The sequence below is a fragment of the Phocaeicola sp. genome, from assembly GCF_057861905.1.
This window is the reverse complement of the sequence record NZ_DBMACV010000002.1, coordinates 1-57671: the sequence shown is the minus strand read 5'-3', so window position 1 is coordinate 57671 and position 57671 is coordinate 1. Positions and strand designations below refer to the sequence as shown.

The following is a 57671-nucleotide window of genomic DNA, read 5'->3' as shown; positions in this document are numbered from 1 at the left end:
CGCCAGGGGAGAACACTTTCAGATTGGGATCATTACTGGAGCTTCTACGGGAGATTCTTGCGACGGGGTGCTGACGCGTGCTCATGCTATTCATTTTCGTGCACCATATACTACCAATGCAGACTTCCGAAAGGCTGTAAATGCCGGCGAAATCAATTATACAGATATACATTTGTCGCAAGTGGCACAGCGTTTGCGTTCCGGATTTTTGGGACATGTTACTACTGCGATAATCGAGGCGTGTGAAATTACAGCCGACGGACGGATTTATCTGACGGCAGGGGTAGGTATTTCGCCAACCATTGCTCGCCTGGCCGACCGTGTGATTGTAGAATTGAATGCAGCTCACAGTAAAAGTTTGATAGGGGTGCATGACTTGTACGAAATGGAGCGTCCTCCATATCGTCGTCCGATTCCTATCGTCCGTCCCAGCGACCGGATCGGATTGCCTTATATTCAGGTGAATCCGGAAAAGATTGTCGGGGTGGTAGAAGTGAATCTTCCGGATGAGGCACGTGGTTTCCACGATCCGGATCCCGTAACGGATAAGATCGGGCAGAATGTTGCCGATTTTCTGGCTGCGGACATGCGTCGGGGAATTATCCCGTCTACCTTCCTGCCATTGCAGTCGGGGGTAGGAAACATTGCCAATGCGGTACTCAGCGCACTGGGTAAGGACCCCAGTATTCCGCCGTTTGAGATGTATACGGAGGTCATTCAGAACTCTGTCATCAAGTTGATAAAAGAGGGTAGAATCAAGTTTGGTAGTACTTGTTCGCTCAGTGTGACAAACGATTGTCTGCAAGATATTTACGATAATATGGATTTCTTCCGTCATAAGCTGGTGCTTCGTCCTTCGGAGATCTCCAACTGTCCGGAGGTAGTTCGCCGTATCGGAGTTATTTCAATGAATACGGCTATCGAAGCTGATATTTATGGTAATGTCAATTCTACGCATATCTGTGGAACAAAGATGATGAATGGTATCGGTGGTTCGGGCGACTTTACCCGCAGTGCTTACATCTCTATCTTCTCTTGTCCGTCGACAGCGAAGGGAGGATGTATCAGTTCTATTGTGCCGATGGTATCGCATCTGGATCACAGCGAGCATTCGGTCAATGTGATTATTACCGAACAGGGTATTGCCGACCTGAGAGGAAAGAGTCCGATGGAGCGTGCACAGGCTGTTATCGAGAATTGTGCTCATCCGGATTACAAGCAGTTGTTGTGGGATTATCTGAAGATTTCTACAAAAGGGCAGACTTGTCACAGTTTGTCGGCTGCGCTGGGTATGCATCAGGTATTCATCAAGCAGGGTGACATGCGCCTGACTAACTGGGCTGATTTCGAAAAGTAATTTCCTGATTTATCAGATAGGGTAATTCCCCTTTGCACTTTATGGAAAATAAAGGCGCAGAGGGGAATTTTCTTTTGGGGAGGTAGTTGCTGTAACCTGTCGTCAGAAGTTGTCCGGAACATCTTCGGGTGTAGCCGGATTTGTCTGCATGTTTTTTTATTTTTTGTACAAAAAATTTTTGTTTTTGTACAAAAACTTCAGGGTTTCTGGCGAGCTGTTTCTATAAGCGTGGGCAAGTCATCGGATGAACTTCCTCGCAAGTGTGTGAAAGGAGGGGAGTGCATCGTTTTTTATATGTTGATATGTTTGTTGAAAGCTCTGTTGACAGTTCCTTTTTCAATCGGCTTATTAACATTGGTTTTCTGTTGACAATTAATATATTAACTGCTATTTGAACAGTTGTTCATAGACTGTTTATAACACCTGTAAGTTTCGTTGAAAACCTGGTGACGTTTCAGTGAAAACGTGCCGATGTTTTGCTGCATTTCCGGGCGGAAAAAATACAGCTTGTGCCGACATCCAGAAAGGGGTGAGAGATAATAGGCTGCAAGGTAATGGATTGATTGATATTTGTTAGCGGAAAAAACGGGTTTATTCCCGAAGTCTTACTATCTTTGCACGATATTGCGGAAAATAGTAAAAAATCAAATATACAATCACCACTATGGAATATAATTTCAGAGAGATCGAGAAAAAATGGCAGCAGAAGTGGGTGGATAACAAAACCTACAAGGTTGTCGAAGATGAATCGAAGAAGAAGTTCTATGTACTGAACATGTTCCCTTATCCGTCGGGAGCAGGACTTCACGTTGGTCACCCGTTGGGATATATTGCCAGCGATATTTATGCTCGTTACAAACGCTTGCAGGGCTATAATGTATTGAACCCGATGGGGTACGATGCTTACGGCTTGCCTGCCGAACAATATGCAATTCAGACCGGCCAGCATCCGGCTATCACTACTGTAAATAACATCAACCGCTACCGTCAGCAGTTGGACAAGATTGGTTTTTCGTTCGACTGGGACCGCGAGGTACGTACTTGTGATCCGGGATATTACCACTGGACTCAGTGGGCTTTCCAGAAAATGTTCAACAGTTACTACTGCAATGCTTGTGGAAAAGCTGAACCTATCAGTGAACTGATCAAGCATTTCGAGGAAAAAGGAACAGAAGGGCTGGATGTAGCTTGCAGTGAAGAACTGAGCTTTACAGCAGAAGAATGGAAAGCCAAGAGCGAAAAGGAACAGCAGGAAGTACTGATGAACTACCGTATTGCTTATCTGGGTGAAACGATGGTGAACTGGTGTCCGCAACTGGGTACCGTACTTGCCAACGATGAAGTAGTGGATGGTGTATCAGAACGAGGAGGTTATCCAGTTGTCCAGAAGAAGATGCGCCAGTGGTGTCTGCGCGTTTCGGCTTATGCTCAGCGTCTGCTCGACGGACTGGAGACAGTAGACTGGACCGATTCGCTGAAAGAAACTCAACGTAACTGGATCGGCCGTTCGGAAGGTACGGAAGTTCGTTTCAAGGTAAAAGACAGCGATCTGGAATTTACCATCTTTACGACTCGTGCCGATACTATGTTTGGTGTAACATTCATGGTTCTGGCTCCTGAAAGTGAGCTTGTTCCGCTGCTGACAACCGAAGGCCAGAAAGCAGAAGTGGAAGCCTATCTGGATCGTACAAAGAAACGTACCGAACGTGAACGTATCGCCGACCGTCGTGTAACAGGCGTGTTCAGTGGTTCGTATGCCGTAAATCCGTTTACAGGAGAGGCTGTTCCGGTATGGATCAGCGATTACGTATTGGCTGGTTACGGTACGGGAGCTATCATGGCCGTTCCGGCTCACGACAGTCGTGACTATGCTTTTGCAAAACACTTCAACTTGCCTATCATTCCGCTGGTAGAAGGTTGCGATGTATCAGAAGAAAGTTTCGATGCCAAGGAAGGTATCGTATGTAATTCGCCGAAAGCTGGAGTTACTCCTTATTGCGATTTGAACCTGAACGGACTGACTATCAAGGAAGCCATTGCCGCTACCAAGAAATATGTGAAGGAACATCAGTTGGGCCGTGTGAAAGTGAACTATCGTTTGCGTGATGCGATTTTCTCCCGCCAGCGTTACTGGGGTGAACCGTTCCCGGTTTATTACAAAGACGGTGTGCCTTACATGATAGACGAAAGCAAGTTGCCGCTGGAACTTCCTGAAGTAGACAAATTCCTACCTACCGAAACAGGTGAGCCTCCATTGGGACATGCTACCAAGTGGGCGTGGGATGTAACCAAAGGTGAAGTGGTAGAGAATACAAAAATAGACAACGTAACTGTTTTCCCGCTGGAACTGAATACTATGCCGGGATTTGCAGGTTCATCGGCTTACTATTTGCGTTATATGGATCCGCACAATGATCAGGCATTGGTTTCTGAAAAAGCCGATCGTTACTGGCAGAATGTGGACTTGTACGTAGGTGGTACGGAACATGCTACCGGACACTTGATTTATTCTCGCTTCTGGAACAAGTTCCTGTTCGACCTGGGTGTGAGCATCAAGGAAGAGCCTTTCCAGAAACTTGTCAATCAGGGTATGATTCAAGGCCGAAGCAACTTTGTTTACCGTATCAAGGATACCAATACATTTGTTTCACTGGGCTTGAAAGACCAGTACGAAGTGACTCCGCTTCATGTCGATGTGAATATTGTATCGAACGATGTGCTGGATGTAGAAGCCTTCAAGAACTGGCGTCCTGAATACAATAACGCAGAGTTTATTCTGGAAGATGGCAAGTACATCTGCGGCTGGGCTGTAGAAAAGATGAGTAAATCGATGTACAACGTAGTGAACCCGGATATGATTGTCGAGAAGTATGGTGCCGATACACTGCGTATGTACGAAATGTTCCTCGGACCGGTAGAACAGTCTAAGCCGTGGGATACAAACGGTATCGACGGTGTTCACCGTTTCTTGAAGAAACTCTGGAACTTGTTCTACGACCGTCAGGGCAATTTCATGCCGGCAGAAGGAGAACCTACCAAGGAAGAGCTGAAAGCAATTCATAAGCTGATCAAGAAGGTGACTGGTGATATTGAAACCTTCTCTTACAATACGTCTATCAGTGCCTTTATGATTTGTGTAAACGAACTGACTTCGCTGAAATGCCGTAACAAGGCTGTGATGAGTGATCTGGTAGTGTTGATTGCTCCATTTGCTCCACATCTGGCAGAAGAATTGTGGGAAGCTTTGGGCAATACAACTTCGGTTTGTGATGCACAGTGGCCGATATTCAATGAAGAGTATCTGAAAGAAGATAGTGTGAAATATACGATTTCTTTCAACGGAAAAGCTCGCTTTACAATGGAATTCCCTGCCGATGCAGACAATGAAACGATTCAGGCAGCCGTAATGAGCGATGAACAGTCGCAGAAGTGGATTGAAGGCAAAACTCCGAAGAAGGTTATTATCGTGCCGAAGAAGATTGTAAACATCGTACTTTAATCGCAGACATATGGAAGCGATTCTGAAGAAAAAAATAGGCAGGGAGTCGAAAGACTACCTTGCCATTACTTTCGGACTGGTATGTTATGCGCTGGGATGGGTAGCTTTTCTGTTGCCTTATCAGATTACAACCGGTGGAGTAAGTGGTATTGCTGCTATTATTTATTATGCTACAGGTATTGAAATTCAGGTTTCTTACTTTGTGATTAACGCTGTTTTTCTGGGATTTGCCTTGAAAATTCTGGGACCTAAGTTCAGTGTGAAGACCATCTATGCCATCTTTATGCTGACTTTCTTGCTTTGGTGGTTTCAGGTTTTGTTCAGAAACAGTGCCGGAAATCTTCCTCAGCTTCTTGGACCGGGGCAGGAGTTCATGGCTTGTGTTATCGGTGCCGGACTGCTGGGTTTCGGAATCGGTATTGTATTCTGCAACAATGGTAGTACGGGAGGAACTGATATCATTGCATGGATTATCAACAAGTACAAGGATGTTACCTTGGGACGTATGATGATGTACTGTGATATCGTAATCATTTCATCGTGTTATTTCATTTTCCACGACTGGAAGCGCGTTTTGTTCGGTTTCTGTGTATTGTTTATCATGAGTATCGTGATAGACTATGTAATCAACAGTTCCCGTCAGTCGGTCCAGTTCCTGATATTCTCGCGGAAATATGAACAGATAGCAGAAGGCATTTCTACCAAGATAGACCGTGGTGTGACATTGCTCGACGGTCAGGGCTGGTATAGCAAGCAAGACATCAAGGTTATTGTTGTACTGGCGAAGAAAGTGGAATCACTCGATATTTTCCGTCTGGTGAAAGATATTGATCCGGATGCTTTCGTTTCCCAAAGTAATGTAGTGGGAGTGTATGGCGAAGGATTTGACAAGCTGAAAGTGAAATAAGTTCGGCTGTCATTTGTTGGATGTAGAGTGAAGAGTTTGTGCTTGAAACGCATTTTAGTCCGACTATGGGGGATATCTTTTCGGCTTGTTGGCCGGAGAGCGGATTTTAGTGTAACATCGAGCAGGAAGAAAAGTTTAATTGATTGATTCTTAAATCTGTAACTTGAAAAGATATGTGGAAAATCATCCTGATGGCATTATTAACGGGCTTCTTTTCTTTAGGTAATACTACATTAGCCGATAGTTTGACGCTTCATTCCGGCTGGCAGTTTTCGAAGTATGGAAGCAATGAATGGTTGCCTGCTGTTGTGCCGGGTACGGTTCATCAGGATTTGATTGCTCAGGGAAAATTACCGGATCCTTTTTACGGGATGAATGAAGACAAGATACAATGGGTGGAAGATGAAGACTGGTTGTATCGGACTTCTTTTATGCTTACCGAAGAACAGTTGGCTCACCAGGAAATATTTTTAGTGTTTGAAGGGCTTGATACATATGCCGATGTTTCGCTGAACGGGGCATGTATACTGAAGGCAGACAATATGTTTGTTGGTTATCGGGTTCCAGTGAAGCATTTTTTGAGAAAAGGAGAGAACAAGTTGCTTGTCAGCTTCCGGTCACCGCTTCGTGAAGCGATGCCTCAGTGGGAAACAAACGGTTTTATTTATCCTGCTGCCAATGATCATCGTGCCGAACGGGTAAGTATTTTCACACGCAAGGCTCCTTATTCGTATGGATGGGACTGGGGAATTCGGATGGTGACTTGTGGTATCTGGCGGCCCGTTCGTCTGGAATTTGCCGGTCAGGCGGTAATAGAAGACTATTTTGTTTGTCAAGAGTCGGTCACTTCCAGTCGGGCAGAAGTAGACAATCGTCTGGAAATAAACAATCTCAGCAACCAGATACAGGAGGCACAAGTAAAGATTACCTGCACGTACGGACAGGAAAGAAGCCGGATGATAGAGCAGGCTGTCAGCTTGCAGCCGGGAGTAAATACGGTATCGCTTCCTCTGAACATTGAATCTCCACATTTATGGATGCCGAATGGATGGGGAGAGGCTGCTTTATATGATTTTCATGCTTCTGTAACCATTGATGGAAAGACGGTTGCCTGCAAGCAACATCAGATAGGACTTCGTTCGATACGTGTCGTACAAGAGAAGGATAGTCTGGGTATGAGTTTCTATTTTGAAGTAAATGGCATTCCGATGTTTGCCAAGGGAACCAATCTGATACCTTCGGATGCTTTGTTGCCACGTGTCACCCGTGAGCGGTATGTCCGTCTGCTGGAAGATGTACAGGCTGCACACATGAATATGATACGTGTATGGGGTGGAGGAGTTTATGAGGACGATGCACTATACGAAGAAGCCGACAAACGTGGCATACTGGTGTGGCAGGACTTTATGTTTGCTTGTACACCTTATCCACATGATCCTGCTTTCCTGAAACAAGTATCGGAAGAAGCGGTTTATAACATTAAACGTCTGCGTAATCATGCTTCGCTGGCAATGTGGTGTGGAAACAATGAAGTAAGTGAGGGCATGAAATACTGGGGCTGGAAGAAGAAATACGGTACCGAGATATACCAGCAACTGGCAGATGGTTACGATATTTTGTTCCGTCGGTTACTGCCGGAAAAGGTTAAAGAACTCGATCCGGGCCGATTTTATCTGGAGAGTTCTCCTTATGAAGCCAATTGGGGAAGACCGAATACCTGGAAGAATGGAGATAGTCATAACTGGGGAATATGGTACGGGCAGAAACCTTTCGAAAGTCTGGATGCCGAAATACCTCGTTTTATGAGCGAATTTGGCTTTCAGTCGTTCCCCGAAATGAAGACGATACATTCCTTTGCTTCACCGGAAGACTATAACATGGAATCGCCGGTGATGAATGCACATCAGAAAAGTTCAATCGGTAATTTCCTGATAAAAAAGACAATGGGATTATATTATCGGGTTCCTGAAAAATTTGAGGACTTGGTGTATCTGGGACTTGTGCTGCAAGGACAGGGAATGCGGCAGGGAATGGAAGCTCATCGCCGGAATCGTCCTTATTGTATGGGTAGTTTGATCTGGCAGCTTAATGACAGTTGGCCGGTTGTTTCCTGGTCGGCTATCGACTATTACGGTAACTGGAAAGCATTGCATTACCAGAGCCGCCGGGCGTTTGCTCCTGTACTGGTAGATGCGGTCCGTGAGGGAGATAAATTGAAATACTATGTTATGTCGGATGTGCTGAAGACAAAGGATATTGTATTGCAGATTGAACTGACGGATTTTAAAGGAAAGGTATTGCGTCGTCATCAAGTAAAAGGTGAGTTGCCGGTTAATTCTTCTGCTTTGTTCTATGAAGAGGATTGGAATAGTGCCTTTGCAGCGTGCGATACAACTACTTCGTTTATACACATGACGTTGAAAGGGGCTCACGATCGTCAGGTGCTTTCGGATGAGGTTTATTATCCGGTGCGTCCCAAGGCGCAGCATCTGCCTCAGGCAAAAATAAATTGTAAGATAAAAAAGAAAAACGGTGCTTGTGAACTGACGTTGAAATCGGACCAACTGGCACGTGATGTATTTATAGAAATACCGGTTCAGGGCGTACGCTTCTCGGATAATTTTTTCGATTTGTTGCCCGGAGTTTCCCGGAAAATACTTATAACCTCAGGTGACGGATCTCCATTGGAGGATGTTTCAGTGCATATACGTCAGCTGAGTGATATCTCATATACTGAAAACTAATTATTAATACTAACCTTTATATTTAACTTTTATGAAACCATTCTCAAAATTAAATTGCTTGGGGTTGGCGTTTGCTGGAATGTTGGTTGCGTCGTGTTCGGAAAAGCCGGCGGCTGTAGCTGATTATCAGATAGTGCCTATGCCTCTGGAGATTACAACTCCTCAACAAAGTGGCTTCCTGCTGAAAAGTGGAGAAACAATTTATTACACAGCCGGTAATGAAAAAATGAAAAAGAATGCTGAGTTTCTGGCTTCTTTTATTAAAGAACAAACCGGTATTGACCTGAAGGTACAGGAAGGTGATGAAGAAAGCGGAATTGTACTGAAACTGGGACTGGAGGCTAATTCGCCGGAAGCATACCGCTTGACTGTAGACGGTAAGAAGGTGGTGATTACTGCTCCTTCTGAAGCTGGTGTATTCTATGGTATTCAGACTTTACGTAAATCGGTTTCTGTACATGAAGGAGGTGGAGCAATTGAACTGCCTGCTGTTGAAATCAATGACAGCCCGCGTTTCAGCTATCGTGGTATGATGCTCGATGTAGGTCGCCATATGTTTACCGTAGACGAGATCAAGACATACATTGATATGCTTGCTCTGCATAATATCAACCGTTTCCATTGGCATCTTTCCGAAGATCAAGGATGGCGTATCGAAATCAAGAAATATCCGAAGTTGACGGAAATCGGCTCAAAACGTGCTGAAACAGTTATCGGACGTAATTCGGGTAAATATGATGGAAAGCCTTATGGTGGTTTCTATACTCAGGAGCAGGCTAAAGAAATTGTAGCTTATGCGGCTGAACGCTATATTACCGTCATTCCTGAAATAGACCTTCCTGGACATATGCAGGCTGCACTGGCTGCTTATCCGGAACTGGGATGTACAGGTGGTCCGTATAATGTGTGGACTATGTGGGGTGTTTCCGATAATGTGCTTTGTGCAGGAAACGACAAGACTATTCAGTTCATTAAAGATGTGCTGGCTGAGATTATCGATATTTTCCCGTCACAATACATTCACGTAGGCGGTGATGAATGTCCGAAGGATAAATGGAAGACGTGTCCGAAGTGTCAGGCAAGAATTAAGGCATTAGGTATTAAGGGTGATGACAAGCATTCGAAAGAAGAATATTTGCAGAGTTACGTCATCAAAGAAGCCGAAAAATTCCTGAATGAACACGGACGCAACATTATCGGATGGGACGAAATCTTGGAAGGTGGTCTGGCTCCTAACGCAACTGTTATGTCGTGGAGAGGTGAAGCTGGTGGCATTGAGGCTGCACGTCAGAAACATAATGTTATTATGACTCCGAATACTTATTTGTATTTCGATTATTATCAAGCTAAGGATACTGATCACGAACCACTGGCTATCGGAGGATATCTTCCAATGGAACGAGTATATAGTTATGAACCGATGCCTGCAGACTTGACTCCCGAAGAACAAAAATATATTACGGGTGTACAGGCTAATCTGTGGACTGAATATATTCCGACTTTTGCGCAGGCACAATATATGGTACTGCCTCGTATGGCTGCTCTTTGTGAAACACAATGGAGTGCTCCTGATAAGAAGAAAGATTATGCGGGATTCCTGAAACGTACAGCTCGTCTGACGAAGATTTACCAGTTGAAGGGCTGGAATTACGCCACTCACATTTTTGACGTGAATGTAAACATTGCTCCTAATCAGGAAACTGGCAAGTTGGATGTCAATGCATATACTATCGATGATGCTCCAGTATACTATACACTTGATGGTACGGAACCGACAGCTGCTTCGTTGAAGTATGAGAATGGTCTGGCTATTGATAAGGCTTGTGTTTTACGTATGGCTGCTATTCGTCCGGAAGGAAGTTCACGTATTACCTGTGATAGTATTTCTTTCAGTAAGGCTACAGCCAAACCGATTACAATGCTGCAACCAATCAATAAAGCATACGAGTATAATGGAGCTACTACACTGGTAGACGGCATGATTGGTAACCGTAATTATAAGACAGGACGTTGGATTGCTTTCTATGAAAATGATCTGGAAGCTGTTATCGACTTGAAAGAAGCAACGGAAATCAGTTCAATGACTTTGCATGCTTGCGTGGAGAAGGGTGATTGGATATTCGATGCCAGAGGTATTTCGGTAGAGGTTTCGGATGATAACCAGACATTCAAGCAAGTAGCTTCTGAAACTTATCCGGCAATGAAAGAAACTGATCCGAATCAGATTTATGAGCATACATTGACATTTACTCCGGTAAAAACTCGGTATGTCAAAGTAAAAGCACTTTCGGAAAAGAGTATTCCGGCATGGCATGGAGGAAAAGGTAAGCCTGGATATTTGTTTGTAGATGAAATTATTTTGAATTAATATAGGCTGATTACACGTAAAAGTCCGGTTCCCGATATTGGAAGCCGGGCTTTTTTTGTATAGAAGGAGAGAGGTTTGCTAAGGTTATGCAGGAAATAGCTGGTGTGAAGTAGCGGCTGGTTGCTTGAGTATGTGTATCTTTGTGCAGAAAATGAAGTATAACAGAGCAGATTATTGATTATGAAAAAGAAACTGGTTTTTGCTACGAATAATGCTCACAAATTGGATGAGATACGTGCCATATTGGGGGATAAGGTAGAAGTACTGAGTCTGAAAGACATTCACTGCGAGGCTGATATTCCGGAAACGGCAGATACGCTGGAAGGAAATGCCGCTTTGAAAGCAGAATATATTTATAAGAACTTCGGTTTGGATTGTTTTGCTGATGACACGGGTTTGGAAGTAGAGGCTTTGGGGGGTGCTCCAGGAGTATATTCGGCACGTTATGCCGGAGGAGAAGGACATGATTCGGAAGCTAATATGAAAAAGTTACTTGCAGAGTTGGATGGAAAAACTAATCGTAAGGCGCAATTTCGTACGGCTATTTGCTTGATTGAGGGAGGAGCAGAACATCTCTTCGAAGGTATTGTGAAAGGCGAAATAATCGAAAAAAAACGTGGCTGTTCGGGATTTGGTTATGATCCGGTATTTGTTCCTGAAGGATATACCGAAACATTTGCTGAAATGGGCAGTGAAGAGAAAAATAAAATCAGCCATCGGGCACGGGCTACACAAAAGTTGTGTGATTACTTGAGCCAGGAATAAATGCAGATAGATTGCGGAACTTCATCTACTTGAGCGATTACTGCTAAGTCAAAATCGGGCAAATAGATGAAGTTCCGTCATTTTTTCATACAATTATTTACAAATTTCATTAAGGTATAATTCTACCTTTTCAAAGAAAAGCGAAATATGTGCTCCGTCTGTAAATGCATGACTTACAGTCAGGGCAATAGGCATGATGCGTTTGCCCTCACGTAGAATGGTTTTTCCTGCATTCATTAGGGGGTAGTCCAAAGGATGTCCTACTTCTTGTTGGGTATAGGTAATTGAGGTGAAATAAAGCTTTGGAGTAGCACTTAGCAAGATCACATCGAATTCTCCTTTTCCATATATATTTTTGTCGGTACCATATGGATCACCATCTTCTGGTATGGAAGTGACAATCTGCCTGGCTTCTGCATAAAAACCTTTGAAATCGATGTGATAGGGGATACGTACTGTATAAAATGTTTTGCCGGGTACAGCAATAGGGGAAATGACATCTACTGTATCGTGGTAGACCACTTGTCCGTTTTTATCCCACCGATAACGGAATTCCTTTATTTCATTGGCTGCTCGTAATATGGCATAAAGATAATATAGAAAGAATGATTTTCCATTAGCTTTGGCATGGTTATATGCTTCGGTACAATCGACTTCACTGGTTATTGAAATCCATGAATTGGCAAATCCACGGAAGAAATTATAATTGTCTTTCCGCTCCCAAGTTTCTATATTTACGATATGTTTCATATATTTTTGAATTTTAGAGCTACTTTTTGATAAGTAGGCATAGGCAGACCTAAGCGTTCTCCCAAATCGATCATATCGAACAGCATACCTTGTATTTCTGACTCATGTCCGCGTGCAAGGTCTTTTTGCATTGATGCAGTGCTGTGGGGGTCGAGTTTATCTATTACTTTCAGGTTATAAGATACAGGATCTTCTGGATAAGTAATTCCCATTTCTCGTCCGATTGCTGCACTTTCTTGTGATAGTCCGATAAAGGTATTGCGTACTTCACCTTCGTGTTGTACTTCTCCCATTGGTACATTGTGGTAGGCTCCTGTACATGCCATGGCTGAGATAAATGCCCATTTGATGAATGTATCGCGGTTAATATCATCGGAAACATCAACTTTGATACCGCAATTTCTTACATCTGCTGCGATGGCTTCAATACGTTCCTGACTAACTCCTTGTTCTGGCCGTGCACCAACAACCAGGCGAAAGATACTTCCCATTTGAGTAATTTCTCCTTCTCCTGAAACAAAGCCTACTATGTAGATACAACCATCAAGAACAGTTACTTCGGGAGTAAGACGACCGATGCGTGGCCCTGTACCATAAACATTTAATATAGGAATAACCAAAGTATGAGGATTGGCAGCGCGTTTTATTACTTCTTTGACTGAGTCGATGGAATATCCTTTGACGCAGACAAAAATGACATCCGCTTTTCCTTGATATTCTTCGGCCGTATAAGCGTTAACTTTCAGATAATGTTCACCTTTGAGATCCGATTTCAGATGAAGTCCCTGGTTGCGGATACTTTCGAGATGTTTTCCCCGTGCGATACATGTTACATCTTTTCCTGCCAGTGCAAGAAATCCGGCGATACTTCCTCCTACACCGCCGGTACCTATAATAAGATAGTTCATGGTTTATTGTTTTAGGGTTAAAAAATAAATCGGACGCTTGACAGCGACCGATTTATTAAGGTTTAATTTCCTATGATGGGTATGTTATTATACGTTGAAACGGAAGTGCATAATATCTCCGTCTTCTACGACATAATCTTTTCCTTCTACATTCAGCTTACCGGCTTCGCGAACAGCTGCTTCCGAGCCATATTTGATAAAATCATCGTACTTGATGACTTCTGCACGGATAAAGCCTTTTTCGAAGTCGGTGTGGATAACTCCGGCACACTGAGGAGCTTTCCATCCTTTATGGAATGTCCAGGCGCGGACTTCCATTTTACCAGCTGTAAAGTAGGTTTCCAAGTTCAGCAAGTTGTAAGCAGAACGGATCAGACGGCTTACTCCCGACTCTTTAAGTCCTACTTCTTGCAAGAACATCTGTCGGTCTTCATATGTTTCCAATTCAGCAATGTCGGCTTCAGTCTTAGCTGCAACAATCAGGATTTCAGCTCCTTCTTCTTTTACGGCCTCACGTACTTGATCTACATACTTATTTCCTGTTACAGCACTGGCTTCATCGACATTGCAAACATACATTACAGGTTTAGAAGTCAGTAAGAATAAATCGTGAGCGATCTTTTGTTCATCCTTTGTTTCAAACTGTACGGTACGTGCTGATTTTCCTTGCAACAGTGCATCACGATAACGTACTAATACTTCGTAAGTTTGTTTAGCCAGTTTATCACCTCCGGTCTGAGCCTGCTTCTGTACTTTCTGAATACGGCTTTCTATTGTTTCGAGGTCCTTCAGTTGAAGTTCTGTATCGATGATTTCTTTATCGCGGACAGGATTTACGCTACCGTCTACGTGTGTTACATTGTCGTCATCGAAACAGCGTAAGACGTGAAGAATAGCATCTGTTTCACGAATGTTGGCAAGGAACTTATTACCGAGTCCTTCACCTTTACTTGCACCTTTTACCAGTCCGGCAATATCTACAATTTCTACAGTAGTAGGTACGATACGGTCGGGGATAACCAGTTCTGCCAGTTTGTTCAAGCGTTCATCTGGGACTGTGATGACACCCACATTCGGTTCTATCGTACAGAAAGGGAAGTTGGCTGCTTGAGCTTTTGCGTTCGATAAACAGTTGAAAAGGGTCGATTTTCCTACGTTAGGCAAACCGACGATACCACATTGTAATGCCATAAGCTTATATTATTTCCTTATTAATTATCAGTATATTTCGGCTTGCAAAGTTAGTCATTCTTTTTGTCTTTTGCTAAGAGCCTCTTTTAATTTTTCCAGGAGGGTACGTTTGTAAGTGTTTATCAGATTCTGATTTATAGGCCATAAATCGTTTTAAGATACAAAAAAGCCATATCAAAACCTAAAATAACCGTTTCGATATGGCTTTTCTCTTTTGTTATGATTTTTTTAGTATGTCATCGTATTCGGGCATACATATCAAGCTATTATATTACCTGATTGTCAGTTCGCCTCATAAACATTGATTTCGGTGACGTCTACTCGGATTGGGTATTTAACTATTTGATATTTTAAATGTCTGGTGGTTACGGAACTTATGAATTTGACATACTGGATACTTTCTTGTACATCAAGTGTTCCCATAGTCTTCCATTCTGTACCGTTATCCGAAGTAAATAGTTCTATTTGAGTCGGGCAGTAAGCATTTCCCCAATGGTTGGTGACTATACCGGTTATTGTTTTAGGAGTCTGGAAATCAATTGTAATCCAGAATCCAGCATTGTCCTGAGCAATATCTGAATAAACATTTCCATCAATTACATTTGTTGCATTTCCTTGCGCTGCGGGATCTACTTGTACATACCATGAAGTGCGGTCCATTAAATGACTGTTTTCAGGCGTTCCTTTTTCCAGGTTATTTATTGAGTATTCTTGCTTGGTTAATGAGAATGCAATTGATGTAAGTGCAGAATTGGTGCTTATCATGGTATTTGCATTTTCAGTTTGTAGGTTGACAAGCTGAATTTTGAATTCTCCACTTAATAAATCATGAGTCTGAGCAAGTTCTTCCTTGCCAGTATCAGACAATGATAATATGATATCTTCCGATTCCGTTTCACCAGCTTTGATGACAGGCTGATCTGTATTTAAGCTGAATGCAGATAGAGGGATGTCACCTGTACCGGAAACCTGAAGTATACCTGTAATATCTTTGGCTGCAGGCTTCTGAACTTTCAGCTTAAAAGTTATTTCTACATTTCCGGCAATTCCACCGGGAGAGTGTTTTAGAGTAAATGTAGAGTTGTTGAGAACTAAATAATCATTTCGTTGAATGTAGACATATGTGGCATTCCATTCATTCTCTGACGATTCATCATCTTTACATGATGATAATCCAGATGATATTCCTGCCAGCAGGAATATCATCAATATAAGTTGATAAGTTATTTTCATGTTGATGTTAGTTTTGTGGTTCTGGGCATTTAATACCATCAGCCCATTCTAAAGTATTACCTGTTTTGATTTGTGCGTCATATCCATGACCTGTAAAGTCTTTAGCCGTTTTCGGGTCTCCGTCGTTAAATCTCCAATATGCCAGTAGGCCTTCTGAATCAGGCTGTACATAACACATATTTTCCTGAATTTCCACTTGTGAAAGTGGTCTGGTCCAGATACGTGCTTCACTGATAAATCCATCTAAGAAACGTCCATTATATGAGAATCCAAAATGGAAGTCTCCTCCATCATATAAATTAACAGGTCCTCTGGTTGCTTGTTTGGTTGCTGCTACTTCACCATTTACATATACGATGAACTGGTTTCCATCAAAGACAACGGCAAGGTGATACCATTTTCCTGTATCGAATGTCATTTCAGGAGTTACCTGGTCTTTAGCTGTAACCTGGAACTGATTGTTTTTAATAGTAACATCACCAAAACGTAGCAAGAAGTTTTCGGCATATTCAATACCCATGATGGAGCTAATATATGGGTCTGAATTACAGAAACTGTTAACTTTCACACGGCATTCCATTGTTATTTGTGGAATGCTTTGCAAAGAAGGATCTTTTGTAAAATTAGGTACATTCAATGAACGTCCTCCAGACAGCGACAGAACTTTGGTGATGATAGTACGGTTAATCACGATATAGTTTGTTCGACAAGATTCCAATATAGGGTATCCTTCGGCCGAAGCTAACGAAATTGGTACAAGGTAGACTGCTCCGTCTTCCATTCCTTCTGTTGTAGTAAGATTAAACATGACAGGAGTTGATACACAAGAACCTTGTTTGATGACAGATTCGCTTTTTTCCAGGTTATAACATTGTTCCGGAAGAACTTTGTAATTAGTACCTTTTTCACTGTTATATTTATCGACTAACGAGTTATCTATTCTGAAAGAAACTCGTAAATCTTGTTCCGCTTTAGCTGTACAAGTAGCGCTAACACCAAAGCTTTGCGGTCCATCAATTGTTACTCTGCTGACTGTAGTCTTTTCTGTTCCTGTCATGTAGATCAGGTGGCTTAATTCTTCTGCGTTTTTACACCCGGTCAGGAAGAAAAACAGAAAACCTATCAGAAGTTGAATTGTATTTAAAGTTTTCATAGATTATATAGTTATTTTACAGTAGGATTCATTATTTGGATAGCCTGTCTTAAATATTTGTATGTAGGTAAGGCCAAATATTCATATTCCATGTGGTAAGTTCCCACTCCGGCCTTTGGGCCTTGTTCGGGTGTAAAACGAGCCATACCTTCCAAAGAAGGCATTACATTTCCGTATTTATCATGGTAGTTTGGGTTACCTCCTGTTTGCCACAGACTCTCGAAGTTTTCAGTAAAGATGTATTGCTCAGGTTTCCATCCAACATTTGCTGCTTGATTGAAACGATTTTGCAGGTCAGTATCTCCTGATGAATTATATGCTTGTACAATTCCATAGTCAAAATATTCGGATAAGCCTGGATTCATATGATAAGGTTCTCCATCGATACTTAATATTTTGCCTGTTCCAGATTTAGGACCTACATATTTACCCATTTCATGAATAAATACTTCCATATTATCTTTGTTACATAATGGACCGCTTCCGCCATAATTAGGCTCATAATCGAAGTCAATGCCATCATAATTGTATTTGATAATAGTATCATTCAATGATTTTGCATAGCTTGCATAATCTATGGTGCCATCTTCTGCGATGAACATTTCTGGAACGGTATGTGCGAAGATCGTAAATATTACTTTAGTTCCTTTTTTCTGCTGTACATAAGCCATATCAGCTTTCATTTCAGGAGTTAAGTTATAAGTGTTTCCCCAAATAGATATGATATCTACGCTATCAGGTACATTATCCAGTCGTGTTGACATTGCAGAACCCGTAGCTGTCCAGTTACCAAACCATCCGAAGCAGAGCTGATGCTTAGAACTTTTGTATTGCCTTAAAGCTTCAAAATAGTCTTCTGATTTTGTAGGAGGTACTTGTACATCAAGAGCTTCTGGAGTAGTTTGCTTGTCGCATGCAACAAAGGTTGTGCAACATAACATAACAATGAAGTATAATATCTTTTTCATATTGATTCTATTTTAAAAAATTATTTTTTATCCCACCACAATGAAGTGCCTCCATGATCGGCTCCATTTAAAAGAGATATAGCGTTTTTTACGTTCTCATTATTGTTGTCGTATTCAGTTTGCGGGAATGGCAGACGACGAATTTGTTTTTCCGTATCGATTGTTCCTCCACTGTAATTTTTGACTACCGGGAATATCTTAGGATAACCGGTACGACGGAATTCGCTCCATGCTTCCATTCCTTCAGGGAACATAGCCAACCATTTCTGAGTAATGATTCGTTCCAAGTTTGCTTCAAATCCTTCTTCTGTCTTGTAGACGGGAGTTATAGTAGAACGAGGTTCTGCACTGTTGTTGCCTACTTTATCTTCGAATTTAGCAGGTTTAGCTGTATCATCTGTCAAATAATTTCCAATAGCAGCAGAGTGCTGTTCGAAAGATGTTTGAACTCCCTGCTCATACAAGTCTTTAGCGTCACCGTTCATATTCCATTGTCTTAAGGCTCCTTCAGCTCTTAAGAAGTAAGCTTCAGCTGCGCACATCCATAAAACAGGATCGGTCTTTTGTACATTAGGGCAGGAGAGGGCACGATATCCTTCAATATTATCTACGATGATTCCGTTACGCATTCCATGATAATCGCCGGCTGGTGCAGTTGCCTGACTAAAATATTTAGAGATTCGACTGTCTTTATATCCTTTCAGATAAGATTCCATGGAAGCTCCCATTCGTGCATCTTTGTACATATCCCATACTACATTGAGCGGATGATAAACCGTAATTCCATTGTGACTGTGAAGAAGTGCATTGTCGGCATTGCTTGTCATTACTCCTAGTTTACTTTTTACGACAGCCTGTTCTGCATATTTCTGTGCCCAGTCTGGTTTTACATATACTACACGCATTGCCAGGCGCAGCATTAACGTATTAGCAAATTTTGCCCATTTGCTTACATCTCCTTCGTAAACCAGATCGTAGTTTTTCAGCGGACGTGCAGACGGGTTCTCTGTAGCATATTGTTCCAGAATCTGACTTGCCTCTGTTAATTCATTAAAGAATGATTCATATACTTTTTCTTGTGAGTCGTATGGAACCATAAGACTTTCACCGAATTTGAAGTACGGGATAGGGCCATAAGCGTCGGTTACACGGTGCATGGCTGCAATTTTTAAAACTTGTCCGATCGCATAAGTAACTGGTTCTTCTGCTTTGACTTCCTCTGTCGCTATTTTTTTCCATTGTGGCATTACATTCTGATATGCAATGGAGAAAAGTACATCGCTCCATCCACCAAAGCGAAGATTATAAGTCTGGTTGTTAGAAGAACTATTCCAGTTGTCGCTACCGGACATGTATCCAGAAAAAATGTCTCCTACTAAGTTTTGTGCGCGCTGATATGCATTTGCACCTTCATCACTACAAGGAATAATATCTAATTGCATCGCACTGATTGAGCCTCCTGTACGTAAGTTATCCATATCCAGCATATCATCAGTAACCTTGTCTGGATTGGTATTCATTTCTTCATATCCCGCAGTACAGGCATTCAGCCCACACAGTAGTAAGCATGTAGCCCCTATGCATTGTATTTTCCCTAAAAAGATTGATTTCATAATTTTACGAATTAAGGTTAGAATTGAAGTTTAACACTAAATCCAATGTTCCGTAAGCTCGGCATCATAAAGTAGTCTATACCCTGATAATAAGTACCTGTAGAAGATGCTAATTCAGGATCGAATGGAGCTTTGTTGTAGAACATGAACAGATTCTTTCCAATAAGCGAAACTGTTACATCTTTCAGTTTATTGTTAAACCATTTGTTAGGTAGAGTATATCCTAATGTCATTTCGCGCAGGCGAACATTGGTAGCACTATAAGTATAGAAAGCCAGTAATCCAGTCGTACCTCCTCCTACTACAGAATAATAACTTTCCGGATTCAGCAATCCGCCATTTACGACAACTCCACCATTATCGCGTGCTTCGGCGCTGGCTTGTGATGTTCCGAAGCGATCCATCATGGCTTGTGTTGCAGAAACGCATACACCACCGATACGCCAGTCTATCAAGACGCCCAGTGAGATGCCCTTATAGGAGAAAGTATTGTTCCATCCAATGTTATATTTCGGATCTGCATTGCCTGCCTTTATCCAATTTTCAGAGTCGGCCTGAATACTTCCGTTTTGTGGATTTACATATATCTCTCCCTGATGATCACGCTTCAAGCCAGTTACATAGATATCTCCGATACTACCTCCCTCAGTTAAACGTTGCTTATACGAGTCATTGGTACAAACATCGATGTAAGGCATATTTCCGATTTTTTCACCTGTAATCGGGTTAATCGTATTGGGGTCAAGTAATTCTTTGATTTTATTTCGGTTCATCGTAAAAGTAAGAGATGAATGCCATAAGAAATCTTTTATCTGTTGTTTATAAGTAAGAGTTGATTCAATACCCCAGTTATTAACCTTACCTCCATTTGCATAGAAATGTGAGTATCCGGAGCTGGGAGGCATGGATATCGTAAAGAACTGGTTATAGGTATTAGAATTATAATAAGTAACGTCCAAATTTAATTTATCCTCGAACAAACGCATATTCATACCGACTTCGAATGATTTCGTTCGTTCCGGTTCCAGGAAAGTTGCAGGGATGAAAGGCAAACTTTCTATATTTCCACCGCTGATTCCATAAGCTAAAGATGTCATATAAGGCTGAGGCGCATTACCGACTTCACTATATGAAGCGCGTAACTTTAAGAATGAAATAGGGGTATGGCTCAGGTCAAACATTTCAGTTGGAACAAACGATAAGCCCACAGACGGATAGAAGAACCCTGAGTTTTTGTGTGAAGTAAATGCAAAAGTAGAGAACCAGTCATTTCGACCAGTTACATCCAAGAATACAGCACTCTTGTAAGACAGTTGCAGCGTTGCAAATACAGCCTGTGTATTAGTATGTATACCTTTTGAATCGAGAGGACGGGTTTCCGGGTCATTTTTGATAATATTTTCGAAGGTAAACAAATTGGCAACTTTAGCCAAATGTCCTTCATAACCGATTTTTTCTCCAGAAACTTCGTCGGTTACACTTGCTCCAATATTAGCATTGATGCCATAATTACCAAAGCGTTTATCAATATTCAGAATAGCATCTGCATAGAAATTCTTGTATTGGGTAGTTTGTTTCAGATAGTTACCGTAATCTGAAGCAAACAGGTTACTGGATGAGGCTGATATTTTACGTTCGTAAGTATCTTGTGAATTATCAACGCGCAGACGTCCTGTAGCTTGCATCCAGTCGGTTATTTTCCAGCTTAAATTAGCTGTAAACATGTAACGCATTTTGTTGTTCTCGAAGTGCTCTCGGTTGACAATCCAATATGGGTTCTGCATGGATAGGCCTTGTTCCCCATAAGTCCAGTTCTGGGTAGGGAAGTTGCGCTCTGGATTAAAGTGTTCATAGGTTTTGAATTTAGTAAAATCGTCAGATGGTGGAAAAAGATACAATGGAACCAACGGGTTATGAGCCTGTCCTTGTACCATTAGATTATGATTGTTCTGAAGAATGTAAGAAGCACTCATATCCAATGTCAATTTATCTTTTATCAGTTCTGTTGTATTGCGAAGCGTGAAGTTATACCTGTTATATTTACTATTTGGTATAATTCCTCGAGAGTTTGTAGACGAAGCTGAAAAATATGTCTGATTCCGGTCGTTTCCACTTGTAACATTCATAGAGTTGATTTCATTGAAACCTGTTTGGAAGAAATCAAGTGGATCATACGAAGAAGGAGTTGCCAATTTGTTACCCCAGCTTTCATATACCAGGTCATTTTTCCGTCCGTAAGTATTTTGGAAGCGTGGCGTTACGAATGGAGTTGTAAATTGTGTATTATTTGAATAGTTGACGGTAAGTTTTCCTTCTTTACCTTTTTTGGTTGTAATCAGCACGACACCATTTGCTCCAGATACACCATAAAGTGCAGCAGCTGCAGCTCCTGTCAGTACAGACATCGATTCGATATCATCCGGATTGATACTCGAGATTCCGTCGCTATCACCTCCATCCGGCATTTCAAAGGAGCCTTCCGGTTGTGTAGAACGCATGGATGACAAAGGAATACCATCGACAACATATAGTGCATTGTTGTCGCCGAACAATGATTTCGTACCACGCATGACACACGTGTTGATCCACCAATACCATTTGCACTTTGGTTGATGGTTACTCCCGCTATTTTACCCGTCAGACTGTTTACGAAGCTGGCATCCTTTATGGTTGTAATTACATCACTTTTTACTTCCTGAACATTATAAGTCAACGATTTTGTTTCCCGTTTGATACCTAAAGCTGTTACTACCACTTCTTCAAGTGTTTCAGTATCTTCCTTCATAACTATATTGTACGAAGTATTTGGAGATACTGTTAGAGTAATAGGTTTATATCCGACATACGATATTTCCAAAACATCACCCGTTGATGCTTTTAGTGAGAATTCACCATTAAAATCGGTTATTGTTCCATTGGAAGAGTTCTTTATTTTTACATTCACTCCGATAAGGGCTTCTCCTTTACTGTCTTTTATACTACCCTTAATTTGTATATTTTCCGGAGCTATTGATTTGACGCTCTCGTCAGGAGATTGTTGTGTATTAGCACTATAGGCAAGTGTAGGCACTGCCAAATGGAACATAGTACCAACTAATAAAACGAGATTTGTTCTCATTTTAAAAGGGTATTTTAGGCTTAATCTATCTTGTTGAGATAGAACCTTGAAAGATGTTGTTTTTTTCATATAAAATAATAAGGTTACTGGTTCATGCCAAAGATTCACTTTTGTTATAAACCATATTGGCAAATAGATAATGGGGAAGTTGTTAAGTCTTGATTATTCTTCCGGGCAGAGTATTAACTGTCATCTGGTATCATGAGCTTTGTTCTTTTTAAGGTTGTTCTTTTTTTACTTGTTACTTTATGTGTTGATTTGTTGATAGTCTGTTACTTTATAGGTTGAAGAGAGTATTGTTTTTAAATATATTTTATCGATAGCTATAAGATTAACAAAATATGAATGATGTGCTTTCTATATATTAAATATTTTTATTTATGCAAAGATAGAACTTTTTATATAATGAAGCTTATTTTATAATTGAAAAATTGTGGAGAACTTACTTTTTTATTTATTGAAAATAATATATTGATAACAGTGAGGGCTGATAGTTTTGAAGTAGAAAGCTGGAGTACTGCTAACAACCAGAGAAGATACCTTAGCTTGAATTCGGGTTGATATGTAAATCAGAATTTGGTTGATGTGAAATACAGAATATCAGTTTTTAGTAACAATTTGTTATTTTTCCTGTCGAAAGTAAGAATGTTTGCAAAGAGTATAAAAAAAGAGGCGCTTCTCACGAAGTGCCTCTTTTTGTTAGAGAGTTTATGAAAATATTGTTTTTTTGTATGCAGTTTTTACATGTTCATGGTTACAGTCATCTGTGGAACAAGGATATAATCCTTTTTTGAATTATTCCATTTATAGTATTGGATTGTAGTGCTTCCTTCATTGTATGTATACTTGATACACATGTTGTTACGCCATTCACCTCTACTTTCATCCCACTTCTGTAGAATGTTTTCCACAACTTGTTTCTTGTCGTTATATTTATAGTTGTACTTTTCAAAATTTGTCAGAATACCTTCATTCATTTTATAAACAGTTTCCGACATCTTTACTCCATCTATTTCTTCAGTATTGTATATTAGTTCAGTTTCAGGACTATTAGCAAAAACTGTAAGGTTAGCGGCAAAAACAAATACTGTTACAAATAAACTCTTGAGTAAATTCATCTTTTTCATATCTTTTGTTTTTAAGGTTTTACTATCTTTTTGTTTTTAATTACGCTGCAAAATTAGTAAAACCTTTTGATGTTGCTAACTTTTCGGCAAGAAAAAATGAATATTTTAGCAAATTGTTATCATTTAAACACCTGTTAACAGTTGGAATGAACTAATGTGCTTCCAGCCAATTCTTACCCCAACCGCAGTCTGCTCGCAAAGGTGCTTTCATTTTGTAAGCAGCTTCCATTTCGCTAATCACAATTTGTTGCACTTTTTCCTTTTCTTCGGGCACGACGCTGAAGTTCAATTCATCGTGCACTTGAAGGATCATTTTAGAGCGGATACCTTCTTCTTGGAAGCGTTTGTATATACGAATCATTGCCACCTTGATAATATCAGCCGCACTTCCTTGTATTGGAGCATTGATGGCATTACGTTCGGCATACCCACGGACAACTGCATTTCGTGAATTGATATCGGGCAGATAGCGTTTTCGTTTGAAGATTGTTTCGATATAACCTCTTTCTTGTGCCAGACGAATACTTTTATCCATATATTCTTTTACGTGTGGATAATTTTCGAAATAGCCGTCTATTAGTTCCTTGGCTTCTTTTCTTTCTATATTTAATCGTTCTGCCAGTCCGAAAACCGATATACCATATATAATACCAAAATTAGCCGTCTTAGCTTTGCTTCTTTGTTCGCGTGTTACACTTTCCAAGGGCTCCTTATAAATCTTTGCAGCAGTAGCAGCATGGATATCTTGTCCTTTTTGGAATGCTTCTATCATGTGCGGGTCACCACTTAAGTGTGCCATGATGCGAAGTTCGATTTGTGAATAATCGGCAGAGAAGAATTCACAACCTTCATCGGGAATAAATGCTCGCCGGATTTCCTTTCCATCTTCATTGCGGACAGGGATGTTCTGCAGGTTTGGATTGCTTGAACTGAGTCGTCCAGTAGCAGTAACAGTTTGGTTGAATGAAGTATGTATATGTCCGGTTTTAGGATTGATAAGTAAGGGAAGGGCATCGATATACGTACCCAATAGCTTTTTCAGTCCTCTGTGTTCCAGTATTTTCCCTACTATTTCATGTTTGCCTCGCAAACTTTCCAATACTTCTTCGGAAGTAACATATTGTCCGGTTTTAGTCTTTTTGGCCTTGTCTGTTATTTTCAAGCGGTCGAATAATACTTCACCTACTTGTTTGGGAGAAGCGATGTTGAATTCTATTCCGGCAAGCTGATGCACTTCTTCTTCCAGTTGTTGCATACGTGCTGTAAAATGTCGTGAAGTTTCCTTCAATGCTTCTGTGTCGATACGTACTCCGTTGCGTTCCATATAGGCAAGTACCGGTACCAGCGGCATTTCAATTGTTTGGAATAATTCGTCGACACCGTTTGATACCAGTTCTTTTTCCAGTACATTTTTCAGTTTCAACGTGACATCGGCATCTTCGCAGGCATACTTATAAACAGAAGAAGGAGAGAGGTCACGCATGTTTTTTTGATTTTTACCTTTAGGACCTATCAGCTCTTCTATTTTTATGGTTTCATATTTCAGATACACCTCAGCAAGATAATCCATACCATGGTGAAGTTCGGGCTGAAGTACATAATGGGCTATCATGGTGTCGAACATTGGACCACGGACTTCAACGCCGTAGTTGCCAAGTACAAGCATATCGTATTTTATATTTTGTCCGATTTTCAGTGTTTTTTCATTCTCGAATATTGGTTTGAATTTATTAACAATTTTCAAAGCTTCTTCACGATCTGCTGGAACTGGTACATAAAAAGCCTGATTTTCGGTGAAACTGAAGCTCATTCCTACCAATTCGGCGGTTATAGGATCGGTTCCCGTCGTTTCTGTGTCTAGACTGAAAAAATCTTTTGTAACGATATTTTGTAAAAATTCGTCTATTTTATTCTCTGAATCAATTAGTTGGTAGTCGTAATTCAGCTCTTCTAACCGCGTGAGATTTGAATTTTTTTGCTCGCCTGTATTCTCGTCCGCAAAAAATCCAAAGAGATCGCTTTGAGGAGAGGCCGTTGGAGCAGTAATTTTCTTCTCCGTTTTAAGAATACGATCCAATAGAGTACGAAATTCCAATTCTTCAAAAATTTTGCGAAGTTCTTCTTCGTCGGGCTGTTCACGCTTCAGTGCTTCCATGTCGAGCGAGATTGGCACATCCGTTTTAATTGTAGCCAGAAATTTAGAGAAAGTAATTTGTTCGCGATTATTCTCCACCTTTGTCTTGATAGCCCCTTTCAGTTGGTCGGTGTTAGCAAGCAAATTTTCGATACTTCCAAATTGGGCGATTAATTTTTGGGCTGTTTTTTCGCCTACCCCCGGACATCCCGGAATGTTGTCGGCAGTATCTCCCATAAGTCCCAGCATATCGATTACCTGCGAGGGTGATTCGATGTCGAACTTAGCTTTGATTTCTTTTACGCCCATAACTTCAAACTCCTTGTCGCCGTATTTAGGTCGGTACATAAATACATTTTCCGAAACCAGCTGACCATAGTCCTTATCAGGAGTCATCATATATGTTGTAATGCCTCGTTTCCCGGCTTCGGTAGCAAGCGTTCCGATAACGTCGTCGGCTTCGTATCCTTTCACTTCGAGAATCGGAATACGATAAGCTCGTATAATATCCTTGATAACAGGAACAGAGAGGCGAATTGCTTCGGGAGTTTCTTCGCGTTGTGCTTTATACTGTTCGAAAGCTTCGTGGCGGAATGTGGGACCGGCGGGATCGAAGGCAATGCCTATATGAGTAGGGTTCTCTTTTTTCAGGACATCCTCCAGAGTATTGACGAATCCCATGATAGCTGATGTATTGAAACCTTTGGAATTGATACGCGGATTTTTGATAAAAGCATAGTATGCGCGGTAGATAAGTGCATACGCATCGAGTAGAAACAGTTTCTCCATTCGTGTAAAATTATTAAGTTTTCTACGTAAAAGTACAAAAAAATACCGTATTCGCTGTTTTATTATTACTTTTGTACCCAAATAAATCTCCATGGATAAGTTAGCAATAATCAAGAAACCCGTAGAAAAGGAATTAAGCGAATTTAAGGCTCTTTTCGACGCCTCATTGAAAAGTTCCACGCCGTTGTTGAATGAAGTTTTAGGCTATATCAAGCAGAGGAACGGAAAAATGATGCGTCCCATTCTGGTTTTGCTTATGGCAAAACTTTATGGCGGGATAAATGAATCTACTTTGCATGCCGCACTGTCGCTGGAACTACTTCATACGGCCAGTCTGGTGCACGATGATGTGGTAGACGAGAGCGACAAGCGGCGGGGGCAATCGTCGATTAACGCGCTATATGACAATAAGGTATCCGTATTGGTAGGCGACTATATGCTGGCAACCAGTTTACGTCATGCCTCGTATACCAGACATATCGATTTGGTTGGTTTGGTAGCCCGTTTGGGACAAAACTTGTCAGAAGGAGAAATTATCCAGTTGGTAAATATCAGCAATCGCGATTTTTCAGAAGAGATTTATTTTGATGTTATCCGCAAAAAGACTGCTGCACTGTTTACTGCCAGTGCAGAAAGTGGAGCCATTTCGGTTGATGCTCCACAGAGTGAAATAGAAAAGGCGGCACTTTTCGGCGAGATGATAGGCATTGCTTTTCAGATAAAGGATGATATATTCGACTATTTTAAAAACGAAGAGCTGGGTAAGCCTACCGGGAATGACATGATGGAAGGCAAGTTGACGCTTCCGGCACTACACGTGTTGAATACGCATGCCGACGAGGAAAAGAAGGAACTTGCATTGCGCATCCGTTCACTTAGTGCATCGAAGGAAGAAATTGCAGATTTTGTCGATTATATAAAGCAGGAGGGAGGAATTGCGTATGCGGAGCAAGTAATGTACGATTATCGCAACAAAGCATTGGCTTTGCTTCCTGAATCGGCTGATGAGTCTATTCGAACAGCACTGACAGCTTATATTGATTATGTAATCGAACGCAACAAATAATACTCTCATTGTTTATTGGCAAGAGTTTAAAGAAATCTGTCAATATAAAGAAAATATCCCTTCATTTGTGTTTCGTCTTCTTTGTAAAGATGTCGCGAATGAAGGGATATTTTTTGTACAAAAAAAATAATGATTTGTACAAATTTTCAAAAAACGTTTAGACGTTTTAGTACTTTTCTGTGCATAGCCTGAGAAAGTTTTCAGGTATGTTCCGATGATACATTAAAGAAATAATCAACTTGTTGCCTGTCATGTTTCTCTCATCATTTATAGAGAATCGTATATATTGTATTGTCAAATTTCTTGTTAATTCATATGTCTTTGTCGTTTTTATTTTCTTATTCTTATATATTGCTTATATAAAATGAGATATATGTATATACATTTCCTGCTTAATGTATGCTTTTTTTATTTTATGTAAAGAAAATGTGATAAAAAATTTTGATGTATGATAAAAAACTATAATTTAAGCGTTGCTAACCTATTATATTTTTAATACCTTAAATCTATGGACATTTTGTTTCGTTGGGGTAAAATGCATTATATGCAAAAGGCTCTATTTGTATTGTTATCGATGGTATTGGTGGCTTGTGGTGAGAAAGAAAAGGTAAATCTGCCCGATGAGCCTGAAACTCCTGGAGCCACAATTACATTGGCCGAAGGAACTGATACAAATCCATTATTGGATACTTCTGGGGGAACTGTAACGTTGCATTTTACGGCGACTGCCGACTGGAAAGCCACGGTAGGTAATATACGTGCTGTTGGCTGGATTACCATATCTCCGGCATCGGGTAAAGCAGGAGAGGCATCGGTTACAATTTCGGTCGCTGCTAATAATGGCACCGACGAGCGTAGTGCTTCCGTTTTCTTGGAGTGTGGCGATACTCGGGAAACAATTGTCGTTTCACAGAAGCAGAAGGATGCATTGATTGTATCTCAACAAAACTATGAACTTTCTGCCGGAGAGGCTGATATAGAAGTAGAGGTGGAAGCAAATGTTACTTTCGAAGTGGAGGTCTCGGATACATGGATTGAGCAAATTTCTACACGGAGTCTTGAAAAATCGGTGTTGGCTTTCCGTATATTGGCTAACGACGGTTATAATAAACGAAGTGGAAGCATCGTAATCAACAGCGGAGAACTGCGGGAAACAGTTCATATCTATCAGGAAGGAAGGGAAAAGGAGGTATTGCTTCTTTCAGACGACTTGGTTGAGGTTGGTGCCGGAGGCGGTACGGTGGATGTACAGTTACAGTCGAGTGTATCGTATATCTGTAAACCCGAAGCGGAATATACATGGGTAAGCGAACCGGCTTCGAGAGCTGTTTCTACACATACGCTCCATTTTGAAGTACAGCCCAATGACACTTATGATGAGCGTGAGGCACGTTTTATTTTTGTGAATGAAACAGAATCTGTATCGGATACACTGACTATTCGTCAGTATGCTGTTAATGAGATACTTGTTCCTTCGGAACCTGTCGTTTGTGAAGCTGATGCTGGAACCTTTTCCATAGAAATCAACACAAATATAAGTTATGATGTAAAGACTGATGTCGACTGGTTGAAGCAGGTGGCAAGCAGAGGGTTGAAACAGTTTACGTTATATTTTAGTGTGGAAGAGAATACTGAAACGGCTATGCGTGAAGGAAATATTATCGTGACAGGTAATGGTGTTGAACGTACAGTGAAGGTCTTGCAGAAGGGAAAGGAAGAAGCTCCTTATCTGTTTGTTTCGCAGGATTATTTCGATGTTCAGGCAGGAGGTGGTACGGTTCGTTTTACGGTGAAGGGAAATGTTCCTTATCGGATGAGTGCAGGAGCAGACTGGATGACTCGGACGTTGTCGGGAGATGCAGAAGAAGAGATTGTGTTAACAATATTACCGAACGAATCGACCGCATCGCGTGAGGCAACCATTACGGTTACCTCGGAAGACGGCAGTCTGGTCCGTACGGTACGTGTGGTTCAAGAGGGTAAAGAAGAGCTAATCTTGAACGTGAGTCCGTCTTCTTTCTCTCTTACGAACGACAGTCAGACATTGACTTTGTCAGTTGAAACCAATACCCGTTACCGCTTGTCGAGCAGTGCTTTCTGGCTGAGCAGTAACATGACCGGCGTGGGCGAGTGGAAGATCCGACCTTTACGGTAAGTGCCAACGAATCGACCGCATCGCGTGAGGCAACCATCACGGTTACTTCGGAAGACGGCAGTCTGGTCCGTACGGTACATGTGGTTCAAGAGGGCAGGGAAGAGCTAATCTTGAACGTGAGTCCGTCTTCTTTCTCTCTTACTAACGACAGTCAGACATTGACTTTGTCAGTTGAAACCAATACCCGTTACCGCTTGTCGAGCAGTGCTTCCTGGCTGAGCAGTAACATGACCGGTGTGGGCGAGTGGAAGAATCCGACCTTTACGGTAAGTGCCAACGAATCGACCACATCGCGTGAGGCAACCATCACGGTTACTTCGGAAGACGGCAGTCTGATCCGTACGGTACGTGTGGCTCAAGAGGGTGAAGCTGTGTATCTGGAAGTTTCTCCTTCGAGCATCTCCGCAGCATCCGAAGGAGGCCGATTCGCCTTCACTGTAAACAGTAATACTCAGTATACATTGACCAGCAGCGATACTGGCTGGATCAATATAGAGGAAAATATCATCGTTGTTGCAGCCAATACTTCTACTTCCCAACGAAAGGGGAGTGTGACGGTTCGGGCAGAGGAGCTTGTTCGTGTTATTGAGATTACTCAAGACGGTAAAAAAGAAGAAACTCCTTCGGCAGGTGGAAGTACAGAAGACTTTACAGAGAATGAAGAAAACTGGTAATAATCTTGAAAAACACAGTAAATATTATGAAGCATATAACTCTTTTTTTAGGCATATTTTTGTTGCTGCTTGTAGGGTGTCAGCAAGATGAACTGGTACCTTCCGGCAGTCAGGATAATAGTTTGAAATCGGTTCGTGCTACGACATCGTCAATTGTAAAGAGTCGTACCTCTCTTTCCGGTAATTCTGTGGTATGGAATACGGGAGATGCCATCGGCATTTTCAGCAATACATCCGATTCGGTTGCCCGTTACGACCTGACTGAAATTTCAGGCGACGAGGCTCAGTTTGAAAGCGACAAGCCCGTCAGAGGTAATACGTTTTATGCCTTTTATCCGTATGCGGCTGATGCTGTAGTATCTGGTACGAACGTTTCGTTCCGTCTGCCGGAGGAACAGTCATTCGGTTTCGATAGCTTTGCTTCCGGTATATGTCCGATGGTGGCTCAGAGCACCACAAGCTCTTTCCGCTTTTTGCAGGTTTGTGGACTGGTACGCCTGAACTTGAAAGGAAACATGCAGGTGTCATCTATTTCATTGTCGGGGAATAATGGGGAAGCTATTGCCGGTTTAGGTTCGGTAGATATAGCCTCCGATGCGCCGGAATTCCGTGTTTCGGGAGGAGGGCAGGAGAATTATAATGAAATCGCACTTCGGGGAAATGTGGCTTTGTCGTCTTCACAAACTACTTCATTCTATTTCGTAGTTCCTCCTCAGGTATTTAGTAACGGTATGACATTTAAGATTACTGGATTGGTAAACGGTCAGCAACGGACGCTTACCAAGGCTACGGAGCGAAGCATTACGGTCGGTCGTTCAGTTATCACCAGTTTTACGGCAGTTGATACAAACGATTTGCTGGAGCAAGACGAGATGACGGAAAGAGATGTGTTGATTGCATTGTACGATGCTACAAACGGCGATGCATGGACGAATAATGCCAACTGGTGTACGGACGCTGATTTATCGGAATGGTACGGTATCTATACGGACTATAATGGTAAGGTAAGTTCGATTAATCTGTCTTCGAACAATCTGACCGGAACGATACCGGATGAAATTGGGAATCTTGAAGCGTTATGGACATTGAATGTGCCCTATAATCAGCTGACAGGAGAAATCCCTGCTTCCATAGGTAAGCTGACAAACCTTTGGAGTTTATATCTGTACCGAAATCAATTGACGGGTAGTATACCACCTGAATTGGGAAATATGAAGCAATTGGTCTATTGTTACTTGGATGATAACCAGTTGACAGGTACTGTACCCGAAACCCTTGGGAACTTGACAGAACTGGAATATATGGATTTTGGAGGGAATATGCTGTCAGGCGATTTGCCGCAGGCTGTCACTTCTTCTTCCTGGTGGCAGAAGAGTGGATGGGTTTGTATCGGACAAAATTCACCGGGCGGATTTAACTTCGATACATTTAACTTGTATATGCCCGATTTTACGGCAACCGATTATAAAGGAAATACGATAAATTCTACTTCCATCGTTGCCTCTCATAAAGTGACATTGTATTATATCTGGGCATCATGGTGCGGCTTCAGCAAGGCTTTCCATCCTACCGTATCGTCAATTTATCAGCGTTACAAGAATCATTCACTGGAAATCATCGGGCTTTGTAGCGATGGAACAGAGAACCCTACAGATGCAGCCAATACAATAGAGAGCAACAATATGGAATGGCCTACGCTGATGTCCAATCCGGGAGGTATTGCGTATGACAGTTTCCCTACTATTATGGCTTTCGATGAAACGGGCAAGCTGATATTCCATAGCAGTGTAACGTCAAGAGATTTGCTTCCTGATTTTCTGAAAGGAATCTTGGGTGAGGGAGATTTACCTTACGAATCTTCTGACTATTCGGAAGACGGAAAGGTATATACCTTGCAACAAGCCTCTGAAGGAAACGGCATCAATGTGGTATTGATGGGAGATGCCTTTTCCGACAGACAGATTGCCGACGGTACCTATGAGGAGGTTATGCGGACAGCAGCCGATGCTTTCTTCAGTGAAGAGCCTTATACTTCCTTCCGGAACTTGTTTAATGTGTATTATGTGACGGCTGTTTCCCGGAATGAAGGATACGTAGACGGTGGAAGTACGGCCTTTTCCGGCTATTTTGGTAGCGGAACTCACGTAGGAGGAGATCACAACAAGTGTATGCAGTACGCAGCAACTTGTCCGGGAATGACCGATCCGCTGATGAATGAAGTACTGATTATTGTGATGATGAATTCGACTACGTATGCAGGAACCTGCTATTTCGGAACAAGTACAGCTTATCAGGGAGATTATGGCAGGGGATATGGTATTGCGTATTTCCCGATAGGAACGAGTGATGAAGACCTGGCAAGTGTGCTTCATCATGAAGCTGGAGGACATGGATTTGCTAAATTGCTGGATGAATATTATTATGAAAGTATGGGAGCGATACCTTCAAGTGAAATATCCGATAATATTAATTCCCGAAATCTTTACGGATGGGGAAGGAATGTGGACTATACAAGCGATCCGAACAGTGTGGTATGGAGTAAGTTTATATCCGACTCTCGTTATGCAAACGAAGGTCTTGGCGTTTATGAAGGTGCTTGTACTTATTATAAGGGAGCGTATCGACCTACAGAAACCAGCATCATGGTGGGCAATGTGGGAGGTTTCAATGCACCTTCACGGGAAGCGATTTACAACCGTATTCATAAGCTGGCCTACGGTGAGAGCTGGCAGTTTGATTATGAAACGTTCGTCAGCTGGGATTTGAGCCGGCAAGGGCGTTCGCGCAGTATTCCAGTCGGGACAGAATATAAGCCTACTGCTCCTCCTGTTATCTTGAACCAGCACTGGAAAGGGGGAAGACTTGTGGCAAATTAAAGCTTGAGGTTACATAAAATCGAGGGCACGGAGAAACATTTAATATGAATCTTCGTGCCCTTATTGTGCGTTCCCCTCGTGTCCTGTGAAAGGTCTGAAGGGTAAAAATGCTAACTTAGATTAGAAAAATTTGACTTCTTTTCCTACGATGTCCGACAATAACAGGTTGGCAAGGCGGCTTGTTCCCAGACGGAACAGTTCATTTGTCAGCCATTCTTTGCCGAGAACCTCTTTTACTATCGTGTAGTATACCAGTGCATCGTGTACGGTGTTAATGCCTCCTGCGGGCTTAAAACCTACTTTGCGGCCGGTTTCAAGGAAGTACTCCTTGATAGCATGGCACATTACATAAGCAGCTTCGGGTGTAGCTGCTGGATTTTCTTTTCCGGTAGATGTCTTGATGAAGTCGGCTCCCGAATACATTGACAGGATAGATGCCTTTTTGATGTTTGAGGCGCTGCCCAGCGCACCTGTTTCCAGGATTACTTTCAGATGCTTTTCGCCACATACTTCCTTCAGCTCTTCAACTTCATCGCACATGCCTTCATAATCTCCGCTCAGGAACTTTCCTACAGAAATTACGATATCTATTTCATCGGCTCCTGCATGAAGTGCCATGGCTGTTTCGGCCACCTTTACTTCGATGAAAGTTTGTGAAGAGGGGAAACCTCCCGAAACACAAGCTATATTTACGTTGTCAGCTTCCAGCGTATCGTTTACGATTTCAGCCATATTCGGATATACACAGATGGCTGCAACGTTGTCGAGTTCCGGATATGCATCCACAAAGTTGTTAACATGCTGTGTGAACTTCATAACGCTTGGCTCGCTATCTGTACACTTCAGTGTAGTAAGGTCGATACAGTGGAAAAGGAATTTCTTTACTTCCAGTGTATCGTTTTCCTTTACGTATTTCTCGATGATATGAGCTGTCTGAGCGGCAACTTCTTCATCTTTCAGGTTGGTGTTGTATTTGCTTAATGCTTCATCATACTTGCTTGGCTGGTGCAAATTTTCTTTGTCTTCATCCTCTTCGCATCCGCAATCGCAAGCAGCATCGTCATCATTACATTCACATTTGTGATCGTGGTGATGTTCGTTCTCGCAGTTACATTCGTGGTTGTGGTGATGATGTTCGTTCCCACATCCGCATTCATGATCGTGATTAGACTTCATAATGTTTATAATTTGGGATTGTTTTTATGTCTTTCTTTATCTCTGCTGGTTTTCTTTTCCAGATTTTTTCTGAACGCTTCTGTCAGATTTACGCCTGTCTGATTTGCCAGACAAATCAGTACCCATAATACATCGGCCATTTCATCATCGAGATTGTCTTTTTCTCCGGGCTTGAATGACTGGTCGCCGTATTTTCGTGACATGACACGTGCCAATTCTCCTACTTCTTCTGTCAGTACTGCCATATTGGTCAGTTCGCTGAAGTAGCGCACGCCGTATGTTTTAATCCAGTTGTCTACTGTTTTCTGTGCTTCTTCCAGTGTCATTTTATTCTTTGTTTTTGGTGTCCATGCAAATGGTGACAGGACCATTATTCAATAATTCAACTTTCATGTCGGCACCGAATTCTCCGGTCCCTACTTGTTTGCCCAGTCCGATGCTCAGCTCGTTGCAGAAATATTCGTATAATGGAATTGCTGTTTCATGGCAGGCTGCACGGATATATGAGGGGCGATTGCCTTTTTTTGTGGAAGCCATCAGAGTAAATTGACTTACGACTAATATCTCTCCGCCCGTATCAAGGATGGATTTGTTCATTACTCCGTTTTCATCGTCGAAAACTCTCAATCCGATGATTTTCTTACATAGCCAGTCGGCATCTTCCTGGTTATCGGCTTCCTCTATACCTACCAGAATTAGAAAGCCTTCCTTTATGGCAGATTTGCATACTCCGTTTATCGTAACGGATGCATGACTTACACGTTGAATTACTACTCTCATGTGGTATATACTTTCTACAAAGATAGGAAATATTCAGTATAATAGTAGAATAAAATTGAAAGAATGACAAAAGTCTACCCGAAATTAATTGTATCTTTGTGGTATTGGAATTAGAAGAATTATAGTGGTGAAATGAGTGGTATTGATAATTGTGGCAATGGCTCTGCGGAAAAACTGGATTATCTTTTTGCAGAGCTTTTCTATTTCTTGCCAGACTTGACTTTTAACGGCGTATCTCTCTTGTTATTTAGTGCAGAGTGAGAAAATCTCTTTCAATTTCCAATAATGGTTTAGAATATTGTTCGTTGACGATGTAATGAACCCTCTTTTAGCTCTCTGCCAGATATAGGAAAATACCTTTATCGGAATTGAAACTTAGAGTGATTCTTTTATGCTTTGTGCTGCACTTTCTCCTACTACTGCCGCCAGTTCTTCGAGTGTTGCCTTCTTGATTCGAGCTACACTCTTGAATTCTTTCAGCAAGGCTGTCTTACGCTTTTCGCCGATTCCTTTTATGTTGTCCAAGGCAGATGCAATCTGACTTTTGCTTCGCTTGTCACGATGAAAAGTGATGGCAAAGCGGTGTACCTCATCTTGTATATTCTCCAAAAGGTGGAACAGGGGAGTCCCTTGCTTGATGCCTATCGTCATTGGAGGAAAGCCAAATAGGACTTCCGATGTGCGGTGCTTATTGTTCTTGGCAAGACCGGCTATAGGAATATGGAGTTTCAGCTCGTCTTCTATAACCTGACGTACGACTTCCATTTGTCCTTTACCGCCATCTGTAAGTATTAAGTCGGGAAGTTCTCCGTGCTCTTCAAGAATACGTGTATAGCGTCGGCGTACAACTTCCTGCATAGAGGCGTAATCATCTGGCCCAACAACCGTCTTGATGTTGTACTTGCGATAGTCTTTTTTGCTGGGACGTGCTTTCTTGAATACGACACAAGCGGCTACTGCATCCGAACCTTGTATGTTGGAATTGTCGAAGCATTCGATATGTACAGGCATTTTATCCATCCGTAACTGTTCTTGTATCTCTTTCAATAGTCGTACACTCCGCTGTTCGGGATTCAGTTTCTCTGCTTGCTTTAACCGGTCTACTTTGTATTGCTTGACATTGAGTAAGGAGAGTTCCAGCAAATGCTTTTTATCACCACGTTGGGGAATTGTAAAAGTCACATTGTTCAGTTCCATATCCAACTCAAACGGTACGATGATTTCGCGCGAACAGCTTTTGTATCGTTCACGCATTTCGATTATTCCCAACTGAAGTAATTCTTCTTTGGTCTCGTTCAACCGTTTTTTATATTCGAATGTGAATGCCTGATTGATGCATCCATTGGTAATGTGCAGGTAATTGATGTAGGCAGAATTGTCGTCCATCTCGATAGAAAAAACATCGATGTTGTGGAGTATGGAACTCACTACCTCGCTCTTTGATCGGTAATTCTCTATCAGTTCGTATTTCTCTTTAATCTTTTGCGCTTCTTCAAACTTCATCTCTTCGGCCAGTGCCATCATTTCTTTCATCAGAGCATCGCTGATGGCTTGCGTATTCCCTTTGAGAATCTCTTTTACCTGAGCGATATTCTTCATGTATTCATCGTGTGACTGCATACCAATGCATGGCCCTTTACAATTCTTAATATGATATTCCAGACAGACATTGAACTTCCCTTGACGTATGTTTTCGGGAGTAAGGGCTAAATGGCAGGTACGAAGAGGATAGAGTTTCTTTATGAGGTCGAGTACTGCTTGCATGGAAGGGATGTGACTGTAGGGACCATAGTAAGTCGAACCGTTTCGAATAATCTGCCTCGTCTTGAATACTCGTGGAAAGTATTCGTTGCTTACACAGATGGAAGGGTAGCTTTTGTCGTCTTTTAGCAATACATTATAGCGAGGCTTATATTTCTTGATAAGATTGTTTTCCAGAAGTAGTGCATCTTCTTCTGTGTTTACTACGATGTATCGGATATCTGCGATTTTGCTTACCAACACGCGAGTCTTGGCCGATTGATGTTCTTTCGAAAAATAGGAGTACACACGCCGCTTCAGATTCTTTGCTTTTCCTACATAGATAATCACGCCCTCTTTGTTCAGGTATTGATAGATACCCGGGCTACTTGGCAAGTTCAATACAATTCCTCGAAGATATTCATTTGTGCTCAGTTCTTCCATATTAACGAAACTCATGAAAAGAGGTTATAAAATAAAGAATCCGGTAAACGCTTTTCGTATATACCGGATTCTGTTTGGCTATTCTGTCCCGATGGATAGAAAAATATTTTTAGAGTTGCAGCAACGTTGTTACTTCTACATCATCGGCAAAAGACTTTCTTCCGTTCAATGCTTTCAATTCAATAACAAAATTGACGAACGCTTGCTTTGCTCCACATCTTTTGACTAAGCGATAGGTTGCTGCCATTGTACCACCTGTTGCGAGTAGGTCGTCATGCAAAAGAACAACGTCGTTTTCATTGATCGCATCTTTATGAATCTGTATAGTATCAGTTCCGTATTCTTTGGCATATGTTTCTTCTACAACTTCTGCTGGCAGCTTGCCGGGCTTTCTCGCCATGATGAAACCGGCTCCTAAGCGAGCAGCCAGAGCGCCTCCTAAAATGAATCCTCTGGACTCAATTCCGACGACTTTGGTAATTCCTCTATCTTTGTACATCTCGTACAATTCGTCTATCATGCCTTGCAGGCACTCTGCATTTTTAAACAGGGTAGTGACATCGTAGAACAAAATTCCCGGGATGGGAAAATCGGGTATCTCACGAAGATTTTTCTTTAATGTTTCTTTGTTCATATCCAGTAATTTATGTTTGTTTCTTAAACTAGTTGTTTCACGTGAAACACGCTTGCTTAGCGTCCCAATAAGACTAACAGTACATTGATGTCGCTGGGCGAGATGCCTGGAATTCTGCTGGCCTGTGCAAGTGTTTCGGGATCTATCTTTATCAGCTTCTGTCGGGCTTCTGTTGATAGCGAATTCAAATTGGCATAATCGAATTTCCCTTTTATGCGGATAGCTTCCAAGCGATGTATCTTGTCTGCGATCATGCGCTCGCGGTCAATATAGCCTTGGTACTTGATCAACACTTCGGCTGCCTCGATTGTTTCCTCTTTACGGTCGGTTACTTTGTCGAGCGCTGTTTGGAAAGCTGGCACATGCGGAGCAATGTTGTCAATGGTTATTTGGGGACGGCTCAGTAATTCTATTAATTTGCAACCGTGGGTGAGGCGAGCTGTGCCGAGCCCTTCCAATGCATCGTTTATTTTATCCGCTTTTATGGAATAGGTCTTCGCAAATTCAACCAGTCGCTTGACTTCTTCTCGCTTCTGGCAAAGTCTGTCATAACGCTCTTTGCTTGCCAGTCCCAATTTATATGAACGCTCTGTGAGTCGCATGTCAGCATCATCCTGACGGAGCAAAATACGATATTCGGCACGGGAAGTGAACATTCTATAAGGCTCGTCTACACCTTTCGTCACGAGGTCATCAATCAGTACACCGATGTATGCTTCGTCACGTCTTAAAACGAAAGGCTCTCCTCCATGACAGTTGATGTGTGCATTGACACCGGCAATGATTCCTTGTCCTCCGGCTTCTTCGTATCCGGTCGTGCCATTCACTTGTCCGGCGAAGAATAGATTCTTTACGATTTTCGATTCCAATGTATGCTTTAATTGTGTAGGATCAAAATAATCGTATTCGATAGCGTATCCCGGACGATAGGCTACTATATTTCTAAAACAAGGTATCTTTTTCAGGGCAGCAAACTGAATATCCATCGGGAGAGATGAAGAAAATCCGTTTAAATAAAGTTCTCGTGTGGTTTCTCCTTCCGGTTCGAGAAATAACTGATGCTGTGGCTTGTCGGGGAATGTTACGATTTTCGTTTCGATACTTGGACAATAGCGGGGACCGATACTTTGAATCTGCCCATTGAAAAGGGGAGAATCTGCCAGCCCGCTGCGTAAAACTTCATGTACTTCCTCGTTAGTATAACAAGTCCAGCATTGCAACTGCTTCAGTTGTCTGGGTTCGCTGATAAAAGAGAAACGGTGAAAATCGTTTTCTCCGTCTTGCGTTTCCATCAGACTAAAGTCTACACTGCGTGCATCGATGCGGACAGGAGTCCCTGTCTTCATTCGTCCGGACGTAATTCCGTGACGGGTGATAGATTCAGTCAAATGGTACGAAGCAGGTTCTGCGCATCGTCCCCCTGCAAGCATCTTATGGCCGATATGCATCAGACCGTTTAAGAAAGTACCTGCTGTCAGAATGATACACTTGGCATGAAAGGTCACTCCCCAGCACGTTACCAATCCGGTGACTTCACCGTTTTCTACGAGTAATTCTTCGACGGTATCTTGCCAGATATGAAGATTAGGAATGTTTTCCAAAACTTCACGCCATGCCCAGATAAACTTGCCGCGGTCGCATTGTGCACGCGGACTCCACATGGCTGGCCCTTTTGAACGGTTCAACATGCGGAACTGGATAGCAGTTCGGTCGGTAACCAATCCCATATATCCACCCAGAGCATCAATCTCTCTGACGATTTGACCTTTGGCGATACCTCCTACGGCCGGATTACAGCTCATCTGTCCAATCTTGTTCATGTCCATTGTGATTAGACAAGTCTTTGAACCAAGATTGGCTGCTGCAGCGGCGGCTTCACAACCGGCGTGTCCGGCTCCTATAACAATAACGTCATACTTAAAGTCCATTAATCTTTTATTTTTATATCTGGTGCAAAAATACGAAAAATAAGTGGCTTAGCTTAGATTCAGTTCGTAAAAAGAGTTATAGCTGGAAAGGGAAAGAATGAGAACTGCCGTTTGCTTAGAAGAGTAAAATAAAATCCGCCATTGTTCTTTTTAATTTGTGGTGATGAATTAGAAAAACGTCCCCATGAATTAAAAGAAACGACGGCGGAAATTTTTAAAATTTCTGAGAGCTGGGAATATCAGTCTTTATCCTGGAATAGGATAGACATCGAAACTTTATTGAAAGTCCTTCAGTAAATCGAGTGCCTTATTTTCGGCAGCTTCCATAATCTCTCTTTCGCCCGGACCTTTGTCGTTGATTCCACAGAGATGAAGGATGCCATGAATAATGACACGGTGCAATTCTGTTTCGTAGGTTGCTCCAAATTGTTCTGCGTTACTTCGAACCGTATCAAGACTAATGAATAGATCGCCAGAAATACGGTTCCCTTCGCAATAGTCGAAAGTAATGATATCTGTATAGTAATCGTGTTGAAGATATTGGCGGTTTACTTCCAGAATCTTCTCGTCTGAGCAAAAGATATAGGCTATTTCGCCTACTTTTTTCCCGTAGGTTTCGGCTACAGCTTTAATCCAGGCTGTCGTCTCACGTTTTTTGATAGAGGGCATTTCCACCCCTTCTGTTTGATAAGTTATCATATCTATATCAGTTAAAGAATAAATAGCAAATGAAAATTGCAGCGATAATGCCAGCTAAGTCGGCAAGTAATCCACAGGGAACAGCATGGCGTGTACGGACAACTCCAACACTTCCGAAGTAGACGGCAAGGATGTAAAAAGTAGTATCGGTAGAACCTTGGAAAATACATGAGAGCCGTCCGACAAATGAGTCTGCTCCATAGGTATTCATGGCGTCTACCATTAGTCCACGTGCTCCGCTGCCGCTTAATGGCTTCATCAGTGCAGTTGGTAAGGCTCCTACGAAATTGCTGTCGATGCCGCATAGATTAACCAGTCTGGCTATGCCTTCTATTAGGTAATCCATACATCCTGAAGCACGAAAGACTCCAATTGCCACTAATATTGCTACCAGATAGGGAATAATACGCACAGCAGTCGTGAAGCCTTCTTTAGCTCCTTCTACAAAGGCATCGTATACATTGATTTTCTTTCGTAGACCAGCTATGATAAAGCCAATGATGACTACGAACAGAAACACATTGGCTGTGGTTGTAGAATAAACATCAATTTGCTGACGTGACAATGTGCTGAAAAAATAAATAATGCCAGCTATTATAAGGCTCGTACCACCTAAAAACAGAAGAATTGTCCGGTTTAGCAAATTAATGCGCTGGTACAAGCTTACAGCAATGATACCGGCAAGTGTTGAAAAAAATGTAGCCAATAGGATGGGTACGAATACATCGGTTGGCTGGGCGGCTCCCATCTGAGCGCGATACACCATGATGCTGATTGGAATCAGGGTGAGTCCTGAGGTATTTAATACCAAAAACATGATCATCGGATTACTTGCTGTGTCTTTTTTCGGATTTAGCTCTTGTAGTCCTTCCATGGCTTTCAGTCCTAATGGCGTTGCTGCATTATCCAGTCCCAGCATATTCGCAGCGAGGTTCATGAAGATGCTTCCTGTAACCGGATGTCCTTTAGGTATCTCTGGAAACAACTTGGTAAACAGCGGACTTAATAGACGTGAGAATAATCCAATAACACCGCCTTGTTCTCCGATACGCATAATACCCATCCAGAGCGATAGAACTCCGGTAAGTCCCAGGGAGATTTCAAAAGCTGTTTTCGAGGAATCGAACGTCGAATTGATAATAGCCGGAAAGACTTCCGTATCTCCTGAAAAGAGAAGACGTGCAGTTGCTACGATGAAAGCTGTCAGGAAAAAAGCAATCCAAATATAATTCAAGACCATGTAGAATCTGTTTGATGTATTAATATTCTTTACCGGACAAAAGTAAAGAATTAATTCAGAAAATGATAACTTTGTTCTTATGAAAAAGCTTCAGTGGAAACATATTCGTTGGACAGTACTCGTTTTGCTTTTAACAAGCGTGTGTATATTTCGGTTTGTGTCCGGTGCTGGCGAATTTTATGCTCGTTTTCTTTATCCGACTATTTCCTGTTTTTTATCACGATTGGCTGCTATTGTGTCTTTTTCGCTTTGTGAAATTTTGGTAGTTGTAACAATAGTAGGATTGATGCTTTATCCGATAGTTGCCTGTCGTAGAAAGCAAAGATGGAAATCGATAGTAAGGAATGAAGTAGAAATCTTGCTTTGGATTTACGTTTGGTTTTATTGGGGATGGGGAATGAATTATTTCCGTGATACTTTTTTTAAACGGGCAGAGGTTGTTCCATGTTCTTATGAGGAAAAGCGCTTTAAGCAATTCCTTTCAGCTTATACGGATAGTTTGAATGCTGCTTTCGTCCAAGAGATATATATTTCACAGTCTGCATTGGAGCGGACGGTTAAACAGATGTATGCTGAAGTACCTGAAAAGTTTGGACTAACACAGCCAAAGGATTTTCAGCATCCAAAGTATTCTTTCTGTAACAGGTTGTATTCTGGAGTTGGAGTGTTGGGATATATGGGACCTTTTTTTGATGAGTCTCATGTAAATCATGAATTACTTCCTGTACAGCTTCCGTTTACTTATGCCCATGAGCTTGCCCATTTACTTGGCGTGAGCAGTGAAGCAGAAGCCAATTTCTGGGCATATCAGGTTTGCATTCATACTACCGACTCGAATATCCGTTACAGTGGTTATTTCGGATTGTTGCCTTATGTGATAGTCAATACCCGTAGTTTGCTTAGTGAGTCTGAGTTCACGGGTTGGCTCAGCACTATACGGCCTGAGATTATACAGCAGTTGTATGATAAGCAAGCATATTGGGATATTCGTTATAATGACTTATTAGGTAAGTTGCAAGATTTAGTTTATAATTGGTACTTGAAAAGTAATCAAATATCTTCCGGGCAGAAAAATTATGCACAAGTCATCGGAATGGTTCTTTCCTTACCTGAAAGTTGGTGGTGATGAGCTCTTGAGAATTGAAAAAATCGGGGAGGAGATCAGCCTCGATGCTTTTTCACGAGCTATGAATAACTTGTCTTTCCCTCGTTTGTTGCTTATATGGGTTTTTAATAGCCTTTTTGACTGTATTGCTTTTAATAATCTTTCTTTTTGTGCGATAATATGACTATTCTATATCTTTTTGCGTGTGAAATCTTATGCATGCTTATGCGTGAAATAGAAAAATATTTGATATTTCCCTTTTTTGTTTATACTCTTTGAGTGAAACAATAAAAAATCCGCTTCAAGATAACTAAAGTTTTCCTGAAACGGATTTTTTAAGGTTTATGATAATATAAAATCTTATAGCGGATTTTGTTCCATGTTCGGGTTCGCATCTATTTCCGATTGTGGAATAGGAAGAGCAATACGTGGATCGTTAGGTTGAATGGTTTCTGCGTTCAATGTACTCAGTGTGCTTAGGTGCCATCCTCCTTTACGAACAATCGGTTGCTTGTTTCGCAGGTAATCGAAGAAAATCTGTCCTTCTCCGACCAGTTCTTTCCGACATTCTTTTAAAACCCGTTCGATTGTAAATTCGGCCGTACTGACAGATTTGTCTGGATTAGCACGACTGACAATCTGATTCAGGAAACCTCTTGCCGGTTCCAGATAACTGCCTCCCAATTTTACACCTGCTTCAGCTGCATTCAGGTAAACTTCCGACAGACGAATAATGCTGATGTTATTATCTTTCGGATCTCCACTCTTGCCCGGAAACTTACTGAGGAAAACCTTACGGTTACGTGCAGCTTCTGGAAGTCCTTCATTGTTTTCAATAAGTGATAACTGTGTAATGCAGTGACGTACATCGTTAGGATCTTCTTCAAGTAAATTTAAGAACTCTTCTGTAAGAATAAGATTATTCCAGTCGACTCCTTTTGCTTCATTGGCATAAACCATAGGAGCTCCTTCACCACCGGTACCGCCACCCCATTCCGAGGGCTCTGTAGTGCTTATATATAATTCGAATAATGCTTCCGACTGAAAATCTTTTCCCCATACAGTAGGATATTCATCACGAGTATAGAGTTGATATAATCCTTTACTATTGTTGATGACATCAGTTGCTGCATCGTAGGCTTCTTTATAACTTCCCATGTCGAGATATACTCTCGATAGTAAAGCCTGTGCTGCCCAATAATTAACATAACCATCAGTTCTTTCTGTACTTAAGTAGGGACGTGCTGTCGTTATATCACTGACAACCTGAGCATAACATTCTGCTACTGTATTTCGCTTGGGCTGATGTGCTGGTTCTTCCGGCTTTAATTCAATAGGAACTCCTAAAGAAGCACCGTTGTCGTTGAGATAAGGCATACCAAACAATCTGGTCAGATTGAATAAAGCCAGTCCTCGTAAGACCAAGGCTTCCGCTTTTATGCGTTCTAATTCTTTGGTGTCACTACTTTGCACAACTCCTTGCTCTATCTTTTGAATAAGATTATTTGCTTGTCGGATGACCAGATAAGGACGATTCCATGGGAGCGTTATATTCAGGTTATCAGTAGCCAATACATTATATGTATAATAAGGAGTAACACGCTTACCTGAGGCCTTGTTTTCTCTTGCTTGTACATCCATAGCACGACAATCGCCGTAATACCAGTAATTATCTCCATAATAGCTATGCTGTGATGTTTCGCGGTAAACTCCGTTTAACGCTACTTTGGCATCCTCCAAAGTTGTAAAGGCTTGGTCTGTGGTGACAGATGTTGAGGGGTTCAGGTTCAGCCAATCTTCAGAGCAAGAAGTTCCCATCACCGAAGCCATAGTCAATAAATATATATATATTTTCTTCATATTAAATACAGTGTTAATGAATTTAGAATGTTAATTGGACTCCGAAACTGAATGTACGCATAACCGGTGCCTCACAGTAAACTTCTCCATTGACAGGAGTTTCCGGATCATATTGTTTCCATTTTGCCCATGTCAGCAAGTTACTTCCTGAAAAATAAATACGTGCCTTGTTGATTAATGCCTTTCTTGTCCACTGGTCGGGCAATGTAAATCCAAGAGTAAGATTTTTCAGTCTTAAATGGTCCGTACTATGAATGTAGCGTGAAGAATTAGTTACACTTGCTTTTTCTCCAAAAACAAATCGGGGAACATCTGTCTGGTCACCGGGCTGCTGCCAGCGTTCTAAGGCGTATACTGGCAGATTGTATCTGGATGTATAAATAGATTCTGTACCGTTTTCAATACTTGTTCCTAACTTATCGTATGAATAGCCTCCTAATGAATAAGTAAGAGTGAAACTTAAATCCAGCCACTTATAATTTAAAATGTTAGTCAGACCGCCTGATACTTTAGGATTAACAGATTTGTATGGAATACTTTCTGCTTCATTTGGATCGGTTGTCAGGCTACGATCGATTGTACCATCTTCATTCGTTTTGTTTTTGTAATACTCAGCTTTACCGTTCTGAGGATTAACTCCGGCAAATTCTTTCACGTAAAATGTATAATAAGGTAGTCCTACTTTATGGATGTACCAGGTTCCTTCAATCGTTTGATCGAGTTGACCGTTTAGCGAAACAATTTTATTTCTATTATGTGTAAGGTTGAATACGGTGGTCCAGTTAAAATCGTTGGAAACAAAGTTCAGTGTACGAAGTTCAAATTCAACACCTTTATTATTAAGTTGTCCTACGTTAGCCAGATAACTCGTAAAGCCGGTTGTTGCACTGATAGGAAGATTATAGAGTAGGTCTTTTGTATCACGGTTGTAATATTCCAGACTTACAAAAATACGGTTGATAAAAGCAAAATCCAGTCCGATATTCAAGTTATAATTCTTTTCCCATCCCAAGTTGGTATTAGGCTGTGATGATTCGTATGAACCAGAAGCTCCCATGTAGTTTTGTCCGTAGCTATATAATCCCATGTAGCCATAAAGAGAATTTGGCTGGTTTCCGTTGACACCATACGAAGCACGTATTTTCAGATCATTCAAAATCTTTTTTGCCGGTTTCATAAATGCTTCGTTGCTGATGTTCCACATACCCGAAACAGACCAGAAGTTACCCCATCGATTATCAGGAGAAAGGCGTGAACTACCATCACGTCTGAAACTTCCAGCCAGATAGTAACGATCATCATAATCATAATTCAAACGTGACAGGTAAGAAATCATACGGTAATCCTGAGTTGAGGAAATAAAACTGTTCAATACAGCTGCATTGTCGGGTTCGGTCAGAATATCTGAAGGAAGCTTTGACTTCATACCTGAAGCTTTATCTGTCTGATAACTCTCAATTTCATAAGCAGCCAATACGTCCAAATGATGTTTATACGCGAAAGTTCGGACATAATTTAACGATGTGGATGAGATGAGTTTTCCGTATTCGATAAATCCTTTAGCTGTTTGTGCATCACTTCCGCTTTTGGGACCTGCAGAACTGAGTGGGTTATAATATCTGGAATCCTTCTGGATAGTATAGTCGTAGCTGAGTGTTTCTTTCAGTTTCAATCCTTTCAGCGGTTCTATGCTGGCATATCCTGTAGAGAACATACGTGTCATACGTACTCGGTTATAGTCAGTTAAGATATCACGTAAAGGATTCAGGGTACTACCTTCGTATGCACCGATGTAATTACCTTCCTCGTCGCGTACTGTCATCGAAGGGTTCATGGTCATGGCTACGCAAAGGAATGGATTGATGGCAGAACCTCGTTCTTCGTTCATTTCCTGATTCATCTGCGTAAACATCATATTGGCACCTACTTCACCGTATTTACCAACTTTCTGTGTCAGATTTAAACGGGCGGAATAGCGGTCAAGACTTGAATTCTTTGCTAAGCCTTCTTGTTTGTTATATCCTAACGAAGCATAATAAGTAGAACGATCGTTACCACCAGAAACAGAAGCTTCATAATCCTGCTGAGTAGCTGTACGCAATAATTCTTTACGCCAGTCGGTATAGCCCATAGAAGGTACATATGCATATTGGCCGATTTCTTGATCTGCATAAGCAGTCGGTGATTCCATATTTTGATCAATGGCATAGTTTACCAATCCTTCATATAACAGATCCCTACGTTGATCTCCGTTCAATGTTGGACGGAAATCAACCGCAGCATTCGAGAAGCCACCAGATACATTCAGCGTTACCTGAGCTTTTCCGGCACTACCTTTTTTTGTCGTGATAAGGATGACTCCATTTGCTGCTCTTGAACCGTAAAGAGAGGCTGCTGCTGCATCCTTTATCACTGTAATATTTTCGATATCAGAAGGATTCAGCGTACTCATAATGTTGGTTTTTGAGTTGTTCATATATGCTGCATCTGAACCTCCGGCACTAAGACTACCTGAAGTAACTGGTACTCCATCAATGACGAACAGAGGCTCTTGGGAAGCATTGAACGAACCCATTCCTCGGATACGGATATTTTGATTGGCTCCTGGTTGACCGGAACTACTGGTGATATTGACACCGGTTGTCATACCTTGGAGTTTTTGTTCTACACTCATGACCGGAATGTCCTTTAGCATATCAGCTTTTAGCGTATTGGCTGATCCGGTAAAAGATGATTTAGTAAAGTTACCATAACCAGTAACAACTACTTCATCCAGATTCATTGATTCCGGTTCCATAACAATGTTCAATACCGAATTTTTACGTGGCACATTGACCTCCATAGTCTTCATTCCGATATACGAAACAATCAATGTTTGATCTGGTTCCGCTTGCAAGGTATATTTCCCGTTTATATCGGTTATGGTACCTACACTTTCGTTACCTTTTACCGTTATGGAAACCCCTATCAAGGCTTCTTTTTCATCTGCCGAAGTTACAACTCCAGAGATAGTTCGCTTTTGTGCAAAGAGTTGTTGAGCAACTATACAAAATAAAGCAAATGTAAAAAACAGTTTTAGCTTTTCTTTCATTCTCATAATTTTTATTTTTGAAATTTTTCTAACAATAATTACACCAATTTTGTTCTTTCTTATTTATAAATGTGCAATGTTTTGATTAAAAGGTGTTTATGTATCTGTGGCTATCTTTCTGGAATAACAGGATTTGTGGATTTTTTACTCAATTTTGAGTATTGTTTCTACAGGTCTTTAGGCGGAAAATTTGTGTAAATCAGATTCCTTTTGTCATTTTATTTTTTGTATTTTGTGTTGCTTATTCTATGTTTCGATGAAAAGAGAATATAGAAATGCAAGAAGAATATGTGTCAAAAACGTTGAAAGAGAACCACTCTTCGGATAAAAAATTGTATCTTTACCCCCTGAAATTTCATACTATAACGAACAGATGGCCATTATCATTAAGAAAGTTAGTTCTAAAAAAGAATTACAGACATTTATTCGCTTCAATTACGAATTATACAAGAATAATCCTTATTCCGTACCCGACCTGTACGATGATATGTTGAATACTTTTAGTCCGAAAAAGAATGCTGCATTCGAGTTTTGTGAAGCAGATTACTTTTTGGCTTATGAGAATAATAAAGTAGTAGGACGAGTTGCAGCTATCATTAATCATCGGGCAAATGAAACTTGGAAGAAAAAAGAGATCCGTTTTGGCTGGATTGATTTTTTTGATAAACCTGAAATCTCTGAAGCGTTGCTCAAGACTGTAGAAGAATGGGGTAAGGAACGAGGAATGGAAGCTATTGTTGGCCCGTTGGGCTTTACCGATATGGATGCCGAAGGTATGTTGATTGAAGGATTCGATCAGTTGGGTACCATGTCGACCATTTACAATTATCCTTATTATCAGCAACACATGGAACGGTTGGGCTTTGAAAAAGAGGCAGACTGGGTAGAGTTTAAGTTGACTGTACCCGATAAGATACCTGAAAAGTTCGTTCGTATCTCAGAAATTATTCTTGAAAAATATAAGCTGAAAATCAAGAAATTAAAGCGCAGTGAGATTAAGAATCAAAATTACGGGCAGAAGATATTCGATTTGATAAATGAAGCTTATGCACCTTTGTATGGTTATTCGCAGATGACTCAGGGACAGATCAATCAGTATATTAAGATGTATCTTCCATTGATAGATTTGCGCATGGTTTCTCTTGTAGAGGATGAAGCTGGTAATTTGGTTGCCGTTGGTATTTCTATGCCTTCTCTTTCGGAAGCATTGCAAAAGGCGAAAGGAAAGATGTTGCCTTTCGGGTGGTTCCATTTGTTGAAGGCTTTGTTTATTAAAAAGCCAAAGGTACTCGATTTATTGCTTGTAGGTGTGAAGCCAGAATATCAGAGTAAAGGAGTTAATGCGCTGTTGTTTTACGATTTAGTTCCGGTTTACCAACAGATGGGCTTTAAATACGGTGAAAGTAATCCAGAACTGGAGATGAATAAAAAAGTACAGTCACAGTGGGGAGCATTTGAGGCTGTTCAGCACAAACGCCGCCGTGCTTATAAAAAGGTATTTATTACAGATAAAAAAGAAAATTAGTCTATCGTTTAAGCATTGCTTATGGAAGAAGAATACAATGAGCAAATATCGAATCCCGTTTCGTATACCGAAGAGAATATTCGCCATCTGAGTGACATGGAGCATGTACGTACCCGTCCAGGTATGTATATCGGTCGTTTAGGGGATGGATCTCAAGCGGAGGATGGTATCTATGTCTTACTTAAAGAGGTAGTAGATAACTGTATCGACGAGTTTAAGATGGGAGCGGGAAAACGCATTGAGATAGAGATGGAGGATAATCTGCGTGTTTCCGTACGAGATTATGGACGTGGTATTCCCTTGGGAAGTTTGGTCGATGCTGTTTCCATGCTGAATACAGGTGGTAAATACGATACGAAAGCTTTTAAGAAAAGTGTCGGTCTGAATGGAGTGGGAGCCAAGGCGGTTAATGCGTTGAGCTCTCGTTTCATTGCGCGAAGTGTGCGTGACGGCCAGATGCGTGAGGCTGTCTTCGCAAAAGGTGAACTGATAAGCGATACCACTCAGGCTACAGATGAAGAGAATGGTACATATATTTTCTTTGAACCTGATAACACACTATTTTTGAACTATCATTTCCGACCGGAATATATCGAAACCATGTTACGTAACTATACGTATTTAAATACCGGGTTATCGATTTATTATAATGGTCATCGTATTGTCAGTCGTAATGGTTTGGAAGATCTATTGAACGACAATATGACATCTCAGGGGTTGTATCCTATTATTCATTTAAAAGGAGAGGATATAGAGATAGCCTTTACGCATAGTCCCCAGTATGGAGAGGAGTACTATTCGTTTGTTAACGGGCAGCATACAACTCAGGGTGGTACTCATCAAAGTGCTTTTAAAGAGCATATTGCACGTACCATCAAGGAATTCTATGGCAAAAATATGGAGTTTCAGGATATCCGAAATGGATTGGTAGCAGCTATTGCTATCAATGTGATAGAACCTACATTCGAAAGTCAGACAAAGATCAAACTTGGTTCGTTAACAATGGCTCCGGAAAAGGATTCCGATGGAAATCCCTATCCATTGTCGGGTATCAGTGTCAATAAGTTTATCGGCGATTTTGTAAAGGAAAATGTAGACAATTACTTACATAAGCATCCTGATGTAGCTGATATCATGCTTCAGAAGATTCAGGAATCAGAAAAGGAACGTAAGGCTATTGCGGGTGTTACTAAAATAGCTCGTGAACGTGCGAAGAAAGCTAATTTGCATAACCGGAAATTACGTGATTGCCGTATTCATTTGAATGATTTGAAAGGAACAAAAAAGGACGAAGAAAATGATCCACGTCTGGAGAGTTCTATCTTTATAACTGAGGGAGATTCGGCAAGTGGTTCCATTACCAAAAGTCGCGATGTAAATACACAAGCTGTATTCAGCTTGCGGGGTAAGCCTTTGAATTCGTTTGGATTGACTAAAAAAGTAGTATACGAAAACGAAGAGTTTAATCTGTTGCAGGCTGCATTGAATATAGAGGACGGACTGGACGGATTACGATATAATAAGGTTATTGTGGCTACTGATGCTGATGTGGACGGTATGCATATTCGTCTGCTGATGATAACTTTCTTCTTGCAATTCTTCCCAGACTTAATAAAGAAAGGGCATGTCTATATTCTTCAGACACCACTTTTCCGTGTTCGTAACCGTAAAAAAGGTGTATACGAAACAATTTATTGTTATACCGATGAGGAAAGAATTGCTGCAATCGAGAAGCTGGCTCCCAATCCGGAAATAACTCGGTTTAAGGGTTTAGGAGAAATATCGCCTGATGAATTTCGTAATTTTATAGGAAAAGATATGCGTCTGGAACAAGTTTCTTTGCGTAAGACAGATGCGGTAAAAGAATTGCTGGAGTTCTATATGGGTAAAAATACCATGGAGCGTCAGAATTTCATTATTAATAATTTGGTAATAGAAGAGGATTTGTTGAGTTAGAACAAATGCTTTTCTCTATTTATGATTTGATAATTAAAATGAAAAGAGCAATATTTCCCGGGACGTTCGATCCCTTTACTATTGGACACTTTTCTGTGGTAAAGCGTGCCCTGACTTTTATGGATGAAATTATCATTGGCATTGGCATTAATGACAATAAAAAGACTTGGTTCCCAACTGAAAAACGTGTCGAGATGATCAAGAAGCTGTATAGTAATGAACCTCGTATTCGAGTGGAAGCATACGATAGCTTGACTGTTGACTTTGCACAAAAGAAAGAGGCAAAGTTTATTATCAGAGGTATACGTACAGTACACGATTTTGAATATGAAGAAACTATAGCCGATATCAATCGGAAGCTTGCTGGAATCGAAACGATTTTGCTTTTTACGGAACCGGAACTGACAGCTATCAGTTCTACTATAGTACGTGAATTATTGCAATATGGTAAAGATGTGACGCCGTTCCTTCCAGAAGGATTGAATATTAATTTATGATGAATACGAGCCTTATGAAAAAAAGATTTTGCTCAATATTATGTGTTTTGATAGCTGCTACTGCTGTTGTTGCGCAAAATAAGATACTCAATTCTCCGTCGCGTAAATTACAGTTGGCCGAATTTGCTATATCAAACTTGTATGTCGATAAGGTAGATGAAAATAAGTTGGTCGAGACAGCTATTATAAGTATGCTGGAGCAGTTGGATCCTCATTCTACTTATTCCGATCCGGAAGAAGTGAAAGAGTTGAATGAACCGTTGCAGGGTAATTTTGATGGTATAGGTATCCAGTTTAATATGGCTACCGATACGCTTTTTGTTATCCAGCCAGTGTCAGGAGGGCCTTCCGAAAAGGTGGGTATACTGGCGGGCGACCGTATTATAGAAGTGAACGATACGGTAATAGCCGGAGTGAAGATGAGTACGGAAGACGTGATGCGCCGTTTGCGTGGAAAGCGTGGTACCGAAGTAACGGTTAAGGTAATGCGCCGGGGAGTCAAGGAATTGCTTCCGTTTACGATTAAACGAGATAAGATTCCTGTATATAGTCTTGATGCTTCTTACATGGTTGACCGGAAAATTGGTTATATCCGTGTGAATCGTTTTGCTGCTACTACTGGAAAGGAGTTTGCAGACGCACTTCATCGTTTGCAGAAAGAAGGAATGCGTGATCTTATTCTCGATTTGCAAGGAAACGGTGGTGGTTACCTGAATGCTGCTATTGAACTGGCAAATCAGTTCTTGGGTAAGAAGGAATTAATCGTTTATACAGAAGGACGTCGTAATCCTCGTGCTGAATTTGAGGCTGAAGGAAATGGTGACTTTTTAGATGGCCGTTTGGTGGTGCTGGTAGATGAGTTTTCTGCATCGGCAAGTGAGATTGTTACAGGTGCTTTGCAGGATTGGGACCGTGCAATCGTTGTTGGTCGTCGTAGTTTCGGTAAGGGATTGGTTCAGCGTCCGGTTGACTTACCTGACGGTTCGATGATTCGTTTGACTGTTGCTCGTTATTATACTCCTTCAGGGCGTTGTATTCAGAAGCCTTACGAGAGTATTGAACAGTACAATAAAGACCTGATAGATAGGTATAATCGTGGTGAAATGTTGAGTGCCGACAGTATTCATTTTCCCGATTCTTTAAAATGTAAGACTTTAAAACTGGGACGTACCGTTTACGGTGGTGGAGGTATTATGCCCGACTATTTTGTCCCGGTAGATACAACTATGTATACCGATTATTATCTTGCTTTGCGTGATAAGGGAGCTATTGTACAGATGAATCTGAAACTGGTAGATACGCATCGCGAAGAATGGTTGAAAGAATATAAAGATTTTCGTCATTTTGATAAAGGCTTTGAGGTGACTCCTGAAATGTTGGAGGAGTTGAAAACGTTGGGTGAACAACTTGGAGTAAAATATGATGAGAAGCAGTATCAGACAGCTCTTCCGTTGATAAAGGCTCAGATGAAAGCATTAATTGCCCGGGATTTGTGGGACATGAGTGAGTACTTTCAGGTCATGAACCGGATGAATAATAGCGTGCTCAAGGCTGTTGAATTATTAGAAAAGCCGGGAATGAATTTTCCTGAGCGGAAATAGAATAATACCTTTACGGTACTGATGATATGAAAAAGCCGTTTCAGTAGTCCATTAGGAGGGTGCTGAAGCGGCTTTTATCGTTTGTACTTACCAGAATGTTTGTGCGTGCAAGTTAAAAATTGCATTTACAGAATGCAGATTTTGGCCTTGGGGCTCGTTCCTTATTGTTGTCCTTGTCCTTTAATGGAAGTCGTATGGCTGTAAAAGAATAAGAAAAAATCCCTTCTTAGAACTGTTTCCTGTGAATATATTAAAGAATTATTTCCGTAATCCTTGTATTATCTATGGAAAACTCCTAATTTTGTATCGTATTTTAGTATATGTGGACAGAATTTTTAGTTCTAACAATTAAATAATTTAAATTCAATCATTTATGTGGTTAAGTAATTCATCTATTGGAAGGAAAGTGGTGATGAGTGTAACTGGTATCGCCCTTGTCCTGTTTCTGACATTTCACATGGCGATGAACTGTGTTGCTTTGTTCTCGGGCGAAGCTTACAACATGGTTTGTGAGTTCCTGGGTGCTAACTGGTATGCACTGGTTGCAACTGTGGGATTGGCTGCCTTGTTTGTAATTCACATTATCTACGCTTTCTGGTTGACAATGCAGAACCGTGCAGCTCGCGGTAGCGAACGTTATGCTGTAAGTGCTCGCCCGAAAAATGTGGAATGGGCTTCTCAGAACATGCTGGTACTTGGTATCATCGTAATCTTGGGTCTGGCTCTTCACTTTATGAACTTCTGGTACAAAATGCAGTTCGCTGAAATCATCGGCAACCCTATGATGGGTGGTCTTCATGCAGCCGACGGTTATGGCTATATCATGCAGACTTTCTCTAATCCGTTGTTCTTCGTGTTGTATATTATTTGGCTGATTGCTTTGTGGTTCCACTTGACTCACGGTTTCTGGAGCGCAATGCAGACTTTGGGTTGGAACAACATGATTTGGATTAACCGCTGGAAATGCATCTCTAACATCTATTCTACCATCATCGTTCTTGGTTTCATGCTGGTAGCTATTGTATTCTTCCTGAAGAACATGATGGGTTGCGGTGCTTGCTAATTTAAGTGTAACTGATTTAAACTGAAAAAACATTATGACTAAAATAATTGATTCTAAAATTCCTGAAGGCCCGATAGCTGAGAAATGGACTAATTATAAGGCTCACCAGAAATTGGTAAACCCGGCTAACAAACGTCGTTTGGATATCATTGTGGTAGGTACAGGTTTGGCTGGAGCATCAGCTGCAGCTTCTCTTGGTGAAATGGGATTCCGCGTATTCAATTTCTGTATTCAGGATTCTCCACGTCGTGCACACTCTATTGCTGCACAGGGTGGTATCAATGCTGCAAAAAATTATCAGAACGATGGTGACTCAATCTATCGTTTGTTCTATGATACTGTAAAGGGCGGTGACTACCGTGCTCGTGAAGCAAACGTTTATCGTTTGGCTGAAGTTTCAAACAATATTATCGACCAGTGTGTTGCTCAGGGTGTTCCTTTTGCTCGTGAATACGGAGGTACATTGGCTAACCGTTCTTTCGGTGGTGCTCAGGTTTCTCGTACATTCTATGCTAAAGGTCAGACTGGTCAGCAGTTGCTGTTGGGTGCATACTCTGCATTGAGCCGTCAGGTAGGTGCAGGTACAGTAAAACTGTACACTCGTTACGAAATGGAAGATATCGTAATCGTTGACGGTCGTGCACGTGGTATCATTGCTAAGAATCTGGTTACAGGTAAATTGGAACGCTTCGCAGCTCATGCTGTAGTTATTGCTACTGGTGGTTACGGTAACACTTACTTCTTGTCTACTAACGCAATGGCTTGTAACTGTACTGCTGCAATGTCTTGCTACCGTAAGGGAGCTTGGTTTGCTAATCCTGCTTATGTACAGATTCACCCGACTTGTATTCCGGTACACGGTGACAAGCAGTCTAAGTTGACTTTGATGTCTGAATCTTTGCGTAATGATGGTCGTATCTGGGTTCCGAAGAAATTGGAAGATGCGAAAGCTTTGCAGGCTGGTACTAAGAAGGGTAGTGATATCCCTGAAGAAGACCGTGATTACTACTTGGAACGTCGTTATCCGGCATTCGGTAACTTGGTTCCGCGTGACGTTGCTTCACGTGCTGCTAAGGAACGTTGCGACCACGGCTATGGTGTAAACAACACTGGTCTGGCTGTATTCCTTGACTTCTCTGAATGTATCGAACGTCTGGGTATCGATGTTGTTCGTCAGCGTTATGGTAACTTGTTCGATATGTACGAAGAAATCACCGATGTAAATCCGGGTGAACTTGCTAAAGAAATCAACGGAGTGAAATATTATAATCCGATGATGATCTATCCGGCTATCCACTATACAATGGGTGGTATCTGGGTTGACTACGAACTTCAGACTTCTATCAAGGGTCTGTTCGCTATCGGTGAATGTAACTTCTCTGACCACGGTGCTAACCGTTTGGGTGCTTCTGCTTTGATGCAGGGATTGGCTGACGGTTACTTCGTATTGCCTTACACTATCCAGAACTATTTGGCAGACCAGATTACTGTTCCTCGCTTCTCTACCGATTTGCCGGAATTTGCTGAAGCAGAAAAGGCTGTTCAGGCTAAGATTGATCACCTGATGAACATCAAGGGTAAGAAGTCTGTAGACTCTATTCACAAGGAATTAGGTCGTATAATGTGGGAATACGTCGGAATGGGACGTACTGCTGAAGGCTTGAAGACAGGTTTGGCTAAACTGAAAGAAGTACGTAAAGAGTTCGAAACAGAATTGTTTATCCCAGGTTCTAAGGAAGGCATGAATGTCGAATTGGATAAGGCTATCCGTCTGAACGACTTCATTACAATGGGTGAGCTGATTGCATACGATGCATTGAACCGTAACGAATCTTGCGGTGGTCACTTCCGTGAAGAATATCAGACTGAAGAAGGCGAAGCTAAACGTGATGATGAAAACTTCTTCTACGTTGCTTGCTGGGAATATCAGGGAAGCGATGACAAGGCTCCGGTATTGTACAAAGAACCACTGGTATACGAAGCAATTAAGGTTCAGACTCGTAACTATAAGAGCTAATCAGTGAAGTTAAACAATTAAAGAATCTAAGTAAAATGGATAAAAATATATCATTTACGCTGAAAGTTTGGCGTCAGAACGGACCTAAAGAAAAAGGTCATTTCGATACATTCCAGATGAAAGATATCCCGGGCGATACTTCATTCCTGGAAATGTTGGATATCTTGAACGAACAGTTGATTGAAGAAGGCAAAGAACCGATCGTATTCGACCATGACTGTCGTGAAGGTATCTGCGGTATGTGTTCTTTGTATATCAACGGACATCCTCACGGACCTGCAAAAGGTGCTACAACTTGCCAGATTTACATGCGTCGTTTCAAAGATGGCGATGTAATTACTGTTGAACCATGGCGTTCTGCCGGTTTCCCGGTTATCAAGGACTTGATGGTAGACCGTTCTGCTTACGATAAGATTATGCAGGCTGGTGGTTTTATCAGCGTACGTACTGGTGCTCCTCAGGATGCAAACGCTATCCTGATCCCGAAACCGGTTGCTGACGAAGCTATGGATGCAGCAACTTGTATCGGCTGTGGTGCTTGTGTAGCAGCTTGTAAGAATGGTTCAGCTATGCTGTTCGTTTCAGCTAAGGTTAGCCAGTTGAACTTGTTGCCTCAAGGTAAACCAGAAGCTTTGCGCCGTGCAAAAGCTATGTTGTCTAAGATGGATGAACTGGGCTTCGGTAACTGTACTAACACACGTGCTTGTGAAGCTGAATGTCCGAAGTGCGTTTCTATCAGCAATATTGCTCGTTTGAACCGCGACTTTATCAAGGCTAAACTGAAAGATTAATGCTTTGCTGTAAAGCTTTTATTTGATAAAACGAGGGTGTGTCGTAATACGCGATTCACCCTCTTTTCTTTATCAACGATAAGAGTGTAGTTAACTTTTTCAGGCAGCGATATTCAGAAGATAATCTCG

38 protein-coding genes and 1 pseudogene (1 of these 39 running past the window's edge) are annotated in these 57671 nt (G+C 41.4%); 18 read left to right on the top strand and 21 right to left on the bottom strand.

All coding sequences use genetic code 11. The features are described 5' to 3' along the window. The 6 genes from ACZM60_RS00755 to ACZM60_RS00730 form a co-directional block, all read left to right on the top strand. Positions 1–1357, top strand: partial view of a butyryl-CoA:acetate CoA transferase gene (locus ACZM60_RS00755; protein WP_021970269.1) — the 3' portion only. 140 nt of this gene lie to the left of the window's left edge; 1357 of the gene's 1497 nt are visible here — the last part of the coding sequence; its start codon lies off the left edge, out of view; the stop codon is at positions 1355–1357. Positions 1358–2021: 664 nt separating this feature from the next. Further along, positions 2022–4856: a leucine--tRNA ligase gene (gene leuS, locus ACZM60_RS00750; protein ID WP_021970268.1), complete on the top strand. Its 2835-nt coding sequence runs from the start codon at positions 2022–2024 to the stop codon at positions 4854–4856. 10 nt (positions 4857–4866) lie between these two features. Then, positions 4867–5763 carry a YitT family protein gene (locus tag ACZM60_RS00745; RefSeq protein ID WP_021970267.1) on the top strand — a complete coding sequence of 299 codons (897 nt, stop codon included), beginning with the start codon at positions 4867–4869 and terminating at the stop codon, positions 5761–5763. 191 nt (positions 5764–5954) lie between these two features. Further along, entirely contained in the window at positions 5955–8507 is a 2553-nt protein-coding gene (locus tag ACZM60_RS00740; RefSeq protein ID WP_489520565.1) for a beta-mannosidase, read from the top strand. Positions 8508–8538: 31 nt separating this feature from the next. Next, positions 8539–10875, top strand: coding sequence for a glycoside hydrolase family 20 protein (locus tag ACZM60_RS00735; protein ID WP_489520547.1), 2337 nt, complete (start codon positions 8539–8541; stop codon positions 10873–10875). Between the two features lie 180 nt (positions 10876–11055). Next, on the top strand, positions 11056–11640 hold the full coding sequence (locus tag ACZM60_RS00730; RefSeq protein WP_021970264.1) for a non-canonical purine NTP diphosphatase: 585 nt from the start codon (positions 11056–11058) through the stop codon (positions 11638–11640). Positions 11641–11733: 93 nt separating this feature from the next. On the opposite strand, the gene ACZM60_RS00725 is transcribed toward ACZM60_RS00730, so the two are convergent. The 11 genes and pseudogenes from ACZM60_RS00725 to polA form a co-directional block, all read right to left on the bottom strand. Beyond that, on the bottom strand, positions 11734–12390 hold the full coding sequence (locus ACZM60_RS00725; protein ID WP_489520546.1) for a chloramphenicol acetyltransferase: 657 nt from the start codon (positions 12388–12390) through the stop codon (positions 11734–11736). Then, positions 12387–13298: a ketopantoate reductase family protein gene (locus ACZM60_RS00720; protein ID WP_418586768.1), complete on the bottom strand. Its 912-nt coding sequence runs from the start codon at positions 13296–13298 to the stop codon at positions 12387–12389. Before ACZM60_RS00720 ends, ACZM60_RS00725 begins: the two co-directional genes overlap by 4 nt. An 87-nt stretch (positions 13299–13385) precedes the next feature. After that, a complete protein-coding gene (ychF, locus tag ACZM60_RS00715; RefSeq protein ID WP_021970261.1) occupies positions 13386–14489 on the bottom strand; it encodes a redox-regulated ATPase YchF in 1104 nt (367 codons plus the stop codon). A gap of 282 nt (positions 14490–14771) precedes the next feature. Then, entirely contained in the window at positions 14772–15722 is a 951-nt protein-coding gene (locus tag ACZM60_RS00710) for a DUF4999 domain-containing protein (protein ID WP_021970260.1), read from the bottom strand. 7 nt (positions 15723–15729) lie between these two features. Next, positions 15730–16875, bottom strand: a complete 1146-nt coding sequence (locus tag ACZM60_RS00705; protein WP_021970259.1) for a DUF1735 and LamG domain-containing protein — start codon at positions 16873–16875, stop codon at positions 15730–15732. A gap of 11 nt (positions 16876–16886) precedes the next feature. Beyond that, entirely contained in the window at positions 16887–17843 is a 957-nt protein-coding gene (locus ACZM60_RS00700) for a glycoside hydrolase family 18 (RefSeq protein WP_021970258.1), read from the bottom strand. A gap of 20 nt (positions 17844–17863) precedes the next feature. Beyond that, positions 17864–19456, bottom strand: a complete 1593-nt coding sequence (locus ACZM60_RS00695; RefSeq protein ID WP_489520545.1) for a RagB/SusD family nutrient uptake outer membrane protein — start codon at positions 19454–19456, stop codon at positions 17864–17866. Positions 19457–19473: 17 nt separating this feature from the next. Next, on the bottom strand, positions 19474–22026 hold the full coding sequence (locus tag ACZM60_RS00690; protein WP_489520544.1) for a SusC/RagA family TonB-linked outer membrane protein: 2553 nt from the start codon (positions 22024–22026) through the stop codon (positions 19474–19476). A gap of 236 nt (positions 22027–22262) precedes the next feature. Beyond that, positions 22263–22541, bottom strand: a pseudogene (locus ACZM60_RS00685) (carboxypeptidase-like regulatory domain-containing protein); the annotation flags it as partial. A gap of 773 nt (positions 22542–23314) precedes the next feature. Then, entirely contained in the window at positions 23315–23701 is a 387-nt protein-coding gene (locus tag ACZM60_RS00680) for a DUF3836 domain-containing protein (protein WP_021970255.1), read from the bottom strand. Between the two features lie 151 nt (positions 23702–23852). Next, positions 23853–26624, bottom strand: a complete 2772-nt coding sequence (polA, locus tag ACZM60_RS00675; RefSeq protein ID WP_489520543.1) for a DNA polymerase I — start codon at positions 26622–26624, stop codon at positions 23853–23855. A gap of 91 nt (positions 26625–26715) precedes the next feature. On the opposite strand from polA, the gene ACZM60_RS00670 reads away from it, so the two are divergent. The 4 genes from ACZM60_RS00670 (at position 26716) to ACZM60_RS00655 (ending at position 33395) form a co-directional block, all read left to right on the top strand. After that, on the top strand, positions 26716–27690 hold the full coding sequence (locus ACZM60_RS00670) for a polyprenyl synthetase family protein (protein WP_340319593.1): 975 nt from the start codon (positions 26716–26718) through the stop codon (positions 27688–27690). Positions 27691–28234: 544 nt separating this feature from the next. Further along, positions 28235–29845, top strand: a complete 1611-nt coding sequence (locus ACZM60_RS00665) for a BACON domain-containing protein (RefSeq protein ID WP_489520542.1) — start codon at positions 28235–28237, stop codon at positions 29843–29845. Further along, the gene (locus ACZM60_RS00660) at positions 29821–30519 is read left to right on the top strand and encodes a BACON domain-containing protein (RefSeq protein WP_489520541.1); all 699 of its coding nucleotides are present in this window, start codon (positions 29821–29823) and stop codon (positions 30517–30519) included. The genes ACZM60_RS00665 and ACZM60_RS00660 overlap by 25 nt, the downstream gene beginning before the upstream one ends. Positions 30520–30545: 26 nt before the next feature. Continuing rightward, complete coding sequence (locus ACZM60_RS00655) at positions 30546–33395, top strand: M64 family metallopeptidase (protein WP_489520540.1); 2850 nt, start codon at positions 30546–30548, stop codon at positions 33393–33395. 120 nt (positions 33396–33515) lie between these two features. On the opposite strand, the gene deoC is transcribed toward ACZM60_RS00655, so the two are convergent. The 8 genes from deoC to ACZM60_RS00615 form a co-directional block, all read right to left on the bottom strand. Next, on the bottom strand, positions 33516–34571 hold the full coding sequence (deoC, locus tag ACZM60_RS00650; protein WP_489520539.1) for a deoxyribose-phosphate aldolase: 1056 nt from the start codon (positions 34569–34571) through the stop codon (positions 33516–33518). 5 nt (positions 34572–34576) lie between these two features. Further along, a complete protein-coding gene (locus ACZM60_RS00645; protein WP_021970249.1) occupies positions 34577–34897 on the bottom strand; it encodes a nucleotide pyrophosphohydrolase in 321 nt (106 codons plus the stop codon). A 1-nt stretch (position 34898) separates the two neighbouring features. Continuing rightward, positions 34899–35351: a D-aminoacyl-tRNA deacylase gene (gene dtd / locus ACZM60_RS00640; protein WP_021970248.1), complete on the bottom strand. Its 453-nt coding sequence runs from the start codon at positions 35349–35351 to the stop codon at positions 34899–34901. Positions 35352–35726: 375 nt separating this feature from the next. Beyond that, complete coding sequence (gene uvrC, locus ACZM60_RS00635) at positions 35727–37535, bottom strand: excinuclease ABC subunit UvrC (RefSeq protein WP_489520538.1); 1809 nt, start codon at positions 37533–37535, stop codon at positions 35727–35729. 109 nt (positions 37536–37644) lie between these two features. Further along, positions 37645–38169 (bottom strand): adenine phosphoribosyltransferase, encoded by a 525-nt coding sequence (locus ACZM60_RS00630; protein ID WP_021970246.1) that lies wholly within the window; start codon positions 38167–38169, stop codon positions 37645–37647. A 56-nt stretch (positions 38170–38225) separates the two neighbouring features. Then, a complete protein-coding gene (gene mnmG / locus ACZM60_RS00625) occupies positions 38226–40097 on the bottom strand; it encodes a tRNA uridine-5-carboxymethylaminomethyl(34) synthesis enzyme MnmG (RefSeq protein ID WP_489520537.1) in 1872 nt (623 codons plus the stop codon). A gap of 276 nt (positions 40098–40373) precedes the next feature. Next, positions 40374–40796, bottom strand: a complete 423-nt coding sequence (gene ybeY, locus ACZM60_RS00620; protein WP_021970244.1) for an rRNA maturation RNase YbeY — start codon at positions 40794–40796, stop codon at positions 40374–40376. Positions 40797–40803: 7 nt separating this feature from the next. Next, complete coding sequence (locus tag ACZM60_RS00615; protein WP_021970243.1) at positions 40804–42036, bottom strand: nucleoside recognition domain-containing protein; 1233 nt, start codon at positions 42034–42036, stop codon at positions 40804–40806. A 79-nt stretch (positions 42037–42115) separates the two neighbouring features. Between ACZM60_RS00615 and ACZM60_RS00610 the strand changes: the two genes are divergently transcribed. Beyond that, a complete protein-coding gene (locus tag ACZM60_RS00610; protein WP_489520536.1) occupies positions 42116–43162 on the top strand; it encodes a DUF3810 domain-containing protein in 1047 nt (348 codons plus the stop codon). Positions 43163–43501: 339 nt separating this feature from the next. Here the strand turns inward: ACZM60_RS00610 and ACZM60_RS00605 are convergent, their stop codons facing one another. Then, entirely contained in the window at positions 43502–45001 is a 1500-nt protein-coding gene (locus tag ACZM60_RS00605; protein WP_489520535.1) for a RagB/SusD family nutrient uptake outer membrane protein, read from the bottom strand. Positions 45002–45023: 22 nt separating this feature from the next. Beyond that, complete coding sequence (locus ACZM60_RS00600) at positions 45024–48098, bottom strand: SusC/RagA family TonB-linked outer membrane protein (protein ID WP_445323133.1); 3075 nt, start codon at positions 48096–48098, stop codon at positions 45024–45026. A gap of 367 nt (positions 48099–48465) precedes the next feature. On the opposite strand from ACZM60_RS00600, the gene ACZM60_RS00595 reads away from it, so the two are divergent. From ACZM60_RS00595 to ACZM60_RS00565, 7 genes are all read left to right on the top strand, one after another. After that, positions 48466–49617 (top strand): N-acetyltransferase, encoded by a 1152-nt coding sequence (locus ACZM60_RS00595; RefSeq protein ID WP_489520534.1) that lies wholly within the window; start codon positions 48466–48468, stop codon positions 49615–49617. A gap of 21 nt (positions 49618–49638) precedes the next feature. Next, positions 49639–51573, top strand: a complete 1935-nt coding sequence (locus ACZM60_RS00590; protein ID WP_021970237.1) for a DNA topoisomerase IV subunit B — start codon at positions 49639–49641, stop codon at positions 51571–51573. A 38-nt stretch (positions 51574–51611) separates the two neighbouring features. Next, positions 51612–52070, top strand: coding sequence for a pantetheine-phosphate adenylyltransferase (gene coaD, locus ACZM60_RS00585; protein WP_340319586.1), 459 nt, complete (start codon positions 51612–51614; stop codon positions 52068–52070). A 14-nt stretch (positions 52071–52084) separates the two neighbouring features. Next, on the top strand, positions 52085–53671 hold the full coding sequence (locus ACZM60_RS00580; protein ID WP_489520533.1) for a S41 family peptidase: 1587 nt from the start codon (positions 52085–52087) through the stop codon (positions 53669–53671). Between the two features lie 373 nt (positions 53672–54044). Beyond that, on the top strand, positions 54045–54734 hold the full coding sequence (locus tag ACZM60_RS00575) for a succinate dehydrogenase/fumarate reductase cytochrome b subunit (protein ID WP_340319584.1): 690 nt from the start codon (positions 54045–54047) through the stop codon (positions 54732–54734). Between the two features lie 34 nt (positions 54735–54768). Further along, a complete protein-coding gene (locus ACZM60_RS00570; RefSeq protein ID WP_340319583.1) occupies positions 54769–56751 on the top strand; it encodes a fumarate reductase/succinate dehydrogenase flavoprotein subunit in 1983 nt (660 codons plus the stop codon). Positions 56752–56786: 35 nt separating this feature from the next. Then, positions 56787–57542: a succinate dehydrogenase/fumarate reductase iron-sulfur subunit gene (locus ACZM60_RS00565; protein WP_022232475.1), complete on the top strand. Its 756-nt coding sequence runs from the start codon at positions 56787–56789 to the stop codon at positions 57540–57542. Positions 57543–57671: the final 129 nt, after the last annotated feature.

Bases quoted from the DNA above. Each gene is read 5' to 3' on its own strand.
- leuS (WP_021970268.1), top strand. From the start codon at position 2,022: ATGGAATATAATTTCAGAGAGATCGAGAAAAAATGGCAGCAGAAGTGG.
- ACZM60_RS00745 (WP_021970267.1), top strand. From the start codon at position 4,867: ATGGAAGCGATTCTGAAGAAAAAAATAGGCAGGGAGTCGAAAGACTAC.
- ACZM60_RS00740 (WP_489520565.1), top strand. From the start codon at position 5,955: ATGGCATTATTAACGGGCTTCTTTTCTTTAGGTAATACTACATTAGCC.
- ACZM60_RS00735 (WP_489520547.1), top strand. From the start codon at position 8,539: ATGAAACCATTCTCAAAATTAAATTGCTTGGGGTTGGCGTTTGCTGGA.
- ACZM60_RS00730 (WP_021970264.1), top strand. From the start codon at position 11,056: ATGAAAAAGAAACTGGTTTTTGCTACGAATAATGCTCACAAATTGGAT.
- ACZM60_RS00725 (WP_489520546.1), bottom strand. From the start codon at position 12,390: ATGAAACATATCGTAAATATAGAAACTTGGGAGCGGAAAGACAATTAT.
- ACZM60_RS00720 (WP_418586768.1), bottom strand. From the start codon at position 13,298: ATGAACTATCTTATTATAGGTACCGGCGGTGTAGGAGGAAGTATCGCC.
- ychF (WP_021970261.1), bottom strand. From the start codon at position 14,489: ATGGCATTACAATGTGGTATCGTCGGTTTGCCTAACGTAGGAAAATCG.
- ACZM60_RS00710 (WP_021970260.1), bottom strand. From the start codon at position 15,722: ATGAAAATAACTTATCAACTTATATTGATGATATTCCTGCTGGCAGGA.
- ACZM60_RS00705 (WP_021970259.1), bottom strand. From the start codon at position 16,875: ATGAAAACTTTAAATACAATTCAACTTCTGATAGGTTTTCTGTTTTTC.
- ACZM60_RS00700 (WP_021970258.1), bottom strand. From the start codon at position 17,843: ATGAAAAAGATATTATACTTCATTGTTATGTTATGTTGCACAACCTTT.
- ACZM60_RS00695 (WP_489520545.1), bottom strand. From the start codon at position 19,456: ATGAAATCAATCTTTTTAGGGAAAATACAATGCATAGGGGCTACATGC.
- ACZM60_RS00690 (WP_489520544.1), bottom strand. From the start codon at position 22,026: ATGCGTGGTACGAAATCATTGTTCGGCGACAACAATGCACTATATGTT.
- ACZM60_RS00680 (WP_021970255.1), bottom strand. From the start codon at position 23,701: ATGAAAAAGATGAATTTACTCAAGAGTTTATTTGTAACAGTATTTGTT.
- polA (WP_489520543.1), bottom strand. From the start codon at position 26,624: ATGGAGAAACTGTTTCTACTCGATGCGTATGCACTTATCTACCGCGCA.
- ACZM60_RS00670 (WP_340319593.1), top strand. From the start codon at position 26,716: ATGGATAAGTTAGCAATAATCAAGAAACCCGTAGAAAAGGAATTAAGC.
- ACZM60_RS00665 (WP_489520542.1), top strand. From the start codon at position 28,235: ATGCAAAAGGCTCTATTTGTATTGTTATCGATGGTATTGGTGGCTTGT.
- ACZM60_RS00655 (WP_489520540.1), top strand. From the start codon at position 30,546: ATGAAGCATATAACTCTTTTTTTAGGCATATTTTTGTTGCTGCTTGTA.
- deoC (WP_489520539.1), bottom strand. From the start codon at position 34,571: ATGAAGTCTAATCACGATCATGAATGCGGATGTGGGAACGAACATCAT.
- ACZM60_RS00645 (WP_021970249.1), bottom strand. From the start codon at position 34,897: ATGACACTGGAAGAAGCACAGAAAACAGTAGACAACTGGATTAAAACA.
- dtd (WP_021970248.1), bottom strand. From the start codon at position 35,351: ATGAGAGTAGTAATTCAACGTGTAAGTCATGCATCCGTTACGATAAAC.
- uvrC (WP_489520538.1), bottom strand. From the start codon at position 37,535: ATGGAAGAACTGAGCACAAATGAATATCTTCGAGGAATTGTATTGAAC.
- ACZM60_RS00630 (WP_021970246.1), bottom strand. From the start codon at position 38,169: ATGAACAAAGAAACATTAAAGAAAAATCTTCGTGAGATACCCGATTTT.
- mnmG (WP_489520537.1), bottom strand. From the start codon at position 40,097: ATGGACTTTAAGTATGACGTTATTGTTATAGGAGCCGGACACGCCGGT.
- ybeY (WP_021970244.1), bottom strand. From the start codon at position 40,796: ATGATAACTTATCAAACAGAAGGGGTGGAAATGCCCTCTATCAAAAAA.
- ACZM60_RS00615 (WP_021970243.1), bottom strand. From the start codon at position 42,036: ATGGTCTTGAATTATATTTGGATTGCTTTTTTCCTGACAGCTTTCATC.
- ACZM60_RS00610 (WP_489520536.1), top strand. From the start codon at position 42,116: ATGAAAAAGCTTCAGTGGAAACATATTCGTTGGACAGTACTCGTTTTG.
- ACZM60_RS00605 (WP_489520535.1), bottom strand. From the start codon at position 45,001: ATGAAGAAAATATATATATATTTATTGACTATGGCTTCGGTGATGGGA.
- ACZM60_RS00600 (WP_445323133.1), bottom strand. From the start codon at position 48,098: ATGAGAATGAAAGAAAAGCTAAAACTGTTTTTTACATTTGCTTTATTT.
- ACZM60_RS00595 (WP_489520534.1), top strand. From the start codon at position 48,466: ATGGCCATTATCATTAAGAAAGTTAGTTCTAAAAAAGAATTACAGACA.
- ACZM60_RS00590 (WP_021970237.1), top strand. From the start codon at position 49,639: ATGGAAGAAGAATACAATGAGCAAATATCGAATCCCGTTTCGTATACC.
- coaD (WP_340319586.1), top strand. From the start codon at position 51,612: ATGAAAAGAGCAATATTTCCCGGGACGTTCGATCCCTTTACTATTGGA.
- ACZM60_RS00580 (WP_489520533.1), top strand. From the start codon at position 52,085: ATGAAAAAAAGATTTTGCTCAATATTATGTGTTTTGATAGCTGCTACT.
- ACZM60_RS00575 (WP_340319584.1), top strand. From the start codon at position 54,045: ATGTGGTTAAGTAATTCATCTATTGGAAGGAAAGTGGTGATGAGTGTA.
- ACZM60_RS00570 (WP_340319583.1), top strand. From the start codon at position 54,769: ATGACTAAAATAATTGATTCTAAAATTCCTGAAGGCCCGATAGCTGAG.
- ACZM60_RS00565 (WP_022232475.1), top strand. From the start codon at position 56,787: ATGGATAAAAATATATCATTTACGCTGAAAGTTTGGCGTCAGAACGGA.